49 protein-coding genes, 1 tRNA gene and 1 riboswitch (2 of these 51 cut by a window edge) are annotated in these 57,671 nt (G+C 40.2%); of the genes, 41 read left to right on the forward strand and 9 right to left on the reverse strand.

Annotation, left to right across the window (positions count from 1 at the left end):
• Together AB6M99_RS04645 and AB6M99_RS04650 are read right to left on the reverse strand one after the other, a co-directional pair.
• Positions 1-743, reverse strand: partial view of a nucleoside hydrolase gene (locus tag AB6M99_RS04645; RefSeq protein WP_121834429.1) — the 5' portion only. 226 nt of this gene lie to the left of the window's left edge; only the first 743 of its 969 coding nucleotides appear in the window; the start codon lies at positions 741-743; its stop codon lies off the left edge, out of view.
• A gap of 125 nt (positions 744-868) precedes the next feature.
• A riboswitch (PreQ1 riboswitch) is annotated at positions 869-913 on the reverse strand.
• 128 nt (positions 914-1,041) lie between these two features.
• Positions 1,042-1,869 (reverse strand): exodeoxyribonuclease III, encoded by an 828-nt coding sequence (locus tag AB6M99_RS04650; RefSeq protein WP_121834430.1) that lies wholly within the window; start codon positions 1,867-1,869, stop codon positions 1,042-1,044.
• A gap of 174 nt (positions 1,870-2,043) precedes the next feature.
• Here AB6M99_RS04650 and AB6M99_RS04655 point away from each other — a divergent pair, with 174 nt between their 5' ends.
• The 5 genes from AB6M99_RS04655 (at position 2,044) to metG (ending at position 8,671) form a co-directional block, all read left to right on the forward strand.
• The gene (locus tag AB6M99_RS04655) at positions 2,044-3,714 is read left to right on the forward strand and encodes a hypothetical protein (protein ID WP_121834431.1); all 1,671 of its coding nucleotides are present in this window, start codon (positions 2,044-2,046) and stop codon (positions 3,712-3,714) included.
• Positions 3,715-3,849: 135 nt separating this feature from the next.
• Positions 3,850-5,187 carry a M20 family metallopeptidase gene (locus tag AB6M99_RS04660; protein WP_369351142.1) on the forward strand — a complete coding sequence of 446 codons (1,338 nt, stop codon included), beginning with the start codon at positions 3,850-3,852 and terminating at the stop codon, positions 5,185-5,187.
• Between the two features lie 33 nt (positions 5,188-5,220).
• Positions 5,221-6,267, forward strand: a complete 1,047-nt coding sequence (locus AB6M99_RS04665; RefSeq protein ID WP_121834433.1) for a hypothetical protein — start codon at positions 5,221-5,223, stop codon at positions 6,265-6,267.
• Between the two features lie 119 nt (positions 6,268-6,386).
• Positions 6,387-6,476 (forward strand) — tRNA-Ser (locus AB6M99_RS04670).
• Between the two features lie 134 nt (positions 6,477-6,610).
• Positions 6,611-8,671 (forward strand): methionine--tRNA ligase, encoded by a 2,061-nt coding sequence (gene metG, locus AB6M99_RS04675; protein ID WP_369351143.1) that lies wholly within the window; start codon positions 6,611-6,613, stop codon positions 8,669-8,671.
• A gap of 623 nt (positions 8,672-9,294) precedes the next feature.
• Here the strand turns inward: metG and AB6M99_RS04680 are convergent.
• Genes AB6M99_RS04680 through AB6M99_RS04700 form a run of 5 tightly spaced genes read right to left on the reverse strand, consistent with a single transcriptional unit; the run spans position 9,295 to position 11,478 of the window.
• On the reverse strand, positions 9,295-10,110 hold the full coding sequence (locus AB6M99_RS04680; protein WP_121834437.1) for a TIGR03943 family protein: 816 nt from the start codon (positions 10,108-10,110) through the stop codon (positions 9,295-9,297).
• A complete protein-coding gene (locus AB6M99_RS04685) occupies positions 10,110-11,006 on the reverse strand; it encodes a permease (RefSeq protein WP_121834438.1) in 897 nt (298 codons plus the stop codon). Before AB6M99_RS04685 ends, AB6M99_RS04680 begins: the two co-directional genes overlap by 1 nt.
• Positions 11,006-11,203 carry a hypothetical protein gene (locus AB6M99_RS04690; protein ID WP_220702219.1) on the reverse strand — a complete coding sequence of 66 codons (198 nt, stop codon included), beginning with the start codon at positions 11,201-11,203 and terminating at the stop codon, positions 11,006-11,008. Before AB6M99_RS04690 ends, AB6M99_RS04685 begins: the two co-directional genes overlap by 1 nt.
• Positions 11,187-11,363 (reverse strand): hypothetical protein, encoded by a 177-nt coding sequence (locus AB6M99_RS04695; protein ID WP_183121632.1) that lies wholly within the window; start codon positions 11,361-11,363, stop codon positions 11,187-11,189. Before AB6M99_RS04695 ends, AB6M99_RS04690 begins: the two co-directional genes overlap by 17 nt.
• Positions 11,350-11,478, reverse strand: coding sequence for an SPJ_0845 family protein (locus tag AB6M99_RS04700; protein WP_281272435.1), 129 nt, complete (start codon positions 11,476-11,478; stop codon positions 11,350-11,352). The genes AB6M99_RS04695 and AB6M99_RS04700 overlap by 14 nt, the downstream gene beginning before the upstream one ends.
• Before the next feature lie 170 nt (positions 11,479-11,648).
• On the opposite strand from AB6M99_RS04700, the gene AB6M99_RS04705 reads away from it, so the two are divergent.
• The 22 genes from AB6M99_RS04705 (at position 11,649) to AB6M99_RS04810 (ending at position 32,571) form a co-directional block, all read left to right on the forward strand.
• Positions 11,649-12,017 (forward strand): GntR family transcriptional regulator, encoded by a 369-nt coding sequence (locus AB6M99_RS04705; protein ID WP_121834440.1) that lies wholly within the window; start codon positions 11,649-11,651, stop codon positions 12,015-12,017.
• Positions 12,014-12,862, forward strand: a complete 849-nt coding sequence (locus tag AB6M99_RS04710) for an ATP-binding cassette domain-containing protein (protein WP_369351144.1) — start codon at positions 12,014-12,016, stop codon at positions 12,860-12,862. Before AB6M99_RS04705 ends, AB6M99_RS04710 begins: the two co-directional genes overlap by 4 nt.
• A 1-nt stretch (position 12,863) precedes the next feature.
• Positions 12,864-13,529, forward strand: coding sequence for a hypothetical protein (locus AB6M99_RS04715; protein WP_121834442.1), 666 nt, complete (start codon positions 12,864-12,866; stop codon positions 13,527-13,529).
• A 367-nt stretch (positions 13,530-13,896) separates the two neighbouring features.
• Entirely contained in the window at positions 13,897-14,340 is a 444-nt protein-coding gene (locus tag AB6M99_RS04720) for an ASCH domain-containing protein (protein WP_369351263.1), read from the forward strand.
• A gap of 12 nt (positions 14,341-14,352) precedes the next feature.
• A complete protein-coding gene (locus AB6M99_RS04725; protein WP_121834444.1) occupies positions 14,353-15,228 on the forward strand; it encodes a DUF4300 family protein in 876 nt (291 codons plus the stop codon).
• 9 nt (positions 15,229-15,237) lie between these two features.
• Entirely contained in the window at positions 15,238-16,503 is a 1,266-nt protein-coding gene (locus AB6M99_RS04730; protein ID WP_369351146.1) for a hypothetical protein, read from the forward strand.
• Between the two features lie 3 nt (positions 16,504-16,506).
• Positions 16,507-17,487: a Gfo/Idh/MocA family protein gene (locus tag AB6M99_RS04735; RefSeq protein ID WP_121834446.1), complete on the forward strand. Its 981-nt coding sequence runs from the start codon at positions 16,507-16,509 to the stop codon at positions 17,485-17,487.
• A 50-nt stretch (positions 17,488-17,537) separates the two neighbouring features.
• Positions 17,538-18,917 carry a bifunctional UDP-N-acetylglucosamine diphosphorylase/glucosamine-1-phosphate N-acetyltransferase GlmU gene (gene glmU, locus AB6M99_RS04740; RefSeq protein ID WP_121834447.1) on the forward strand — a complete coding sequence of 460 codons (1,380 nt, stop codon included), beginning with the start codon at positions 17,538-17,540 and terminating at the stop codon, positions 18,915-18,917.
• A 103-nt stretch (positions 18,918-19,020) separates the two neighbouring features.
• Entirely contained in the window at positions 19,021-19,572 is a 552-nt protein-coding gene (locus tag AB6M99_RS04745) for an NUDIX hydrolase (protein ID WP_121834448.1), read from the forward strand.
• Between the two features lie 2 nt (positions 19,573-19,574).
• Positions 19,575-19,829, forward strand: coding sequence for a cell wall synthase accessory phosphoprotein MacP (gene macP / locus AB6M99_RS04750; RefSeq protein WP_121834449.1), 255 nt, complete (start codon positions 19,575-19,577; stop codon positions 19,827-19,829).
• A gap of 137 nt (positions 19,830-19,966) precedes the next feature.
• Entirely contained in the window at positions 19,967-20,656 is a 690-nt protein-coding gene (locus tag AB6M99_RS04755; RefSeq protein WP_121834450.1) for a 5'-methylthioadenosine/adenosylhomocysteine nucleosidase, read from the forward strand.
• Between the two features lie 157 nt (positions 20,657-20,813).
• A complete protein-coding gene (gene ftsA / locus AB6M99_RS04760) occupies positions 20,814-22,175 on the forward strand; it encodes a cell division protein FtsA (RefSeq protein WP_121834451.1) in 1,362 nt (453 codons plus the stop codon).
• A 21-nt stretch (positions 22,176-22,196) separates the two neighbouring features.
• A complete protein-coding gene (ftsZ, locus tag AB6M99_RS04765) occupies positions 22,197-23,477 on the forward strand; it encodes a cell division protein FtsZ (protein ID WP_121834452.1) in 1,281 nt (426 codons plus the stop codon).
• A 2-nt stretch (positions 23,478-23,479) separates the two neighbouring features.
• Complete coding sequence (locus AB6M99_RS04770; RefSeq protein WP_121834453.1) at positions 23,480-24,151, forward strand: YggS family pyridoxal phosphate-dependent enzyme; 672 nt, start codon at positions 23,480-23,482, stop codon at positions 24,149-24,151.
• A gap of 12 nt (positions 24,152-24,163) precedes the next feature.
• A complete protein-coding gene (locus AB6M99_RS04775; protein ID WP_121834454.1) occupies positions 24,164-24,724 on the forward strand; it encodes a cell division protein SepF in 561 nt (186 codons plus the stop codon).
• Between the two features lie 2 nt (positions 24,725-24,726).
• Positions 24,727-25,008 (forward strand): YggT family protein, encoded by a 282-nt coding sequence (locus tag AB6M99_RS04780; protein WP_121834455.1) that lies wholly within the window; start codon positions 24,727-24,729, stop codon positions 25,006-25,008.
• Positions 25,002-25,796, forward strand: a complete 795-nt coding sequence (locus AB6M99_RS04785; protein WP_369351147.1) for an RNA-binding protein — start codon at positions 25,002-25,004, stop codon at positions 25,794-25,796. Before AB6M99_RS04780 ends, AB6M99_RS04785 begins: the two co-directional genes overlap by 7 nt.
• A gap of 10 nt (positions 25,797-25,806) precedes the next feature.
• Complete coding sequence (locus tag AB6M99_RS04790; RefSeq protein ID WP_121834457.1) at positions 25,807-26,598, forward strand: DivIVA domain-containing protein; 792 nt, start codon at positions 25,807-25,809, stop codon at positions 26,596-26,598.
• 320 nt (positions 26,599-26,918) lie between these two features.
• Positions 26,919-29,717 (forward strand): isoleucine--tRNA ligase, encoded by a 2,799-nt coding sequence (gene ileS, locus AB6M99_RS04795; protein WP_121834458.1) that lies wholly within the window; start codon positions 26,919-26,921, stop codon positions 29,715-29,717.
• 252 nt (positions 29,718-29,969) lie between these two features.
• Complete coding sequence (locus AB6M99_RS04800; RefSeq protein ID WP_121834544.1) at positions 29,970-30,488, forward strand: adenine phosphoribosyltransferase; 519 nt, start codon at positions 29,970-29,972, stop codon at positions 30,486-30,488.
• A 285-nt stretch (positions 30,489-30,773) separates the two neighbouring features.
• Entirely contained in the window at positions 30,774-31,709 is a 936-nt protein-coding gene (gene metA, locus AB6M99_RS04805; protein WP_121834459.1) for a homoserine O-succinyltransferase, read from the forward strand.
• Positions 31,710-31,887: 178 nt separating this feature from the next.
• Positions 31,888-32,571, forward strand: coding sequence for a DnaD domain-containing protein (locus tag AB6M99_RS04810; protein WP_121834460.1), 684 nt, complete (start codon positions 31,888-31,890; stop codon positions 32,569-32,571).
• A 186-nt stretch (positions 32,572-32,757) separates the two neighbouring features.
• Here the strand turns inward: AB6M99_RS04810 and AB6M99_RS04815 are convergent, their stop codons facing one another.
• Both AB6M99_RS04815 and AB6M99_RS04820 read right to left on the reverse strand, forming a co-directional pair.
• Positions 32,758-34,158: a glycoside hydrolase family 1 protein gene (locus AB6M99_RS04815; RefSeq protein ID WP_121834461.1), complete on the reverse strand. Its 1,401-nt coding sequence runs from the start codon at positions 34,156-34,158 to the stop codon at positions 32,758-32,760.
• Entirely contained in the window at positions 34,155-36,278 is a 2,124-nt protein-coding gene (locus AB6M99_RS04820) for a GH92 family glycosyl hydrolase (protein WP_121834462.1), read from the reverse strand. The genes AB6M99_RS04815 and AB6M99_RS04820 overlap by 4 nt, the downstream gene beginning before the upstream one ends.
• A gap of 368 nt (positions 36,279-36,646) precedes the next feature.
• Here AB6M99_RS04820 and AB6M99_RS04825 point away from each other — a divergent pair, with 368 nt between their 5' ends.
• The 14 genes from AB6M99_RS04825 to AB6M99_RS04890 form a co-directional block, all read left to right on the forward strand.
• Complete coding sequence (locus tag AB6M99_RS04825) at positions 36,647-37,930, forward strand: glycoside hydrolase family 125 protein (protein ID WP_369351148.1); 1,284 nt, start codon at positions 36,647-36,649, stop codon at positions 37,928-37,930.
• A 3-nt stretch (positions 37,931-37,933) separates the two neighbouring features.
• On the forward strand, positions 37,934-40,573 hold the full coding sequence (locus AB6M99_RS04830; RefSeq protein ID WP_121834464.1) for an alpha-mannosidase: 2,640 nt from the start codon (positions 37,934-37,936) through the stop codon (positions 40,571-40,573).
• Between the two features lie 143 nt (positions 40,574-40,716).
• On the forward strand, positions 40,717-41,592 hold the full coding sequence (locus AB6M99_RS04835) for an ROK family protein (RefSeq protein WP_369351264.1): 876 nt from the start codon (positions 40,717-40,719) through the stop codon (positions 41,590-41,592).
• A complete protein-coding gene (locus AB6M99_RS04840; protein WP_121834466.1) occupies positions 41,592-43,436 on the forward strand; it encodes a beta-N-acetylhexosaminidase in 1,845 nt (614 codons plus the stop codon). The genes AB6M99_RS04835 and AB6M99_RS04840 overlap by 1 nt, the downstream gene beginning before the upstream one ends.
• Before the next feature lie 327 nt (positions 43,437-43,763).
• Entirely contained in the window at positions 43,764-44,699 is a 936-nt protein-coding gene (locus tag AB6M99_RS04845) for a sugar ABC transporter permease (RefSeq protein ID WP_121834467.1), read from the forward strand.
• Between the two features lie 12 nt (positions 44,700-44,711).
• Entirely contained in the window at positions 44,712-45,632 is a 921-nt protein-coding gene (locus AB6M99_RS04850) for a carbohydrate ABC transporter permease (RefSeq protein ID WP_121834468.1), read from the forward strand.
• Between the two features lie 121 nt (positions 45,633-45,753).
• Entirely contained in the window at positions 45,754-47,232 is a 1,479-nt protein-coding gene (locus AB6M99_RS04855; RefSeq protein WP_121834469.1) for an ABC transporter substrate-binding protein, read from the forward strand.
• 256 nt (positions 47,233-47,488) lie between these two features.
• Complete coding sequence (locus AB6M99_RS04860; RefSeq protein WP_121834470.1) at positions 47,489-48,094, forward strand: DUF624 domain-containing protein; 606 nt, start codon at positions 47,489-47,491, stop codon at positions 48,092-48,094.
• A gap of 8 nt (positions 48,095-48,102) precedes the next feature.
• A complete protein-coding gene (locus AB6M99_RS04865) occupies positions 48,103-49,746 on the forward strand; it encodes a sensor histidine kinase (protein ID WP_121834471.1) in 1,644 nt (547 codons plus the stop codon).
• Positions 49,746-51,038, forward strand: a complete 1,293-nt coding sequence (locus AB6M99_RS04870) for a response regulator transcription factor (RefSeq protein WP_121834472.1) — start codon at positions 49,746-49,748, stop codon at positions 51,036-51,038. Before AB6M99_RS04865 ends, AB6M99_RS04870 begins: the two co-directional genes overlap by 1 nt.
• Before the next feature lie 148 nt (positions 51,039-51,186).
• Positions 51,187-55,134: a glycoside hydrolase family 2 TIM barrel-domain containing protein gene (locus AB6M99_RS04875; RefSeq protein WP_369351266.1), complete on the forward strand. Its 3,948-nt coding sequence runs from the start codon at positions 51,187-51,189 to the stop codon at positions 55,132-55,134.
• A 504-nt stretch (positions 55,135-55,638) separates the two neighbouring features.
• Complete coding sequence (locus AB6M99_RS04880) at positions 55,639-56,394, forward strand: HAD hydrolase family protein (protein ID WP_121834474.1); 756 nt, start codon at positions 55,639-55,641, stop codon at positions 56,392-56,394.
• Between the two features lie 17 nt (positions 56,395-56,411).
• On the forward strand, positions 56,412-57,284 hold the full coding sequence (locus AB6M99_RS04885; RefSeq protein ID WP_183121633.1) for a hypothetical protein: 873 nt from the start codon (positions 56,412-56,414) through the stop codon (positions 57,282-57,284).
• Positions 57,285-57,347: 63 nt separating this feature from the next.
• A protein-coding gene (locus tag AB6M99_RS04890; RefSeq protein WP_369351150.1) for an aromatic acid exporter family protein crosses the window boundary here: on the forward strand, positions 57,348-57,671 show its 5' end (the start). It continues 639 nt past the right edge of the window; 324 of the gene's 963 nt are visible here — the first part of the coding sequence; the start codon lies at positions 57,348-57,350; the stop codon falls past the right edge of the window.

The following is a 57,671-nucleotide window of genomic DNA, read 5'->3' on the forward strand; positions in this document are numbered from 1 at the left end:
GCAACAGCTAGTGGATCATTGATCACACAGCCAATAATCGTCTCGTATTCCCAATGAAAATCAAAGTAAAAACGTGTGATTTGTTGGATAAAGTCAGCTGTTTCTTGATTGAGGTGTCGAGTGTACTCTAAAAGATTTGGTGTTAGAACGATTTCTCGTGTGACATCTAGACCAACCATTTCAATGGATTTACCAAGTTTTTCAAATACCTCTTGAGCAGCATGTGGGTCACACCAATAATTGTACTCAGCAACAGGTGAGCAGTTACCGTTTGACTTAAAGTTACCGCCCATGCTGACAAATCGCTGACAATGTTTACCGAGACTTGGATTGTTTTGTAGCGCCTTTGCAATATTAGTCAAGGGTCCAAGAGCTATGATACTAACATCGGTTGGTTTTTGGAAAAAGTCGGCTAAGAAATCAACAGCTGAAGTAGGTTGAGCTGCGGTATCTGTTTGGCGAGTAAAATGTGTCTCACCAAGACCATCTATACCGTGCGTATCTTGTGCAGACACAAAGTCTCGTTTTAGAGGATTCTCCAAACCAGCATAGACAGGAATATCAAGGCGATTGAGTTTTTCCAAGATTAGCAGGGCATTATGAACACCAAGTGAAGTTGGAACGTTGCCAGGTGTGATGGTAATGGCAATGACATCAAGTGAAGGATGCTGAATCGCATACATGAGTGCCAAGGCATCATCAATACCAGGATCACAGTCGATGATAATTTTTTGCTTTTTCATAAGTTTATCTCCTTTCTGTCAAAATAAAAAGAACAAAAGGCCAACAAGATATCTTGTTTGGTTCTTTTGCTCCAGAAAAAGTAATCAATGATTAAAAAGAACAGCGGTCTGTTCTTAACAATTTAGGTCACTTAGTTTTTTATTCTGGGAAGTTTTCGAACCAGTCCAAGGAAAAATCCTTGTTTTTATGCACCTAAATAGTTTACTATTTTAAAGGTTGGATGTAAAGAGCTTCTTTGTTGTGAGATGAAAATCGTAGAAACCATTAAGATGCTTCAATTTGAAGAAAGCCTTTGAATTACAGTTCAATCTCCATCACAATAGGGGTATGGTCTTGACGTGCACCTGAATCAATCATATCTGATTTTGTCACCTTGTCTGCGATACGATTTGAAGTGAGCCAGTAATCAATTCTCCAGCCTGTGTTGTTGATTTTTGAGGTTTTGCTGCGTTGTGCCCACCAAGTATAGGCGCTTGGGACATCTCCGTTAAGATGACGGAAGGTGTCTGTAAAGCCTTTTGCCAATAGATTGGTAAATCCGTGGCGTTCTTCATCAGTAAAGCCAGGTGACTGACGATTGCTTGCTGGGTTTGCCAAGTCAATTTCCTTATGAGCGACATTGTAGTCACCAGTGGCTAAGACAGGTTTTTGTTTGTCTAATTCTGCCAAGTATTCTGCGTATTTTTCGTCCCAGATTTGACGGTCTTCTAAGCGTTTTAAGCCGTCGCCAGCATTTGGGGTGTAGACTTGCGTGACAAAAAAGTTGTCAAATTCTAGTGTAATGATGCGGCCTTCGCAATCCATTGTGGTAGGGGCACCAATTTCTGGGAAAGTGATTGTAGGCTCAAGAGTTTTTTTATAAAGAAACATGGTACCAGCGTAGCCTTTGCGCGCAGGCTCAACGGATGAACGCCAAGCGTTATCATAATCAGGAAAATATTGGGCCAAGATTTCTAAGTGTTTCTTAGTCGGTCCAGCAGCAGAGAGTTTCGTCTCTTGAATGGCAATAATGTCAGCATTTTCAGAGACAAGGGTATTAAGTACCGCGCGTGATAACTCGCTACGTGGTGAAGTGCCAGTCAAGGCTGCGTTGAGGGAATCAATATTCCAAGAAATCAGTTTCATTTAAAGGTTCTCTTTCTAGTTTTCTTTTTTACATTTTATCAAAAATGAGCCATATGTGCGACTTTAGGGATTTGAGATTTTGGGGAGGGGTGTTGTATCGTCAAAATCAAGGTAAACGCTTTACTTGTACTAGAGATATGATATAATGAAATCAAAGTTATAGGAGGTGTTACCATGAAAAGGGTATTTCAATCGACGGTTTGGATTTTATGGGGCGTGATTTTACTGGGAAGTTACTGGATTTATCTTCCGCCCATTAATCCGATGAGTTCAGAGTTTTGGTACTTTATGATTTGGGCGTTAGTGTTGTTGGCGGGAGCGTTTTTCTTGCTGAGTATTGTTGATACGGTTTCAGCTGGGAAAAAGGTGATGCAGGCTAATCGCGTTGGTCGTCATGGTGTGGCGCGTGATGTTACTATTGATTTTAAACGTTATCTAAAGCCTTTGGGATTTTCGTTAACATTAGCGACGGTCATTTTTCTTTTGATGACAGTCCTAAGTTTCTTTAACTCACGTATTTTTAGGGCAAAAAGCTACGCTAATATCATTACGGTGACTGAAAAAGATTTTATCGAAGATTTTCCAGAAACGGATATTACCAAATTAGCCTTGCTTGACCGCCCATCTGCTGAAAAAATTGGGGATACTTACCTAGGGACCATTGATAAAGTGTCTCAATTCGGTATCTCAGATGATTACCGTCAAATCACAATCGGTGAGCAACCCTATCGTGTGTCTCCGCTTGAATATAAAAGCTTTTGGAAATGGCTGAGCAATCACAATGAAGGTATCGGTTATTATGTCAAAGTTAATCAAACAATAGGTAAGGCGGAATTGGCAAAACTTGATCATGGAATGAAGTATTCTGACTCTGAATATTTCCTTAATGACACGATGCGCCACTTGCGCTTGCGCTATCCATTTACGATTTTTGGAGATCCATCTTTTGAAGTTGATGATGAAGGAAATCCTTATTATGTAGCCACTATTTATGAGCCTAAATTCATGCTTAGTGCTAACGATCCAAAAGGTGTTGTGCTACTAAATGCCGTGACAGGTGAAACCAAGGAATATGGACTGGCAGATATTCCTAAATGGGTTGACCGTGTCTTTTCAGCTAATAATGTGATTACCCGTGTAGATGATTACTATACTTATCAAAAAGGTTTTTGGAATACAGTCTTTAGTCAGACAGGTGTTAAAGAAACGACGGATATTTATAACTACATCAGTATCGGTAGTGACATCTATCTTTACACAGGGATTACTTCAGCGACAGCCGATTCTTCAAATCTAGGCTTCATCTTAGTTAACATGCGCACACGAGAAGTGGTTAACTACAAACTTGCTTCAGCAACTGAATCAGCGGCTCAAGAGTCAGCAGAAGGTGAAGTTCAAGAAAAAAATTACAGTGCAACAGCTCCTTCTTTAGTTAAGCTAAATGGCAAAGCTTTTTATCTAGTATCACTAAAAGATGATGCTGGACTTGTGAAATCCTATGCCCTTGTGGATGCCGAAGATTATCAACAAGTAACCGTTAATAATGATATTGCTAGCCTTATCGCTCAATTTACTGATGCCGATACAGGAGCTCTATCAGGTGTTGGAACAGACGGTAGCACCACTAAGAAAAATAGCATTTCAGGAACGGTAGAAGCCTTGGCGGTTCAAACCATTAACGGAACCACCATTTACTACTTACAATTTGGCGAAACCATTTATAAGGTTAAAGCGAGCACAAGCACCCCAGATGATTTGCCGTTTATTAAGGTGGGAGACCAGTTTGCAGGAGATTTAGCTAAAGATAATTACCTGACAAATTTCACGCTAACACCAGCAGAATAATCTCATAAACCTGAGTGTTTCAAATAGACACTCGGGTTTATTTTATGCTTATAGAAATGAAAGTTCTACCTTTTTTTGAAAAATTATACAATATATGGTGTTTTGTGATATAATAATGCGAAAGTATTATCTTATATGAGAGTATTTATTCAAGAATCTCATAAAGAGCAAGTTATTTCAGCCATCCAGAGACTAGTTGCTTTTCCGTCCGTATGCAATGAAGGTGAGAATGGAACGCCGTTTGGTCAGTCGATATCTGATGTACTGACAGATACTTTAACCCTTTGTAGCGAATTAGGGTTTAAAACTTATCGAGACCCAGACGGTTATTACGGCTACGCTGAGGTTGGAGAAGGTAGCGACTTACTAGCTATTCTTTGCCACTTAGATGTGGTTCCTGCTGGTGATTTATCGAAATGGGACAGTCATCCTTTTGAAGCTGTTATCAGAGATGGTAATCTCTATGGTCGCGGTGTTCAAGATGATAAAGGCCCGTCAATGGCGGCACTCTTTGCGGTCAAAGCTCTGATGGACTGTGGTGAAAAATTGACGAAACGGATTCGTTTTATCTTTGGGACAGATGAGGAGACCCTATGGCGTTGCCTCCGTTATTATACCGAAAAGGAAGAGGTTGCAACGATGGGATTTGCACCAGATTCAACCTTTCCTGTGACTTATGCTGAGAAGGGGCTTTTACAAGCCAGGCTCCTTGGTCCAGGTAGTGAGCTCCTTGCTCTCGAAGCTGGTGATGCCTACAATGTTGTCCCAGCCAAAGCTACTTATCAAGGTCCTTTGTCAAAAGCCCTAGCCCAGCAATTACGTTCTCTAGATTTTGCCTTTGAAGAAAAAGCTGACGCTATCACAGTATTAGGATTAGCTAAGCACACTAAGGAGGCACCATCTGGTATCAATGCCATTGTCAGATTGGCCAAAGGCTTGCATGTATTAGTTGAGCATCCCGCTTTAGCCTTTATCTTTAAAGGAGTTGGGGAAGACGCAACTGGTGAAAAGTTGTTAGGAAAAATTTGGGATCAAGAATCAGGCAACCTGTCTTTCAACATTGCAGGAGTGACCATCACCGAAGACAGCTCTGAAATCCGCTTAGACTTAAGAATTCCAGTTCTGGCAGATGTGAAAAAAGTGATGTCAGATTTAAACGATGCTGCTCAACAGTACGGCTTAACCTATGTTGAACACGATTATTTGCCACCGCTTTATGTTCCCAAGGATAGCGACTTAGTTACGACTCTTATGTCCGTTTACCAAGATAAAACTGGTGACATGACGCCTGCCAAATCATCAGGAGGAGCAACGTTTGCCAGAACCATGCCAAATTGTGTTGCCTATGGCGCGTGTTTCCCAGACTCTGACAAGACCGAACACCAAGAAAATGAGTACCTAGCTTTATCAGATATCTACAAGGCCATGGACATCTACGCAGAAGCAGTGTATCGTTTAGCTTGTGAGAAGTAAGCCAAGATATGACTTCACTATAAGGAGGTAGAGATGTCTTTTGTTAAGAAAATTATTGATGATTACTTAGAGGGTAACCGAGGCACTCTATCTTATTTTGATAAAGAGGGAAATGTTCATGCTATTAGGACATATGCTGACAAGAGTCATTATCCGTCCTATGAAGATTATTATCTGGCTATGGGTGTTCGGATTAATAAAGAAGTGCAGAATAAGTATACTAGAAAACTAAGATTTTGGGCCTTTTGGGAAGCCATACAAATGCCTGCCATTTTATTTTCTCTTCTAATCGGTGTCGTTTCCATCATTCTAGCTTTTATCACTAGGGGAGAAGGATGGCCTGAGGGAATTGTTTCCTCTGCCACTCTTTTTGGTATGGGACCTATGTTTGGTTACATGTCTTATAATTGGTTTTTCAAATCATGGGTGATAACAAGTTTTGAAAATGCCTATAATAAAGAACTCGCTAAGAAAAAATCAACAATAGCCCTTCAGAAAGTTAAACGTGAAAAGAACTGGGTGCATATTGTTACGGTTGTTGCCTTGCTAGCTTTGGGCTATTTTGATAGTTGGATTTCCGTGGCTAAAATTTTGATAATTGCCTTTTCTTCGATGGCATTTGGTATGATTGAAGGGCTGCTATTTATTGGTCTAGGACAACTCTTTTCACCACTGTTTTCAAAAAAAGCGGAGCTTAAACTAAAACAAGAGCAACAATTGGAACTCTCTCCTGAGCTTATGAAGCAGGTCAAAAAATGGTTTAGGGTTATTCATCAAGATTTTCACACAGAAAAATATGCGATCGCTTTTGACCGTTTTGGCGCTTCTCAGAAGACCCGTGAAGAATTTCATCAAGAGATTCAGAATTTCTTGAGTGAGCAAAAACTGACGGCATTCCATCTCGTTTCTTTTGAGGAAACAGAACTTTCTGTTTTAGAGATTACAGATCATCAGTTTGAAGTTGATTTGTTTCTTTACGATACGGTTGCTCAAGAATTTCCAGAATTTTATCTCATTTGCAAAGTGAACTACCAAGGAAATCAGCTAAAGAGTATTGAATTGGTAGAAGTTGGTTATTAAATCAACAGAAGTGTATGATTATTGAAAATAGAGATAATATTTTGTAACATCAGTGCAAGTTTATTCGCTATAAGTTATTGACAGTGAATGGAAAAAATGATAGTATAAATCATGTAGTTGGAGGATTACCCAAGTCCGGCTGAAGGGAACGGTCTTGAAAACCGTCAGGCGTGTAAAAGCGTGCGTGGGTTCGAATCCCACATCCTCCTTACTTTATGAGATATCAAAAGAGAATGAGATTACTTGTTCTCTTTTTTTGTTGTCCATTTCTGGATTAGAAATTTTATGGTATAATAAACTGTTACATCAAAAAGGTTTCATTAGCCTTGAAAGGATTTAGAAAATGACAGAAAATAACTCATTTTACATTACCACGCCGATTTATTACCCATCTGGGAAATTGCACATCGGTAACGCTACGACAACTATCGCCTGTGATGTTTTAGCACGTTACAAGCGCATGATGAACAAAGATGTTTTTTATTTGACTGGTCTTGATGAGCATGGTCAAAAGATTCAAACAAAAGCTGAAGAAGCAGGATTATCGCCCCAGGAATATGTGGACGGTATGGCTGTTGGGGTTAAAGCGCTGTGGGAACTTTTGGGTATTAGCTATAACCAATTTATCCGCACAACTGACGATTATCATGAGACTGTAGTTGCTGCTGTTTTTGAAAAATTGCTGGCGCAAGGTGACATTTACCTTGGTGAGTACTCAGGTTGGTATTCTGTATCAGATGAAGAGTTTTTCACCGAAAGTCAATTAGCAGAAGTTTTCCGTGATGAGGCTGGCAATGTGATTGGCGGTATTGCACCATCTGGACATGAAGTTGAGTTAGTTACAGAGGAATCGTATTTCTTTAAACTTAGCAAGTACCAAAAACATTTGGAAGCCTTCTTTAAGGCTCACCCAGATTTTATTAGTCCAAATTCTCGCATGAATGAAATGTTGAAAAACTTCATTGAGCCTGGTTTGGAAGATTTGGCGGTTTCTCGGACAACCTTTACTTGGGGGGTACAAGTCCCATCAAATCCAAAACACGTGGTTTACGTTTGGATTGATGCCCTCTTGAACTATGCGACAGCTCTTGGTTATGGACAAACTGATACGGCGAATTTTGACAAGTTCTGGCTAGGTAATACTGTCACAAAATCTTGGACAGATGAAACTGATAAAACTTGGGAATTTCAGGTGGCATCAGAAGTTAATCATATGATTGCGAAAGACATCTTGCGTTTCCACAGCATTTACTGGCCGATTATCTTGATGGCGCTTGATTTGCCATTGCCAAATCGCTTGATTGCCCACGGTTGGTTTGTCATGCAAGATGGTAAAATGTCTAAGTCTAAAGGGAATGTCGTTTACCCTGAAATGTTGGTAGAGCGTTTCGGACTTGATCCACTTCGCTATTACCTCATGCGTAGCCTCCCAGTTGGTTCAGATGGAACATTCACCCCAGAAGATTATGTAGGTCGTATCAACTATGAATTGGCGAATGACCTTGGAAACTTGCTCAACCGTACAGTAGCTATGATTAACAAATACTTTGGTGGTGATATCCCTGCCTTTGCACAAGCAACTGATTTTGATGCTGATTTGGCAGCAGTGGTTGCTGAAAACTTGGGAGCCTACCATAAAAACATGGATGCGGTTGATTACCCACGCGCTCTAGAAGCCGTTTGGAATATCATTTCTCGTACCAACAAGTACATTGACGAGACAGCTCCTTGGGTTCTTGCTAAAGATGAAGCTGACCGTGAGAAATTGGCAGCAGTTATGGCACATTTAGCAGCTAGTCTGCGCGTGGTGGCTCACCTGATTCAACCATTCATGATGGAAACATCAAATGCCATAATGGCACAATTGGGACTTGGCTCTGCCTTTGACCTTAAAAATCTTGAATTGTCAGGACTTCCAACAGGTATCAAGGTGGTTGAAAAAGGTACCCCAATCTTCCCACGTCTTGACATGGAAGAGGAAATTGCCTACATCAAGGAACAAATGACAGCAGGCAAACCAGCTACTGAAAAAGAATGGAACCCAGAAGAGGTTGAATTGAAATCTTCTAAGGATGAGATTAAATTTGAAACCTTCGATGCAGTAGAAATCCGTGTCGCAGAAGTCAAGGAAGTCTCTAAGGTAGAAGGTTCTGATAAACTTCTCTGCTTCCGCTTAGACGCAGGCGATGGAGAAGACCGCCAAATCTTGTCGGGTATTGCCAAATTCTATCCAAATGAACAAGAATTGGTCGGCAAAAAACTCCAAATCGTTGCCAACCTCAAACCACGTAAAATGATGAAAAAATACATCAGCCAAGGCATGATTCTCTCAGCAGAACATGACGGCAAACTAACAGTCTTAACAGTAGCCCCAAGTGTACCAAATGGAAGCGTGATTGGGTAAAATAATTCAAAACAGCCTCGCAACTTGCGAAGCTGTTTTTGTCTTGTTTAACTAATTGAGTGTCAATCAATATTTCATCTGTGAGGCGATATAGAAGAAGATGATTATCACGATTGTTGGCAAAAGGAGTCCAATAATATTTAAACAGATTTCAAAAAGATAATTAGACTGAGATTTTCGATGTTCCCTAATAGCAAGGATTAGTCCAATAAAGCTACAGAAAAAGCCTTCAAGGAGATGTCCTGTTTGTTTTTCAAGGAAAAGGGCTAGTATTCCTAGCATTAAGGGGATGAAATTTCTTTTCTTTTTCAGCAATTTAAACACTCCTTATCTTTTAGAGTAATGTTATGAGCTGTCGTAATAACCAGATGAAGATTAAACTGGAAACCACTCCTACCAAGCTGAGAAGTAGTAGAAATGGCTCTTTGGAATACATAAAAACTTTCAGAAATAGATAAATAGAGACCAAAGTGACAATAATATAAATGGCATAAATGATAATAAGTGACCAGGTTAGCAGTTGTCGTAATCTTGGCTTTGTTGTTCCACCATTTAGGACAAAGCTACTAGCCCAAAACGAGAGTGGGATAATAAGAGCTAGAAAAAGGTTCATGACTCTCTCCTTAAAACACACGGTAAACATAGGGATTATCAGGTTGATTGACCTGGTTTTCGTTTTCAATATGGAGAACTGGCAAGGTTTGTTCTAGTTGTTGGTTATATTCTAATTTCAGATGACCTGTGACAGTCACCCAAGAGTTGTCTTGGTAAGTTTGTGTGCCACCAGTGGTCAGCAGACCATAAACTCCAGAATCGGCAATGCAGTGGATGATCCCAAAACGGAAAAGAAATTGATGTCCCTCGTGCTCAGGTTCATTGTAGACAAAGCCTGTGAAGCGGATGCTTTTCCCTAAAAAGGCATCAGGGTAGAGGTAAATCAGCTCCATGACCTCCATGTAGTTGTCGGTCGTAATCTCGACTTGATTACTCTCTGAATATTTGGCTAGCGCCTTCTGCATTTCTTTTTGGTAGCCTGTCGCTGTGAAATAAAGGCTGGTGTCAGGTTTGAGGTATTGCACCTCTGAACCTTCTTGTTCAGCAACCTCGAGGTTTGAGCCAGCCGCCAAAGGAAAGTTATAGCCCTTGGCAGATACAGTAGTTGCGTCGAGGGTTACGGTAGGAACAAGCAGGGCAACGAAAATGGGAAACATCAAAATGATCGGGCTGGTTAGCACCGCTATTTTCCCAGACAAATGGCTGTGCATCTTAAGGTTTTTCACCCAAATCACCAGTTGAACGATAGCAAGAATCAGCGAGAGTGCCATAGAAATGTAGGCTAGATAAGTATAGTGAGTATTGATATATTGGTCCAGCTTTCCAGACAGGTAGAGATACATGGACATCTCAAAATAGCCAGCTAAAATCAAAAAACGAATCATCACATCACCCCCAATATTAAGCAGTAAATCACAACCATCAGACTAGATGTACCGACAAAAAAGAAAATGAATGACGGTTTAAAGGACTTGGCCATCATGAGCAAGTTTTTGATATCCACCATGGGACCAATCAATAAAAAGGCCATGACAGGTGCGATGCCAAAACTTGAAAGCAGAGAAGCACCGATAAAGGCATCTGCTTCGCTACAAAGTGATAGGATAAAGGCCATGAGCATGAGGATTAGAATGCCAAGGAGCGGTGTCGTACTGATGGAAGTCAAAATTCGTGTTGGGAGGTAAATCTGCATGGCAGAAGCCACCAAGGTTCCCAAAATCAAGTAGCGTCCGACATCAAAAAAGTCATCAATAGCATGAGCCAAGGCATAGAAAATCTTTTGCCAGAAAGTTTTATCTGAATAGTCATGAAAATGGTTAGGCTGCGCAGTTGGTTTTAAAATGTCATCATCAACCACAAAGGCTAAGAGAGTGCCCAAAATGAAGGCAATGAGAATGGCTCCTACAAGTCTTAAGGTGACAAAGCGCCAGCTATTTCCAAAAGCAGAATAAGTGGCAAAAAGAACAACAGGATTAATGATAGGAGCTGTTGCCAAAAAGGGAACGGCAGTGTAGCTCGGCACTTTTTTCTCTAAAAAGCGGTTGATAATGGGAACAATGCCGCACTCACAGGAAGGAAAAACAAAACCAATCAAACTTCCGAAAAGAATACGGAGGAACTTGTTTTTTGGCAGAAAACGTTCCACAACCGTGTGAGTAACAAAGACCTCAATAAAACCTGAGAGGATGGCACCAATCAGAACGAAAGGCAGGGCTTCTATGATAATGGAAAGAAAGACTGCCATCCATTGGAGGACATGGTTGGGTAAAAAATCTAGCATTAGTCACCTTTTTCCTTAGAGAGCAGGGCAACAATAAGTCCTAGTAACATACCGATACCAGGGCCATAACTCAATCCCAGTAAAGGTTTTCCAAACATTTCTCCAAAAATTAGTCCGATACTAGTACCTAAACTAAGTCCCAATGAAATACCTATTGCCAGTTGATTATCAGTGTTTTTATTATTGTTTTTTGCCACTTGATTTTCCTTTCCATTTTTCATAGGCATAGCCAGATAATCCTATAATCAAAACGACAACGACAAATCGCTGCCAACCTTGTTGGAAAAAACTAGCCACAAGAGCAGCAATAAGACCTACAAGGACATAAAAAAATGTATCACGTTTATTTTTTGTCATGTGCTTTCTCATTGTCTTGAGGTTTCGGGAAAGTTACCTTTTCAAGGTCAGGGAGTTTTGCGAATGATTCGAGGACTTTTTCTAAGTCGTCTTGTTTTTTATAAGTAATAGCCATAACAGGTCTCCTTTTTGATTTTTTACCATTATATCACGAATGGTGAAAGACTTAAAATTGAAAAGTAAGTTTTGAGGATGGTTTTCCGTTGACAAACAGATTACAATGTTGTATAGTTACTTATATAAGTAACTAACTAATTAACTAAAAAACAATAGAGAGGAGAAAAGGTGAAATTTAACTATGATAGCGATATATCCCTATTTCAGCAAGTAGCTCAGCAGTTAGAGGAGTCTATTTTTCAGGGAATTTATGCCGAAGGTGATCAGGTTCCGTCCACGACAGAAATTTCAGCCGCCTATCAAATTAATCCAGCGACGGTTCTTAAAGGAATGAATCTCTTGGTTGCGGAAGGCGTTCTTGAAAAACGTCGAGGCACAGGGACTTTTGTGACAAGCGGTGCGCTAGCCATTTTACAGAAAAAAAGAAGGACGTACTTCAGTGAGCGACAAGTTCATGAGCTAGTTCACATGGCTAAGGGGCTTGGTTTGGAAAAAGCTGAGCTACTAAAACTGATTGAGGAGGTGTATGACAAATGACATTGAAGATTTCAAATCTTTCAAAACGCTTTATGGGTAAGGAAGTGGTGTCTGGTGTATCTTTTGAACTCAAAGAAGAAACGATTTATGGTTTCCTTGGGAGAAATGGAGCTGGGAAAACCACAACGTTAAAAATGATTGCTAATCAGTTAACAGAAACCGCTGGGCAGATTTTCCTTGATGGTGTTGACCCTAGAAAAGATAGTCAGCAACAAAAGCGCATTTATCTGATGTCGACAGAACATTGGTTGCCTGCTAATAACTCTTTTATTGGGATTGTAAAGCTCTTGAAAGACCTCAATCCAGATTTTGATGATGAGTTTGCCATGGAACTTTGTCAGTTATTTGGTTTAGATGGTTCTAAAAAATTGATTAAATTGTCAACGGGTTATCAGTCGGTAGCAAAATTAATCGTAGCGCTTTCTGTTTCAGCAGATTATGTCTTTCTAGATGAACCTGTGCTAGGACTTGATGCTGCCCAACGCAAAAAAGTCAATCAAGCTTTACTTATGGCCTATGACAACCGTCCTCGAACGCTTGTCATTTCAAGTCACCTAATCGAGGAAGTCGCACCGCTTTTGGAAGAAGTCATTATCATTGACCGTGGACAGATTAAGGTTCAGGATACTGTTGAGCATCTGCTCACAAAGGGCTACACCTTAACAGGACCTAAGCACTTGGTCACTGAATTGTCACTTGGAAAGACCATTCTTGAAACGAGCACTCTTGGAAAAACCAAGCAGGTAGTGATTTTAGGAGATAGACCTTCTCAACTGCCTTCTGAGGTTGAGATGACTTCTCTCAATTTACAGGATTACTTGATTTATCTGACACAGGAGGTTTAAGATGTTTAAGAAATGTTACCTTTATCAATTAAAACCACTCATTTACTTTCTTCCGATAATGTTGGGGAGTCTATCTCTCCATAGAGGTATAATTAATGTCAATCTAGGACAGGTGCAATACCATGTCCATCCACTGATGTATCTTATTAGTTTATTGTCGGGAATGGCTGGGGTAGCTGTAAATTTTCGTCTATTTACTCAGTTAGGTGTTAGTCGTAAAGACTTTTATCTTAGTTTAGTGGCGCGACAAGTGACTTTTGCATTTAGTTATTTTGTATTGCTAGTGACGTTAGTACCAGTCATTGATAAGATGTATCCGAGCAATGTCATTCTGACGCTTTTTGATACAGATGGTAATTTGTCAAATGTAGAATTAGTTAGGGGATACCTTTCCATTTTCTTGGCTCACTTGATTTTTGGTCTCTTGGGTACACATATTGCTCTTTTGTTTAATAAAGTAACTGCTAATGGACGTGGCTTACTTCTCGGAGGTATTCTCGTCATGGTTTGGGGCTTTAGCGTTTTTTGGGACATGGGTGGTGGTGAATCCTTTATCTGGCTTCTTGAGACAGCCCTACAACTCACTCAAGGTGGCCTCATTACGATTCTTTTAGCCCTGCTTTGGTTTAGTATTTATAATCATAACAGTAAAGAATACTATAAATGAGGCTAAGCTCTGCAATAGCGGGGGCAGACTGTAGACAAAATCAATTTTATCAAGCAGAATAAATAATAGAAGCTTTGCAAGTTAAAATGATTTTCCTATTTCTCGCGAGCGATAGCGAGCCAACGAAGGATACTTCCGCCGTGATGAAAGTGTCAGAAATGGCTAAAATTCAATATTTCTGACACTTGGAATATTTGAGACCTCGGGCTCAAATATTAGTCATGGAATTCTGCAGGAAGTCGCTGACGTCCGACATCACTTAAGGAAAGTATTAAAAAGACTTTTTATTCAAACTGAAGCTCCGCAATAGTGGGGCTTTTTATGCTATAATAAGTAATAGACTATTAGGACGAAAGAGGATTAGGTCATGAACGCAGCTGAATTATGGAATAACTATAAGAAAATTAACCCTGCAATTGGAGATGAGATAGATGCTTGGGCCTTTGGTGTTGCCCCAGACGAACTTGCCCAATTAGTGGTTGATGGTATTAAAACAGCGACTGCCTCTGCCTATGACCTCTATCAGATAGACGATGAGCCGATACCTGAGGTTGGCACTTATGATGTGATTTTAGATGGCAATGGCAGAGCGGTTTGTATTATTAAGATTACTAAGGTCAGTATCGTCCCATTTCATCAGGTGTCAGTAGAGCATGCCTTCAAAGAAGGTGAGGGAGATAGAAGTTTATCCTACTGGCGCCAAGCTCATCGTGACTTTTTTGAATCTTATTTTGAAGAATGTGGACTAGCCTTTAACGAGGATAGTCAGATTGTTTTAGAAGAGTTTGAGGTTGTTTATCCCTTAGATTAAGGAGAAGATGGCATGAAGAAATTTCTAACGATAGGAATATGTGCTTTGACAACAGTGTTTTTGGCGGCTTGCCAAGGACAGAACGATCAGTTTTCAGAACTGTCGGAGACTAAAACTGAGATTGTCTATTCCAATTTATTGGATACCAAGACACAAGAATCCGTTGAAAAGGTACTGGCTGAGACATTGCCACAGAATAATATAACGCAGTTTATCAAACAAGTAACCTTTTATAACCAGCAAATTCCAACAGAAAGTTTGGTTCAGTCTGGTTATGGCATTTCGAAAAAGCTAATTCCGACCTATGATATTGGTGCGATTAGTGATCAATGGGTGGAACAATTCCCCTTATTTCCAGGTTACAATTGCCGCTTGACCACTTTTCAATTGTTAAAATCAGATATTGAACTGACACCAATGGTTAAAGCTGATGACAGTCTCTTGTTCATTGAACAGGAAGCCATGGTAGATGCGCCAGCTATTTACCAATTAAGCCCAGAAGAACAGGGACGCTTTAAAATTATTTTTGGGGCGGTCGCTACTGAAAATACAACAGATACAACGGTGCATATAGCAAAGGTACAGGATTATTGGAGACAACAGGGTGTTGTGTTTTCCAATCCAAAAGTCAAAATGATTTCGGTCTGGTTTCATGATCAGCTAGACCAAGCTGCGACCAAACTTTTTATTGGGCATGTGGGCGTGCTTGTGCCGGAGCAACAAGACTATCTTTTTGTCGAAAAGATATCGTTTGAAGAACCTTATCAAGTCTTGAAATTTGCTGATAAAAAGGCCGTTTATAACTATCTTATGATGAAATATGATACAGATACCTCGGGGAGTACACAGCCATTTATAATGGAAAATGATCAGCCTTTCGAGGCATAAAGGAGAGAAATGATGGTAGAAACATTTGCTGAAGCTTTAGGAAAGAGAAAAGGTGTGTTGTATAGCTTCGGCATCGCTTTGCTTGCAACAGGATTTTTCTTGCTGCAATATCAGTCACGCTTCCCAGCGGTGCTGTTTTGGTTGTTTGGCTTGATTTTTTTAGGGAAGACCATTCAATCAGTACGGAACAAATTAAAAGGCGCTAGTCAATTGACGTGGAAGAACATTTTATTAGATGCCTTGCTGAGCCTATTATTGCTTAATCGTGTGATTATCCCTGTTCGATTAGTCGCATTAATTGTGGCTTTAGATCTATTTGCAATTGGTGTTATCGTTCTTATTGATTGTTTCTTGGTCTATCGTACGGAAAATAAATTATTCTTTCGTCCATTGACGGAAGGGCTGTTACATTTTTTGTTAGGTAGTTTTGCCTTATTTGATTTAAAACAGGTGACGGATCTCATTTATTGGGTTTTAGGCATTTATTTTATGTTTTTGGGACTATCACGGATATTAGACGCTTATTTTTTGCCTCAATCTGAGTATTCTCGTCGTTTTCGAATGGGCTTACCTGTCATATTATCAGCCTTTATTCCAGTTTCAGCTTTAAAACAAGTTAATAAATGGTTATCGCTCAAAAAAAGTGATCAATTGGTCTTCACACCAGCTGAAAAGAGTGAAAAACCTGTTGATCTAGAAATTTGGGTTCACACAGCTCGTAAAGGCTTTGAGGCAATGGGGCATGTTGACATTTCTTATAAAGGCAAGACCTATGCCTATGGTCAGTATGATCCAGAACGCTCTTTTTTAGGTGGTATGATTGGTGACGGTGTTCTCTTTAGCTTATCAAGTGATGATTATCTAGAGAGTTTGGCAAATGACGATTGGCGAGCGGTATTTGGCTACGGCATCTCATTGACTGAAGAGCAGAAAGCGAGTATTGACCACAATCTCTCAACACTATTTGAGAATACTAGACCCTTTCATCTGGCAACTGATAAACAAAAGGCTAGTTACTTGGGGCAAATAAGTCAGCGCTATGCCGTTGATTTGTTCAAATTTAGACGTTCTAAATTTAAGACTTATTTTGTGATGACAACAAACTGTGTCTTACTGGCTGATACTATTATGGGAGATGTGGCATCAGACATTATGGCTAGCCATGGGATGTTGACACCAGGAGTTTTTCAAGATTATCTAGAAACTGCCTACCTAAATCCGAAATCAAATGTTGTCAAAAAGTTTATTTTAGGAAAACAAGAAAAAGAGGAATAAGCGATGAAATTAGCCTTATTAGGCACGGGTATGATTGTTAAGGAAGTGCTACCCATTTTAACTGAGATTGATGGGATTACGTTGTCAGGTATTCTCTCAACCCCTCGCAGTATTGAGACGGCGAAGGAATTAGCTGCTCAATACCATTTAGCGCTTGCCACGAGCGATTATGCTGATATTTTAAATAGCCCAGACGTTGACACGATTTATATTGGGACACCAAACCATACCCACTATGCTTACGCCAAGGAAGCACTTTTAGCAGGTAAGCATGTCATTTGTGAGAAACCATTTACGCTCACTCTTGCTGAGTTTGAGGATTTGGTGACAATAGCAGAGCAACGTCAGCTAATGCTCCTAGAGGCTATTACGAACCAATATTTAGGGAATTTTCATTACATCAGAGAAAATCTCAAACAGTTAGGCAATCTCAAAATTGTGGAATGCAACTATTCTCAATACAGTTCACGCTATGATGCCTTTAAACGTGGTGAAATCGCGCCAGCTTTTAACCCAGAGATGGGAGGGGGAGCTCTTCGTGACCTCAACATCTATAACATTCACTTGGTTGTTGGCTTATTTGGAGAGCCTAAAACCGTTACTTACTTGCCGAATATGGAACGTGGAGTGGATACTTCAGGAATACTGATTATGGATTATGGGACCTTCAAGGCAGTTGCTATCGGGGCAAAAGATTGCTCGGCTGAGATAAAATCTACCTTGCAAGGTGATAAAGGATCAATTGCTATTTTAGGGCCAACAAACACCATGCCTGAAATTAGCCTGACACTCAATGGTGAAATAGCAAAACGCCAAAATACCAACACCCCACATCACCGTATGCACGCAGAGTTTGTCGTCTTTGAACGTATTATTAGAGAAAACGACCTTGCGGCGCGTGATAAGGCTTTGGAGCACAGTCGTCTTGTGATGACAGTCCTAGAAAAAGCAGTTGACAGCATGACAAAGAATGAAATAGTTTGACGTGTTATGCTATAATAAAACAGTAAATGATAAGAAAAGAAGGAAATAGAATGTCAAATTATGCTATTATTTTAGCGGCAGGTAAAGGGACACGTATGAAATCTGACCTGCCAAAAGTCTTACACAAGGTGTCTGGTATCACCATGCTTGAACATGTTTTTCGTGCGGTGTCAGCTCTTAATCCAGAGAAAACGGTAACAGTTATTGGTCACAAAGCAGAGCTAGTGAGAGAAGTTCTTGCTGAGAAATCATCTTTTGCGCTTCAAACAGAACAACTAGGCACAGGTCATGCTGTTATGATGGCTGAAGAAGAATTGGCAAATCTAGAAGGTCAAACCTTGGTCATTGCAGGTGATACGCCTCTTATAACAGGTGAAAGCTTGAAAAATCTGATTGATTTCCATGTCAATCATAAAAATGTTGCGACAATTTTAACCGCTACAGCAGATGACCCGTTTGGCTATGGTCGTATTATCCGTAACCAACATGGCGAAGTGACTAAGATTGTTGAACAAAAAGATGCGACTGAGTTTGAGCAACAAGTCAAAGAAATCAATACTGGAACCTACGTCTTTGATAATAAACGCCTTTTTGAAGCGCTAAAAAATATCAATACCAACAATGCTCAAGGGGAATATTACCTAACTGATGTGATTTCTATTTTCCGTGAAAACGGTGAAAAAGTAGGAGCGTATGTCCTTCACGATTTCAATGAAAGTCTTGGTGTTAATGACCGCGTAGCCCTTGCGACAGCAGAAAATGTCATGCGTCGCCGTATTAACAAAGCCCATATGGTGAATGGCGTTTCTTTCCAAAACCCTGAAGCTACTTACATCGAAGTTGATGTTGACATTGCACCGGACGTACAAATTGAGGCTAATGTCACTCTAAAAGGTCAAACGAGGATTGGTGCTGAAAGTGTTTTGACTAATGGGACCTACATTGTAGATTCAATCATTGGTCAAGGGACTGTTATTACGAACTCGATGATTGAAAACTCAACAGTTGCAGATGGCGTAACCGTTGGACCTTACGCCCATATTCGTCCAGGTTCGTCCTTAGCCAAAGATGTTCACATTGGTAATTTCGTTGAAGTCAAAGGTTCATCTATTGGGGAAAATAGCAAAGCGGGACACTTGACTTACATCGGCAATGCGGAAGTCGGTAAAGACGTTAATTTTGGAGCTGGAACCATTACGGTGAATTATGATGGCAAAGGGAAATACAAGACAGTCATCGGAGACAATGTCTTTATAGGTTCAAATTCGACCCTCATCGCACCGCTTGAAGTTGGTGATAGAGCACTGACAGCAGCTGGTTCAACCATCACTAAAAAAGTCCCAGCAGATAGCGTGGCTATTGGTCGTGCACGTCAAGAAAATAAAGACGGTTACGCCAAACGTTTACCGCATCACCCTAACAATAAATAACACACTAAACCAAGTCTAACCAACTTGGTTTTTAGTTAACAATAGCAATCCAAACTAAAATATAGTAAAATTGGAACGTAGAATGTCATTAAGGGGTATTTTTATGGATTTTGAAGAAAAAACACTGAAACGCGATATCGTATTTGAAGGTCACATTTTTACAGTGGCAGTAGATGATGTCGAATTACCAAATAATCTCGGACAAGCCAAACGTGAATTAATTTTTCACAAGGGAGCGGTTGCTGTTCTAGCTGTCACACCAGAGAATAAGATTATCATTGTGAAACAATACCGCAAAGCAATCGAAAAAATTTCGTATGAAATTCCTGCTGGCAAACTTGAAATTGGAGAAAATGGTTCTGAACAAGAAGCAGCCTCTCGTGAATTAGAAGAAGAGACAGGCTACAGTGGCAAGCTTGAGCAAATCTACGAATTCTATACAGCTATTGGTTTCTGCAATGAAAAGATTAAGCTCTACTTGGCAACTGATTTAGTAAAAGTGCCAAATCCTAGACCACAAGATGACGATGAAGTTCTTGAAATCTTTGAATTAACCTTAGATGACTGCCTAAAATTAATAGAAACAGGTGATATTTGTGATGCCAAGACCATCATGGCATTACAATACTATGCCTTAACATTTGGAGGAAAATAGTCATGAGCAAACCGCTTTTGACAGACGATATGATTGACCGCTACAATCGTGGAGAAAGTCTAGAGGACATCCTTTACGAACATGAGCTGAGAACGGGTCAAACGATACAAATGGATGAGATTGAAATTGACCGCATCATCAAAAGCAGACGAATTGAAAATGCCAAAAAAAATCAATTTCGTCGAAAACTCAATTTCATTTTAACCATCATTTTATTATTACTATCATTACTAATTTATGCAGTATTTAACTGGTAACTTATAAAGAAAGGAGTGTTTGATTGGGTGTCAATTCTAATCAAACCTGAGCTAACTCTGAAGAAAATGTCACAACACGGCTACCCAAGGCTGGTCATTTTCTTCTCATTTTTTATGCTCAAAGACGTTTAAATATTATGAAAATTGGAATTATTGCTGCTATGGAGGAGGAGCTACGTACGCTCATTCCCCAACTTCAAGAGGTCAAAGAAACCGAAGTTCTCGGAAATGTTTATTATGCTGGTAAAATTGCCAAACATGAAGTCGTGCTAGTGCAGTCAGGTATTGGCAAAGTCATGTCAGCCATGAGCGTTGCAATTTTGGTAGATCATTTTGACGTGAATGCTATTATTAATACAGGCTCAGCAGGTGCTATAGCCGAAGGTTTAGCCGTTGGAGATGTCGTTGTAGCTAATAAACTGGCTTATCACGATGTCGATGTGACAGCCTTTGGCTATGCTTTGGGGCAAATGGCAGGGCAACCCTTGTATTTTGACAGTGATCAGCACCTAGTCTCTGTTTTTGAGCAAGCTCTGAAAAAGCAGAGCTTATCCAATAAAATTGGACTGATTGCCACAGGGGACAGCTTTATTGCCAGTCAAGAAAAAATTGATACGATTAAAGCCCAATTTCCAGAAGTTCTGGCAGTGGAAATGGAGGGAGCTGCCATTGCTCAAGCTGCTCATAATATCGGAAAACCATTTGTTGTGGTTAGAGCCATGAGTGACACTGCAAACCATGATGCCAATATTAGTTTTGATGAATTTATCATCGAAGCTGGTGCTAAATCAGCTCAAACCCTTCTAACTTTTTTACAATTATTGTAAATTTGTAACCGATATGTAACAGAAGCAAAAAACTTAGGATAATCTCCCGAAAAAAAAGGAAATTACAGACAATTTAGGTTTTTTTATGTTATAATAGCGTAAGGTGGTAAAATAGCAAATATTACCTACAAGAACAGTAAGAATGGGAGTCAAGTGAATGGCTAGAAGTGGCTTTTTTACAGGTCTAGATATTGGAACAAGTACGATTAAGGTACTAGTCGCTGAATTTATCGGTGGCGAAATGAATGTTATCGGCGTTAGCAAGGTCAAAAGTGCAGGGGTAAAAGACGGCATTATTGTTGATATTGACGTTGCAGCTGGTGCCATTAAATCAGCAATTGAGCAAGCGGAAGAAAAAGCAGGGGTAAGTATTGAGAGAGTTAATGTTGCCTTGCCTGCTAATCACTTGCAAATTGAAACAACTCAAGGAATGATTCCTGTTCCAAGTGAGACAAAAGAAATCCGAGATGAAGATGTTGATAGCGTTGTAAAATCAGCATTGACTAAGAGTGTGACACCTGAACGTGAAGTGATTACTCTTATTCCTGAGGAATTTATCATTGATGGATTCCAAGGGATTAAAGATCCTCGTGGCATGATGGGAATCCGCTTAGAAATGCGCGGTATTCTCTATACAGGACCAAGCACGATTCTTCATAACTTACGTAAAGCAGTAGAAAAAGCAGGAATTGCTCTTGAAAATATTGTGATTTCACCGCTTGCGATGGCTCAAACAGTATTAAATGAAGGTGAGCGCGAATTTGGTGCTACAATCATTGATATGGGGGGCGGTCAAACAACTGTGGCTTCTATGCGTAACCAAGAATTGCAGTATACCAACATCTATGCTGAAGGTGGAGACTACGTTACTAAGGATATTTCAAAAGTTTTGAAAACTTCTCGCGACATTGCAGAGGCATTGAAATTTAACTTTGGTAATGCAGACGTCAACGCAGCAAGTGCGACAGAAACGGTGCAAGTTGATGTGGTTGGTGAAAATAGCCCAATTGATGTTAGTGAGCGTTACCTATCTGAGATTATTTCTGCGCGTGTTCGCCACATCTTGGAGCGTGTGAAACAAGACTTAGATCGTGGACGAGTGCTCGATATGCCAGGTGGTGTGGTACTTTCTGGTGGTGGAGCTATTTTGCCAGGTGTTGTTGAATTAGCTGAGAAAGTTTTTGGAACAAATGTTAAACTTTACATTCCAAATCAAGTCGGCATTCGCAACCCAATGTTTGCTAATGTCATCAGTTTAGTAGAATACGTTGGTAATATGACAGATGTTGAATCAATTGCGCAAAATGCAGTGCATAATGAAGAACTTCTTCGCCGTAAGCCAATTGATATTTCACCAACTTATTCACAAGCACCTGTTCGTCCTGTGACACCACCAACTTATCCTACTCCTGAGGCAACACCAGAAGTAGCGGAAGTTGCTCAGACTGAAGAAAAAGTGAGCGATAAGCCTAAACTAGGTGATCGTGTACGCAACATCTTTAGCTCTATGTTTGACTAATTATTTAAAGTGAGGAATAAAATGGTATTTTCATTTGATGCAGCGTCTGTAACAGGCGCAATCATTAAAGTAATCGGTGTTGGTGGTGGTGGCGGTAATGCCATCAACCGTATGATTGATGAAGGCGTAGCAGGAGTTGAATTTATCGCTGCTAATACAGATATTCAAGCTCTAAGTTCTTCTAAGGCTGAAACAGTTATTCAGTTAGGTCCTAAATTAACACGCGGACTAGGTGCAGGAGGTCAACCTGAAGTTGGTCGTAAAGCTGCTGAAGAAAGTGAAGAAGTGTTGACAGAAGCACTTTCAGGTGCTGACATGGTCTTCATTACCGCTGGTATGGGAGGCGGATCTGGTACTGGTGCAGCACCAGTCATTGCACGTATTGCAAAAGGTCTAGGTGCTTTGACAGTTGCCGTTGTTACTCGTCCATTTGGATTTGAAGGAAATAAACGTGGTAACTTTGCGATTGAAGGTATCCAAGAGCTACGCGAACACGTTGACACGCTTTTGATTATCTCTAACAATAATCTTCTTGAAATTGTAGATAAGAAGACACCTCTCATGGAAGCTCTTAGCGAAGCGGATAATGTGCTTCGTCAGGGTGTTCAAGGAATTACAGACTTGATCACAAGTCCAGGTCTTATCAACCTTGACTTTGCCGATGTGAAAACAGTTATGGCAAACAAAGGCAATGCCCTTATGGGTATTGGTATTGGTACTGGAGAAGAGCGTATTGTTGAAGCTGCACGTAAAGCAATCTACTCTCCTCTTCTTGAAACAACAATTGATGGTGCTCAAGATGTTATCGTTAACGTTACAGGTGGTCTTGACATGACCCTAACTGAAGCAGAAGAAGCTTCAGAAATCGTAAGTCAAGCGGCTGGAAGTAATGTGAACATTTGGTTGGGAACTTCAATTGACCCGGATATGCGTGATGAAATTCGTGTAACAGTGGTTGCTACAGGTGTTGGACAAGAAAAAACGCAACGTGTGATTGGTGGCTTTACACAAACTCAAACACAGCAACGTAGCTCTACTCAACCAGTAGCTACACCAACCTATCGCCAAGCCTCTGCACCATTTGACATGTCTGAAACGTCAGAAATTCCGACAATGGATCAGAGAAGTGCGCAAGGTCAACCTGCGACACAAAGTCCATTTGGTGATTGGAACCTTCGTCGTGATCCAATTGCTCGCCCAACAGAAGGTGAGTTAGACAACCAACTATCTGTGACAAGTTTCAAAGATAGCTTTGAGGGTGACGATGAATTGGAGACACCACCATTCTTCAAAAATCGCTAAATATGGAAATGAAAAGTCAAGCAGATAAGGTTTTTGAATCTGTTGCCAATGCTTGCCAAAAGGCGGGACGTTCAGCAGATTCCTTGTCCGTTATTGCAGTAACAAAATATGTTGATCATAATATAGCGAGCCAGCTTGTAGAAGCTGGCGTTCGCCATATTGGTGAAAACCGCGTTGATAAATTTCTTGATAAGTATGAGGCATTGAAGGATAAAAACGTCACATGGCACCTCATTGGAAGTTTACAAAGAAGAAAAGTCAAGGATGTCATCAATTACGTTGATTATTTCCATGCACTTGATTCAGTAAAACTCGCTCAAGAAATTCAAAAGCGGGCTCAGCATAAGATAAAATGTTTCCTACAAGTTAACATCTCTGGCGAAGAGACCAAGCATGGTTTTTCAATAGAAGAATTAGAAAAAGTATTGCCTGAGCTAGAAAAATGTGACCAGATTGAAATTGTCGGATTGATGACGATGGCTCCTATTGAAGCCGATGAGGCTACTCTAGTCGCTATCTTTAAACAGGCAAAACAGTTACAGGAAACAGTAAAAGCTAAAAAGATAAAGAATATGCCAATGACTGAACTTAGTATGGGGATGTCAGGTGATTTTCCACTTGCTATCCAAGAGGGTGCGACATTCATACGCATCGGAACGGCATTCTTTAATTAAAATGGAGGATATATGGGACTTAAAGATAAATTGAACAGTTTCATTTCTTATTTTGATACTGATGAAGTTTCCGATGTGGAAGAAGTCGAGACTCCTGAATATCGTGAAGCAGTCAAACCATCAGCACCTGTTCAACCGGCTCCGAGGCGCCAAGAAGTGCCACGCTCGTCAGTTAAAGAGCAGGTACATTTGAGACCTATTACTGAGACTGAACCAAGTTTGGCTCAGCAGCGTGAACAAATGGCTCAAAATGTTCCAGTTTCAGAAAAATCAAAAATTGCAATTAAATACCCACGTCAGTACGAGGATGCTCCTGAGATTGTTAATCTCTTGATTGAAAACGAGAGTGTTTTAATTGATTTTCAATACATGTTGGATGCTCCTGCAAGACGTTGTTTGGACTTTCTTAGCGGAGCGAGTTCAGTTCTTTTCGGGAATTTGCAAAAAGTCAGCTCGTCAATGTATCTTTTGACACCAGCCAATGTTGTAGTCGATATTGAAGATTTAGGCTTAGCAGATGTCGGTCAACGCGGTGAGAGCACGAGCTTTGATTACGATATGAAGAGACGGTAAAAATGTTAATAATTTATTATATTTTTAGCATCCTGTTTAAAGTAATTGAAGTTTATATGCTCTTATTGGGCGTCTATGCCTTACTATCATGGTTTCCTGGAGCTTATCGAACAGCCCTAGGTTATTGGGTATCTTATTTTGTTGAACCGCTATTAAAACCATTTCGACAACTGAATTTACGTTTTGGAGTATTTGATCTCACTGTTTTAGTAGCATTTGCTGCATTACAGTTTGTTCGCTTTTTGTTGTCGCAACTATATTTGATGATATTTACACTATGGTAAAAAATAGCAGAGCTGTTTATCAGCATTTTCGCCCAGATGAGCAATTGTTTATTGAGAAATGCCTTGACTTGATTCAGCAGGTAGAAGCAACCTACACTTTTCAAGTCACAGAATTTCTTAATCCCAGGCAGGTTACTATTTTAATCACTTTAGTTAATCAAGCTGGGCTTCATTACTATAGTTCTTCTGACCATTATGATACAGAGTATGCTAAAATCATCATTGCTCCAGAATACTATGTCTTAGACGTAGATGATTTTGAGATTAGCCTGTTAGAATTAACGTATAATTCTAAATTCAACCATTTGACTCATCGTCAAATAATGGGGACGATTATCAATCAGCTTGGAATTAAGCGAAGTGTTTTTGGTGATATTTTAGTATCAGATGGCAAAGTTCAACTTTTAGTAGAACAGGCTATGGCATCATACTTTATCCAAACGATTAAAAAAATCGGTAAAGTTTCCGTTGGCTTGAAAGAAGTCTCTCTTGAGATCCTACTTCCTAGAATTGTTAATAGGCAATCACAGGATGTTTTAGTAGCGAGTTGGCGAGCGGATGCGATTATTTCAGAAATTTTAAGATTGTCTCGAAGCAACGCAGCAAAGCTTTTGGAAAAAGATAAGGTAAAGCTCAATTATACAAGTCTTAACAAGGCTTCGCAGGAACTTGAAACAGGGGATTTGCTCAGTATTAGAGGCTATGGACGATATCAAATTGCTCGCAATAATGGACTTAGCAAATCAGGGAAAATAAAACTTACAATTGAAAAAATAACAGAAATATGAGGAGAAACTAATGGCTTTAACGACACTTGATATTAAAGACAAAACGTTTAAAGTAAAATTTCGCGGTTATAGCGAAGATGAAGTTAATGACTTTTTAGATATTGTCACAGATGATTATGAAGCTTTGACACGTACTAATCGTGAACAGGAATTGCGAATTCGTGACTTGGAAGAAAAATTGGCTTACTTTAATGATATGAAAGAATCATTGATGCAGTCGGTTTTATTGGCTCAAGAAACAGCTGATAAAGTCAAAGCTTCTGCTCAGGCTGAAGCAACTAACCTTATCAATAAAGCAACGTATGATTCTCAGCATTTAATTGAAGAGGCTAAAGTCAAGGCCAATGAAATCTTACGTGATGCGACAGATAACGCTAAGCGTGTTGCGGTTGAAACTGAAGAGTTGAAACGTCAAAGTCGTCACTTCCACCAACGTCTTTTGTCAGCGATGGAAAGTCAAGTGAGTGTTGTCAATTCACCAGAATGGCAAGAGCTATTGCAACCGACAGCAGTATATCTCCAAAATTCTGATGCTGCCTTCAAAGAAGTTGTTGAAAAAGTCCTACAAGAAAACTTCTCAGATAGTGACGAACCAGTGACATTTGATGCGACACGCCAATTCACTCCTGAAGAAATGGAAGAAATCTATCGTCGTGTAGCAGAAGCTAATAAAGAATTAGAAAAAGCTCAGTCTGAGCAAGACTATCTTTTTGAAGAAGAATCATCAGAAACTGTGTCATCAGAAACTGTTGATTTTTCTCAAACAGATACTCAAACCTTTACTGTAAATATTGAAGATTAAGAAGAACACAGGGTTATCATGACACTTTAAGCGAGCAAGAGTTGGTGTGAGTCTTGCAGTCCCTCAGATGATCCTATCCTCTTCATTAATTCTAGTTGAAAGTCCTAGTGCCATTAGACTAGAAGGGGTGGTTTCCTTATCAACCAAAGAGGGAAAAGCAGTGTATCATAGGCTATATGAAATACTCGGGATACATTACTTTTCTAAATGAAGGTGGTACCACGATTAGTCGTCCTTTGCACGACTTTTTGTGGTATTTTTTTAGTCATTATTTTTGAAAAGTTAGTTCGCTTTAGATTATTTATAAGAATGGAGTTATCATGAAATTAAAAGAAACCTTGAACTTGGGAAAAACAGCCTTTCCAATGCGTGCTGGTTTACCAAATAAAGAACCAGAATGGCAAAAAGCTTGGGATGAAGCAGATATTTACAACAAGCGTCAGCAATTAAATGAAGGTAAACCATCCTTCCATTTGCATGATGGACCACCGTATGCTAACGGAAATATTCACGTTGGTCACGCGCTTAACAAGATTTCTAAAGACATCATTGTCCGTTCAAAATCAATGTCTGGTTTCCGTGCGCCTTATGTGCCAGGTTGGGATACACACGGTCTTCCAATTGAGCAAGTGTTAGCTAAACAAGGTGTGAAACGCAAGGAAATGGATCTAGCTGAATACCTTGAAATGTGTCGTGATTATGCTCTTTCTCAAGTGGATAAACAGCGCGATGACTTCAAACGTTTAGGAGTCTCAGCAGACTGGGAAAATCCATACATCACTCTAAAACCAGAATACGAAGCAGATCAAATTCGTGTCTTTGGTGCCATGGCTGATAAAGGTTATATCTACCGTGGAGCTAAGCCAGTTTACTGGTCATGGTCATCAGAGTCAGCACTTGCTGAAGCTGAGATTGAGTACCATGATATTGATTCTACATCGCTTTACTATGCCAATAAAGTTAAAGATGGTAAAGGTGTCCTTGATACAGATACTTACATTGTGGTTTGGACAACGACACCATTTACGGTAACGGCTTCACGTGGTTTGACCATGGGGGCAGATATTAACTATGTGGTTGTGAAACCAGCTGGTAGCGACCGCAAATATGTGGTAGCAGAGGCGCTTGTTGATAGCCTTGCTGCTAAATTTGGCTGGGAAAGCTTTGACATCCTTGAAGTTCGTAAAGGTGCTGAGTTTGAGTACATCGTGACAGAACACCCTTGGGATACAGCAGTTGATGAGTTGGTTATCCTTGGTGACCACGTGACAACGGATTCTGGTACAGGTATTGTCCATACAGCGCCTGGATTTGGTGAGGATGACTACAATGTCGGTGTGAAATACAATCTTGAAGTAGCTGTGACTGTTGATAGCCGTGGCTTGATGATGGAAAATGCTGGTCCTGACTTTGAAGGACAATTCTATGATAAGGTTGTCCCAACAGTAAAAGAAAAATTGGGCGACTTGCTCCTTGCTTCAGAAGTCATCAACCACTCATACCCATTTGACTGGCGTACGAAAAAACCAATCATTTGGCGTGCTGTGCCACAATGGTTTGCCTCAGTGTCTAAATTCCGCCAAGAAATCTTGGATGAAATTGAAAAAACAACCTTCCACCCATCATGGGGTAAAACACGTCTTTACAACATGATTCGTGACCGTGGCGACTGGGTTATCTCTCGTCAACGTGCTTGGGGTGTGCCATTGCCAATTTTCTATGCGGAAGATGGGACACCAATCTTGTCTAAAGAAGTGACAGACCATGTGGCAAATCTCTTTGAAGAGCATGGGTCAATTATCTGGTGGAAATCAGAAGCAAAAGATTTGCTTCCAGAAGGATTTACTCACCCTGGTTCACCAAATGGTCTCTTTGAAAAAGAAACGGACATCATGGACGTGTGGTTCGATTCAGGATCATCTTGGAACGGTGTCATGAACGCTCGTGAGAACCTCTCTTACCCGGCAGACCTATACCTTGAAGGTTCTGACCAATACCGTGGTTGGTTCAACTCATCATTGATTACCTCTGTTGCGGTCAATGGGCATGCGCCATACAAGTCAGTCTTGTCACAAGGCTTCGTTCTTGATGGTAAAGGTGAGAAAATGTCTAAATCAAAAGGCAATATCATCTCACCTAACGACGTTGCTAAGCAATATGGTGCTGAGATTCTTCGCCTTTGGGTAACATCAGTAGATACGGATAACGATGTGCGTGTGTCTATGGATATCCTTGGCCAAGTGTCAGAAACTTACCGTAAAATCCGTAACACTCTTCGTTTCTTGATTGCTAATACATCTGACTTTAACCCGGCAACTGATGCTGTTGCCTATGATGAGCTTCGTGCGGTTGATCAATACATGACTGTGAAATTCAACCAATTGGTGGCTACAATCAAATCAGCTTATGAGTCTTATGATTTTATGGCCATCTACAAAGCCGTTGTCAACTTTATTACCATTGATTTGTCTGCCTTCTATCTTGATTTTGCTAAAGATGTCGTGTATATCGAAGCAACAGACAGCTTGGTTCGCCGTCAAATGCAAACCGTCTTCTATGACATTTTGGTGAAAATCACCAAATTATTGACACCAATCTTGCCTCACACTGCTGAGGAAATTTGGTCATACCTTGAACATGAAGCAGAAGAGTTCGTTCAATTAGCTGAAATGCCAGAGGTTGAAACCTTTGCAAATCAAGAAGCCTTGCTTGAAAACTGGGAAGCCTTTATGACGCTTCGTACCCAAGCTCAAAAAGCACTTGAAGAAGCTCGTAATGAAAAAGTGATTGGTAAATCATTGGAAGCTCACTTGACAATCTATGCATCAGCTGAAGTGAAAGCCCTTCTTGAAAACTTGTCTAGTGATGTTGCGCAGCTATTGATTGTATCGCAATTGACAGTAACAGAAGAAGAAGCTCCAGCAGAAGCGATTTGCTTTGAAGGTGTTGCCTTCACCGTTGCTCATGCAGAAGGTGCAGTATGTGACCGTTGCCGTCGTGTCGATACGACAACCGCAGAACGTTCATACCAAGCAACTATCTGTGACCACTGTGCGGAAATCGTTGAAGCAAACTTTGCAGAAGCAGTAGCAGAAGGATTTGAAGTAGTAGCTAAATAAAGCTAGGATGTTCTAGTAGAACAGAAATGACTGTACGTATTTATCAAATATTGTAGATAATAGGTATAGAGCTTTTAGATTTTATTGGTATGCCAATGTGAAGTACTAGAAATCATTTTTGTTGATGATATTATTTGAAGGGAGTGACTGAGATTAGACCAGTCACTCTTTTTCTGATATAATAGAGTGTAAAACATTTTTGGGAATTATCCCTTTCAGAAAGGATAGCGGTTTTTGACTGCTAAAGAAATTATGGATTTAACACAATACATTGCATCAATTAAAGATTATCCTAAAGAAGGTATCACTTTCCGTGATATTTCACCTCTTATGGCCGATGGAAAGGCTTATAGCTATGCTGTTCGTGAAATTGCACAATATGCTTGTGATCACGATATTGATATGATTGTTGGCCCAGAGGCTCGTGGTTTTATCATTGGATGTCCTGTTGCGGTAGAGCTTGGAATTGGCTTTGCCCCTGTTCGTAAACCAGGTAAATTACCACGTGAAGTTGTATCTGCTGATTATGAAAAAGAATATGGTGTGGATACTTTGACAATGCATTCAGATGCGATTAAGCCAGGACAACGTGTTCTTATCGTTGATGACCTTTTGGCTACAGGTGGAACGGTCAAAGCGACTATCGAATTGATTGAACAGCTTGGTGGTGTAGTGGCTGGTTGTGCTTTTATCATTGAACTTGATGGCTTAAATGGTCGTGAAGCGATTGGTGATTATGATGTCAAAGTTTTGATGAACTTCCCAGGATAAGCTAGTATTTAAACAATTTATTTATCTCAAAAACTTCATCATCTTTTGTAGTATAGATGGTGAAGTTATTTCTTAAAATGGCAGTCTAGGTTATTGACTATTTCTATCATTGTTATAGTTTTAAACTATGGAGTTGTCAAATAAATTCATATTTGAAACCTATAGCACCTTTTTTTATAATGATAGTATGAATGATTTAGAAAGGGAGAGCTTTATTATTTTGTAAGATATTGTCTATCGAATTAATGATTTGATAGGTGAATACATGCTCTCGGTGTCTTTACTATGCCAATCACGTTAGATAAGAAATTACCTGCGGTAGATATTTTACGTTCTGAAAATATTTTTATCATGGATGACAAACGTGCCAGTCATCAAGATATCCGTCCAATGGAAGTCTTGATTTTAAATCTGATGCCTACTAAGGAGGCGACAGAAACTCAGCTGCTCCGCCATTTGTCAAATACGCCTTTACAGTTGAATGTTGATTTTATTCATATGAAAAGCCATGAGTCTAAAAATACTCAGGCTGAACATTTAGAAACCTTTTATAAGACTTTTGATGATATCAAGGAACGCTATTATGATGGTATGATTATAACAGGAGCTCCTGTAGAGACTCTTCCTTTTGAAGAAGTGGATTATTGGGATGAGTTGAGCCAAATCTTCGTTTGGAAGGAGACTCATGTTTATTCAACGTTACATCTTTGTTGGGGAGCGCAAGCGGGGCTTTATTTTCAATATGGCATTGAAAAATGGTTACGTAAGGCTGGAAAATTATCTGGTATTTTTAACCAAAACGTTATTGCCAAAACGAATCCATTAATGAGAGGTTTTGATGAGGCTTTTGTAGCACCCCATTCTCGCTATACAGAAGTTTTGGAAGAAGATATCAATAATATTCAAGAGTTGGATATTTTATCAAAAAGTGATAGTGTCGGTCTCTCTCTTCTTGCGAGTAAAGATTTGCGTAATGTTTATAGTTTTGGTCATTTGGAATACGATCGCGATACCCTTGCTAAAGAATATAGCCGTGATTTGCTATCAGGAAAAGAGATTAGCATTCCTGAGAATTATTTTCCAGATAATGATCCTAACCAAACCCCAACTATGCGTTGGAATTTAGCAGCTTCTACCTTCTTTAGTAATTGGCTTAATTATGCTGTCTATCAGGAAACCCCTTACCGTTTGGAGGATCTGTCTAAGGTAGTTAAAGAATAGTACGTGTAGTTGCTCTTTTGTGAACTTATGTGGCGAGCATGACGAAAATGATGGCATGATGTGATGGGGTTTTAAACTAAAAATAGAAAGGATTGTTCAATTTTTACGTAATTGAACATGGGATACGATTATTCTAGTGACAGTAATCATTGGTTAATCTTCCTTAGATTTCTTGAACATGAGTTATTTAGAGAATTTTCATTTGGGCAATCTTGTCCTTCCCTCAGCTCTGCTTTTTCATTTTAAAGAATTATTTTCAAGTGCGGATGCATTTTTGGTTTGGCAATTTTTTTACTTGCAAAATACGACTAAATTAGAAGAAGTCGCTCCAAGTCAAATTGCGCAAGCTTTGGGGAAAACAGTGACTGAGGTCAATCGCCTGATTTCTAATTTGGAAAAAGAGGGTGTTTTGGATGTTAAAACGATTGAGTTGGCAGGTGAAATAGAGGTCATTTTTGACGCAACTCCTGCGCTTTCAAAACTTGATCAGTTGCTTGGAAAAAATCAGTCAAGTCAGCCAAATGTGCAATATGTGGCGCAGGGTGAAGCGATTAAACAATTGACGGATGATTTGGAGCAGGCTATGGGCATGCTTAATCCGATGATTTTGGAAGATGTCCAGAAATTAGTTTATGAAGATCAGACTGACCCAGAGCTTATCCGTGAGGCGTTACGAGAAGCAGTCTTTAACAATAAGGTCAATTGGAAATACATTCAGGCGATTTTGCGCAACTGGCGTAAAGAAGGTATTAAGACCTTACGTCAAGTTGAAGAGCGCCGCTTGGAACGTGAACGGATTAATCCTGATAATATCTCCGTTTCCGATGATTTTCTCTCTGCGATGAGCATATGGAGTGATTAGACAATATAAAAGGCAAGTGAAGCTGGACAAAAACTCAAATTCCCGCCTTGTTGTTGAAAATTAAACAAAATAAAATGGCTTAGAATCAACGTTTTTGACGACGTTACTCTAAGCCATTTGCTATTTTTTAGACTTTTTGCCTAGCCTAACTTGTTCATTTTTAGTTTGCGAGATGATTTTGGAGAATTAATCTTCAAAACCATTTTGATCTGAGAGATTTTTGAAAAAGTAACCGGATTGTTTGATAAGGCGCTGGGCATTTTGACTTAGGTCGACTTCGATGAGACCGTAGCGATTTTTGTAGCTATTAAGCCAGGACCAGCAATCAAGCCCTGCCCAGACATGGTAGCCGAGGCAGTTTGCTCCTTCTGTGATGGCCTGATGGACGTAGCGCAGGTGGTCTTTGTAAAAATCAATGCGATATTGGTCATTGATATAGCCCGATTCGTTACGGTAACGGTCTTCATTTTCAACTCCCATACCGTTTTCGGCAATAAAACAAGGGATATTGTCATAGTGGTCACGGAGATTGATGAGAATATCATAAATGCCCTTTTCATAGATTTCCCAACCCCGATAGGGGTTTATTTTTTTGTTTGGCATATCATAATAGTCAAAATAGTCCTCTGGCATTGGAGTATTTGGATGAGTTGGCACTGGAGATTCCTTAGCTTTGATGCGTCGTGGCTGGTAGTAATTGACACCTAAGAGATCGACGGTATGCTGCTGGAGAATCGCTAAATCTTCTGGCTGGTGATCAGGAATCATGTCCAAGTCTCTGATAATCTCAACAAGGTCTTCTGGAAAGTGTCCTTTTACAGAAACATCAAGGAAGGAGCGATTGAAAAAGGCATCCGCTATTTGAGCGGCTTTGACATCCCCAGCATTATTTTGATCCCTAGGGTAGCTCGGTGTGAGATTGAGAATGATGCCAATTTGCCCATTATGATGTCCCTCGTGGTAGGCCTTTATGGCTAAACTGCTAGCAAGGGCAGAGTGAAATCCGACTTGAATGGCGTGTTTCAAATTAACTTCGCAAGGGTAATGCCCTTGGTAAAGATAGCCGTATTCGACAGGAACAATAGGTTCATTTTGAGTGAACCAGTAGCGCACGCGGTCACCGAACAGCTCAAAACAGGTTTTGGCATAGTATTCATAGGCCAAGACGGTATCGCGATTTAACCAGCCTCCTTTTTCTTGCAGTGCCATGGGTAAATCAAAGTGGTAAAGGTTGATGAAAGGCTCGATACCATTGGTAAGGAGTTCATCAATGTAGCTATTGTAAAAGGCAACGGCCTCAGGATTGACCTCACCAGTACCTTTTGGGAACAGTCTGCTCCATTGGATTGATGTTCTAAAGGAGTTATGCCCAGTGGCTTTCAAAAGTTGGATGTCTTCTCGGAAGTGCTTGTACAGTTGAGAGGATTTGTCTGGTCCAATCCCATTATGGAAACGATGGGGTTCTTGTTGGAACCAGTAGTCCCATGTGTTATCGCCTTTTCCGTCGTTTGGGAAACGGCCTTCGCTCTGAGGACCGCTAGTTGCGCTTCCCCAGAAAAATGATGGTGGAAAATGATAGCTTGTCATTGTGTCTCCTTTGAATGGTTTATGTGAAAATGAAGTCTTGTAGCTGTTATCAAGTCATGGTGATTGAGTGTTGAGACTGATTGGTCATCTAGATGCACATGGAGGTTTGTGGCTTCTGTGTCACCAGTTTTAGAGGTAATCTGTAAGTTATGAGTAGGTAAATGAAGTTGGATAGTATCAAATGCTGGAATGCCAAGATGATACACAGGATTTCCAGGACAAATAGGGTAAAAACCCAGACAAGAAAAAATGTACCAAGCAGATAGACTACCGTTATCTTCATCGCCAGGATAGGCTTGATAAGTTGGTGAAAAATAATGTTCTCGTATGTCGTGAATGAGTGAGGCTGTTTGTTCGGGACGAAGGCTCAGCTGAAAGAGATAAGGGATGTGAAAACTTGGTTGATTTGAAATAGCCAGTTGTCCAATGTTTGCCTGAGCCATTTCACTCATTTCGTGGATTTCGTAGCCATAATTCTGGCACTCAAAAAGAGGTTCGGTGGTCAATAGTTTGTCTAGGTATTCTGTGAACGCTTTTTTGCCACCCATCAGTTCAATGAGACCATCAAAGTCATGGAGTGCCCCTAAAGTAGCTTGAATAGCGGAGCATTCAGCATAGTCCAGTCCCCAAGCATAAGGAGAAAATGTTGCCTTGAAATGCCCTTCTTTGTCCTTAGAACGCATATAACCAGTGTCTGGATCAAAGAGTTGACGATAAGATTTACTAGATTGAATGAGTGAGCTAGCTAATTTTTCGTTACCTAGTATCTTGGCAACTTGCCCAATGCACCAATCACTATAGGCATAATCTAGGCTATGGCTAACACTTTCATGATAGCAATTGGGGAGATACCCCAATTGTTGGTAATCTTTGGCACCGTGTCTGCCGTAGCGCTGACTTGGATCTTCGGTGTTACGGGTGTCTAACATGGCTTGTAGCAGTTGAGGAAGAAGTGTTTTTCCTAGTCCTTTACTAGCAGCGTCAGCGATGACGCCATCTACCAAAGTACCAGGCATAATTCCTCTTTCATCTGGAGACAACCATTTTGGGAGAAAACCAGTATCTTGATAATGGCTCAAAATACCTTCTAAAAAATGTTGGTATTGGTCTGGATAAAGGAGACTGTAAAGAGGATAGGTCGTGCGGAAGGTATCCCAGTAGCCGTTATTTGTGTAATACCTACCAGGTTTTGGAGCACCAGAATGAGTATCAAAGTGTACAATATCTCCAGTTTTTGTCACTTCATGAAAGGTTTGTGGAAATAACAGAGTACGATAGAGGCAATGGTAAAAAAAGTTTTTCTGGTCTGAATGCTCATTATCTTCAATGGTAATACGGTTTAATTTGTCTTCCCAAAACTGACTGGCTTGAGAGAGGGTGGTTTGAAAATCCCCTATCTGACTGAGGTGGTATTGGGCTTGTTCTTGACTAATATAAGATGTTCCCAACTTAATCTCAACCTCTGTCTCGGCAAAATCAAGACGAATATGCCCATTTAAGCAGTCAAATGTTTTACCAGCAATAAATTGGTCCCCATTCAGCTGACCTGCTTGTGTTAGAGGAGCTGAGAAAGCTAAATTCATGTAAAAGGTGAAATGGTCAGCCTGTGTTTCACTAGCGTTATGTAGACATATCGTAAGATGGTAATCGTCTGTGATAGTATAGCAAGCGTGGTCTGGTGCGAATAAAACAAGGCTTATCGGATTTTTTGTCTCAGAAGAGAAATGATAGTTGGCACCATAGAGTGAAGGTGTTACCTGACTAGTTATTTGAAAGCGATTCGATTTCACCGACAAAAGGTCAGGACGGAAAATCGCAGAGCTTGTTTTGTAGCTTGATTGCCTATGAAAGAGAGTCTCTTGACTTAGTGAACCTGTCACAGGAGTCATAAGAAAAGTTGCAAAGTCTCCCAACCAAGGGCTGGGCTGGTGTGTCAGTCGAATGCCTTGATAAATAGGCTCATAGGGGTTGAAAAAACAGTTGCCCTGCTGATCAGTTGTTTGAAGGCAAAAGGCATTCATTCCCCAAGGTAGAGCAGTTAGGGGAAGGCAGTTGCCGTTAGAATAGGCGTGTGAATTATAAGTCCCCCAGCGGGTATCAATGTGAGAGGTAATGGTCATAAAATCTCCTTGTGTGATGATGGGAATGGGAGTAGATAGGTGGCAAATTGTCCTACTCATGTATTCTAATCGTGAAGATTAAGTTTTAGTCGTCAGATTTTACATCAAACTGTTAGAACTACAAAATAGTAAGTTAGAATACATTTCCCACCTCAATAATGCTTACTGCCATTATAGTAGAAGAAACAAGGGAAAAAAATAGCAAGTTGGGAAGACCATATATTTGTGTAGAAAAGGGTTTAATTTGTGTATGGGAATTACTGGTTATCTCTTCTAAACTAAAGAGTGAAGGATTAGCATTAATCGCTTAGTGAAGATATTGTCGCGGTTAATAGCTTTTACAACAAATGATGAATGAAGGAGAGAACATGATTTACACTAAACCAACAATGCGTGCTTGGCTTGATACAATTGCTGAAAAAACGGCTGATCATCCTAGCTGGGGAAAGGTATTTGAAACCTGTTTTACCGATACCTTAGATAAAACCATTGCGATTTTAGAAGATGGAACGAGTTTTGTCTTAACAGGGGATATTCCTGCGATGTGGCTCAGAGATTCTACGGCGCAGATAAAACCGCACCTATTTTTAGCAAAAGAAGATTTGGCACTGCGACAAACCATTTTAGGATTGATTGAGCGGCAATGCGAATTTATCCGCCACGATCCCTATGCTAATGCCTTTAACCAAGAAGATAATGGACGTGGGCACCAATCGGATCATACGACCATGACAGGTCGTATTTGGGAGAGAAAATACGAGGTTGATTCGCTCTGCTATCCCTTGCAACTGGCGTATTTGCTATGGAAAGTCACTGGGGAAACCGCTCATTTTAAGCCATCTTTTTATCAGACTGTTGAACTGATTGTTGATACATGGAAGGTTGAGCAGAACCATGCGGAATCTCCCTACCGTTTTGAGCGTGATACCGACCGATTGGAAGATACCTTGTCCAATAATGGTAAAGGTAATCCCTGTGCCTATACTGGCATGACCTGGTCTGGTTTTAGACCGAGTGATGATGCTTGTGTTTATCCTTACCTCATTCCATCAAATATGTTTGCAGTTGTTGTGCTGGGCTATGTGATAACCATTTTAGAAACGCAAAAACCAGAAGGCTATGAGGCTCTGCTGAACAAGACAAGGGACTTACGTGACGCTATTGACCAAGGTATCAAAACTTATGGTTTGACGAAGAATGCTAACGGAGAAACTATCTTTGCTTATGAAGTTGATGGCTTAGGCAATCAGTCTATCATGGATGATCCTAATGTGCCAAGTTTGTTAGCAGCACCTTACTTAGGCTATTGTGATAAGCAAGACCCTATTTATCAGGCGACGAGACGAACCATTTTGAGCAAGGAAAATCCTTATTATTACGAAGGTACTTATGCTTCTGGTTGCGGAAGTACCCACACTTTTTATCGCTATATCTGGCCAATTGCTCTAGCTATTGAAGGATTGACGACAGATGATAAGGACGAAAAAGCTCGCTTACTGGATCTAATGGTGACTTGTGATGGCGGTACAGGTGTCATGCACGAAAGTTTCCATGTGGATGATCCAAGCCTGTATTCGAGAGAATGGTTCTCCTGGGCTAATATGATGTTTTGTGAATTAGTGCTGGATTATTACGGCTTAGGAATGGAGTGAGACATGACACGAGAAACGGTACATATTATTTCCCATAGTCACTGGGATAGGGAGTGGTATCTTCCTTTTGAAGAACATCGCATGCGCTTAGTGACCTTGATTGATGATTTGTGTGAGCTTTTTGAAACAGATGAGGCATTCAAAAGTTTTCACCTTGATGGACAGCTGATTGCATTGGATGATTATTTGGCGATTAGACCACATAAGCGTGAGCAATTAGCACGATATATCCGTGAGGGAAAATTAATTGTCGGTCCTTTCTATATTTTGCAAGATGACTACCTCATCAGTAGCGAAGCTAATGTGCGTAATACGTTAATTGGGCATCTTGAGTGTCTTCAATGGGGAAGACCTCCTAAAATCGGCTATTTTCCTGATACCTTTGGCAATATGGGGCAAACGCCTCAGTTGTTGAAACAAGCTGGTATTGAGGTTGCTTTTTTTGGACGTGGTGTAAAGCCAATTGGTTTTGATAATCAAGTCTTGTCAGATGAGCAGTTTCAGTCTCAATTTTCAGAGATGATTTGGACTGGGGCAGATGGCAGTCAGATTTTAGGTATTCTTTTTGCTAATTGGTACAGTAATGGTAATGAAATTCCAGCGGATCGAGAAGAAGCTAAGCGATTTTGGGATAAAAAGTTAGAGGATGCTAGAAAGTATGCAGCAACCCCTCATCTTCTGATGATGAATGGGTGTGACCATCAACCGGTACAAAAAAATCTCTCAGAAGCCATTCGAGTGGCAAGGGAATTATATCCTGACATTGACTTTGTTCATAGTAATTTTGAGGATTATATAGCTGCTGTGAGAAATTCCTTGCCAGAGCAATTAAGTCAGGTTAGAGGTGAATTAACCAGTCAGGAAACCGATGGATGGTACACCTTGGCAAATACGGCTTCATCACGTATTTATCTGAAGCAGGCCAATGATAAAGCTAGCCAGTTACTAGAACAAGTGGTGGAACCACTCGTGGTTCTCACAGGAGAACCTTATCCGAAAGATGAGATGCGCTATGCTTGGAAACTACTTTTGGAGAATGCACCGCATGACAGTATTTGTGGCTGTAGCGTCGATGCTGTTCACCGTGAGATGATGACACGGTTTGAAAAGGTGGAGCAAGTTGGCAATTACTTAGCAGAGAAAACGTTTACCAATTGGTCTAGGACCCTTGATACCAAAGATTTAGATGGTTATCTTTTTACAGTGGTGAATACCAGTGCTTCTCCTCAAACGAAGTTAGTGACGGTAGAAGTGATTGTTGATGAGACGGATTTTAGAGATGGACGGCTTGCTGAGCACCACCAAAAGATGGCAGATATTACCTTACCACCTCTTGGTCTTTTTACAGTAGATGGTGAGCGTATTTGGGCAGAAATTGAGGATTTGGGTGTGCAATTTGATTACCATTTGCCAACAGATGCCTTCCGCTCTGCCGTTTTTGCCAGAAAATTACGGGTAAGCTTTGTGGCTGAAGACATGCCAGCCTTTTCATGGCAGACGTATCAGATTAAGCCAGCGTCAGCTTTACCAAAAGTTGAAGGTTCTGACCATTTGGAAAATGATTTTGTAAGGCTTGAGCGTGATGGCGATCATCTTGTTTTAACTCATAAAGAACTTGGCCATCGCATCACTAATCTCATCACCTTTGAAGATGTGGGTGATATTGGTAATGAATATGCCCATTTTGCTCCTAAATCAAGTCAACCGATTTACAGTCGATTGATTGATTTTACAATAAGTGAGGAAACACCAACTTATCAAAGGGCAATGGCTAAGCATCAGATAATCATTCCAATTGGTGCGGACGAAACCTTATATCAAGAACAAAAACAATTAATTGAATACTACAAGCGCCAAGCTGGACGAAGTCAGCAAATGGCGTCTCTGGAAGTGACAACAGAAATTACTCTATACCGTAAGAGCCCTCAACTTAGTTTCACAACGCGGTTTGATAATCACATGCTCGATCATCGTTTGCGGGTGATTATTGAGACAGGTTTACAGGCTGAGACTCATTTGGCGGATAGTATTTTTGAAGTGGTAGAACGTCCAAATACGCCATCGGTAAACTGGGAAAATCCTCATCATCCACAACGTCACCGCACATTTATTTCGTTGGATAATAACACTATCGGTATGACGGTATCAAGTATTGGTCTTCACGAATATGAGATTCTGGATAAGAGTAAGATTGCTTTGACGCTCTTGCGAAGTGTTGGAGAACTCGGAGATTGGGGAGACTTTCCAACACCAGAGGCTCAATGCCTAGGGGTCTCAGAAGTTCATTATGGGATTGAAGTGCATTCTAAGACTATGCACTACGAAGCGATTCATAGGGCTCAAACCTTACAGCTTCCTCTATATGTTGGACAAGTAACACGCCAAGAAGGTGGGTGCCCTTCAACTGGACAATTCAAGCATCCTGTTCTTGAAAAGCCTGAATTATATGTGACGGCTTTAAAACCATCCGAAGAGACGGGACTTCCTTTGTTACGCTATTATAATCTCTCTGATGAAGCCTTAGAAATCACCCATCAAGCAAAAGGTGTGGACTTATTGGAACAACCTGTAGGAGAATTACCACAAAAGATTGGTCCACAAGAAATTAGAACAGAAATCCTTAGCCAGGTATTCCCTCGCTAGAGTAAGTAAAAAGAGGATGGCTTGGAACGTCAAAAAACTTTATAAAGCAATGATTCGCCCAAGTGGTTAAAGGTCGTTAACAATAGCAATATGGGATGTATTTCCCAAAATGCACTTCATGTAATAAAGATAAGGAGACCGTTATGGTAGTAGCATGTTTTGATATTGGAGGTACAGGACTTAAGTCAGCTCTGATTGCTAGTGATTTACAGCTCATCAATTATCAGCAAATTGATACGCCTCAAACTTTAGAAGGTTTACTCTCCTATATGGATACCATTATTCGTCAAAAAGGTGTGACTGCTATTTCTCTAAGTGTTCCAGGTGCGATTAATTACAGCGATGGAACCATTGGAGGCCTGTCGGCAATCCCTTACATTCACGGCGTGTCTTGGTATGAGTTATTGGCGGAGTATCAGCTATCGATTTATTTGGAAAACAATGCTAACTGCGTAGGTCTTAGTGAATTGGCCAGTGATACGACGGTTAAAAGCTGCGCCTGCATCGTTGTAGGGACTGGGATAGGAGGAGCTCTGATTGTCAATAGACAGTTGCTCCGAGGAGCTCGGTCTTACGGAGGAGAATTTGGCTACATGATGCTTAAAGGTATGTATTTTCCGTTGAAAAATTGGTCTCAACTAGCTTCAACAGGGAGTCTCGTTCGCCGTGTTCGTGCTCATCCTCTCGAAAAATACCATCAGCTAAATGGCAAAGCTATTGTGGATATGGCAGAAAAAGGAGACTTGGTATGCCAAGAAGCATTAACATCTATGATTGATGTCCTGTGTCAAGGGCTATTGAATCTCCATTACATTTTGGACCCAGAACTTCTTTGCATCGGCGGCAGCATTAGTCAGAATGAGTATTTTATTCAGAAGGTTAATGACCGTTTGCAGCAATTACAGCAATTATTTCCAGAAGATTTGCCGCAAATTCCTACCATTAAAGCATGTACTTATACGAATACAGCCAATTTGATTGGCGCTTATATGAACACACTTCAAGAAAGGGAACACTAATGAAACAACTACAAGATGATTTTCCAAATCATTTACTCGAACGTTTAGGATTGGGAGATGTCACTCTCAATTGCCAACTAAGTGGCCAAGGGCTAACGGTATCAGGTGAAGCAGGTGTCTACACCATCTGTGCTGAAGAAAAACATCAGCTTTATCGAGGTTTGACGCTTTTAGCCACTGCATTGCGCCAAGGAGAAACAGTCGTTGCGATCCAAGAAAAGTCAGCTTATCCTGATTTTGGCTATATGGTTGATTGCGGACGTAATTGTGTGATTTCAGTTGAGGCTTCCAAACAGTTAATAGAAGATTTAGCGCTTATGGGATATTCTAATTATCAATTATACTTAGAGGATACCTATGAATTAGAAAATCAGCCTTATTTTGGCTATTTCCGTGGAAAATATACGGTTGAGGAACTCCAAGAGATTGAAGCGACTGCTAATCGTTACGGCATGGACTTTATTCCATGTATCCAAACCTTGGCACATTTGAGCGCCTTTGTCAGATGGCAGGTCAAGGAAGTTCAAGACCTGCGTGATGTCGATGATATTTTACTTGTGGGTAGTGAGGCTGTCTATGACCTGATTGACCAAATGTTCAAAACCTTGTCGTACCTCAAAACACGTCGTATCAATATCGGTATGGATGAAGCCTTTATGTTAGGGCTTGGGCGCTATTTAACAGAACATGGTTACCAAAAACGCAGCCTTATCATGTGTCAGCATTTAGAGCGCGTGTTGGATATTGCAGAAAGTTACGGCTTTTCGTGCTCGATGTGGAGCGATATGTTCTTCCATTTACTGGATGCGAAAGACGATACTTTGCAAATTGATCAAGAAGTCCATAGTTACTTAACACGCTTGAAAGAGCGCGTGCAGTTAATCTATTGGGATTATTACCAGTTGACTGAGGAACGTTATACAAAAAGTTTTGAGCGCCATAAGCAATTAACTGATAATATTGCTTTTGCAGGTGGTGCGTGGAAATGGATTGGCTACGCTCCTGATAATCGTTTTAGTCTTCAAATTGCCCCAGAAGCCCATCATGCCGCTAAGAAAGCAGGTGTACAGCAAGTAACGATTACTGGTTGGGGAGACAATGGCGGTGAATGTTCGCAATTCTCTGTCTTAGCTACCCTACAAGCATGGGCGCAGCTTGTTTACCAAGATAGTGTCAGTGGTTGGGAAAAGCATTTTGAAACCTTGTTTGGTCTACCAGCTACAGATTTCCTTGCAATTGACAGCGCCAATCACCCACCAAGCAACCCAGGTCAATTGAATGGCATGAATCCTGGACGGTATATTTTGTATCAGGATATCCTTTGCCCCTTGCTGGATTTGCATATTGCCCATGAAGAGGACAGTCAGTATTATGCACAGGTAGCAGAAGAGCTGGCGGAGATTGCCAGAGGTAATCACCGTCTAGCTTATCTCTTTGAAACTCAAGAAAAACTTTGTCGCATTTTAGCGATCAAAGCAAGGTTATCTCATGATATTCGTGTCGCCTATCAGACTAAGGATATTAAAGCGCTACAAGCCAGTTTGGATACCTTAGATACGCTAGCAGGACTTGTCAAAGAGTTTCATCGTACCTATAGCCGTCAATGGTTGACCGAGAATAAAGTCTTTGGCTTAGATACGATTGATATCCGTCTTGGAGGACTCTTGGCTCGTATTGAGCGAGCTAGTGATCGCCTTACAGCTTATGTTTTAGGACACCTTGAGCGTCTTGATGAATTAGAAGTTGAATTATTGCCACACAATGATTTTTACCGTGATAGCAAGGCAACAACAGCTAATCAGTGGCATCTCATGGCGACAGCCTCAACCATTTACACGACTTAATTAGCAAATTGAGACTGATTAATACCATTTATAAGAGGAATGATTTATCCTCATCTTTGAAGGCTGGGCAAAAACATGTCCAGCCTTCCTATTTTGTAATAATTTTGCGCAGTTATTGACTAGCTTTCCTTTTACTATAAGAAGCGTTATTTGGAAAGATAGCAGATAAAGTAAGTTTTGATAGGTATAATACACTTTTTTAGTATATTCTCTCCTGTCTATAATTTGTATAGGTTTAGCTTTAATCAGAACATGTTATTTTGTGAAAAAGTAAGTTATACTAATATCACAAAATGAAAGCGATTAAAAATAAGGAAAGGAGACCTTATGAAAAGAAAAAAAAGGTGGCAGGACTTAAAAAACAATCTTATCTTCCTGCTGATGGTATTACCCGGTGTGATATGGTTGATTCTCTTCTTCTATATTCCGGTTTTAGGAAATGTGGTGGCTTTTAAGGACTACAGGCATACGGGTAATGGCTTTGTGGATAGTCTGATGAAGAGCAAGTGGATAGGCTTTGACAATTTTAAATTCCTCTTCAATTCATCGGATGCTTACATCATCACCCGAAATACCTTACTTTACAACTTAGGATTTATTATTTTGGGACTAATTTTAGCAGTCGGTATTGCTATTGTCTTTAGTGAGTTACGCTCTCGACAATTGGTAAAAGTGTACCAGACGACAATGCTCTTCCCATACTTCTTATCATGGGTTATCATTTCATTTTTCGTCTATGCATTCTTGAGCCCAGATAAAGGTTTAGTCAACCAATTACTGCAATCCATTGGCTTAAATCCGATTAACTGGTATAGCGACAAGACGTACTGGCCATTTATCTTGATTTTCTTAGGTATTTGGAAAGGGCTTGGTTATAACAGTATCATTTACTACGCAAGCATCATGGGAATTAACCCTTCATATTACGAAGCGGCGATTGTTGATGGGGCAAGCAAGTGGCAACGTATCAAACATGTTACCATTCCACAATTGGTGCCATTGATTACCATTTTGACCATTTTAGCAGTCGGCAATATCTTCCGAGCAGACTTCGGATTATTCTATCAAACAACGAAAAACTCAGGTGCCCTATATGATGTAACTTTAGTGCTTGATACCTACGTTTATAATGGTATTTCAGGAGCAGGAGACATCGGGATGGCATCAGCAGCAGGACTTTACCAATCAATTGTTGGCTGTCTCTTGGTTGTATCAACTAATATGATTGTGAGACGCTTTGACAAAGATTCAGCACTTTTTTAGAAAGGAGAACAAATGGCAAAAAAGAAACAAATTGATCATGTCGGCATTCATTCCTTTAGTAAAAAAACTGACTGGATTTTCAGTACATTGGTTGGTATTCTTTCCTTCTCATGTATTCTTCCTTTCATCTTCGTCATTGTTATTTCACTAACAGATGAAAAATCCTTGAATTTACATGGCTATTCTTTTTGGCCAGAAAGTTTGAGTTGGTCAGGATATGAATACCTTTTAACCTTAAAGGATGAGATTTTACAAGCCTTATTCATCACTGTCTTTATCACAGTGGTTGGAACAACGGTTAATGTTTTCTTCACATCGCTTTATGCTTATGCGATTTCACGAAATGATTTTAAATACCGTCGTTTCTTTACCATGATGGCTTTGATTACGATGTTGTTCGGTGCTGGAACGATTCCAACTTATATCATTATGACTTCGTTCTTAAACCTTAAAGATACAGTAGCAGCTTTGATTTTACCAATGATGTTAAGTCCATTTAATATCATGGTGATGAGAACCTTCTTTAAGAAAACTATTCCTGATTCTTTGATTGAATCAGCCCGCATTGACGGCGCTGGCGAGTTGAAAATTTTCTTTAAAATTTGCTTACCACTCGCCCTTCCTGGGATTGCAACCATTTCCTTATTCACGGCATTAGCCTTCTGGAATGACTGGTACAATGCCCTTCTTTACATCCAAAGTGATAATCTAGTTCCTCTCCAATATTTACTGATGAAAATTCAGTCAAATATCGACTATTTGGCGCAAAATGCTGGCGCAGGTGCGAATATTGCAAGTGTAGCAGCTAGCGTGCCGCGTGAGGCAACTCGAATGGCGATTGTGGTGGTTTCAACACTGCCAATTGCTTGCCTCTACCCATTTTTCCAACGCTACTTTGTCAAAGGGTTGACAATCGGTGGTGTTAAGGAATAAGAGTGACTAGAAAAAACAGTAAAGGATGTGATAGTAATCATTCAAATGGACAATAACCTTCAAAATTCACATACATACAAAAATCATATCGTCAAACACATTAAATAAAAGGAGAAAAACAATGAAACTTTTGAAATCATGCTCATTATTTTTAGCAGGTGTGACAGCAGTTGCAGGACTTACTGCTTGCGGAAACTTAACAGGAAATAAAGCCAATAACACTGGTAAGACAGAAGATGGTAAAACATCAATCTTGATGTACCAAATTGGGCAACCACCTAAAAATATTGATAAATTGATGGAAAATGCCAATAAAATTATTGGTGAAAAATTAGACGCTAAACTTAATATCCAGTACATTGACTGGGGTGACTACGAAGAAAAAATGTCAATCATCACTTCTTCAGGTGAAAATTATGACATTGCCTTTGCCAATAACTATGTATTGAATGCAGGTAAAGGTGCTTATGCAGATTTGACTGATTTGTATAAAAAAGAAGGTAAGGCTCTCTATGAAGCGCTTGACCCAGCTTACATTAAAGGTAATACCATCAACGGTAAAATCTACGCTGTTCCAGTTCAAGGAAATGTGGCAAGTCAACAAATGCTATCTTTCAACATGAACTTGGTGAAAAAACACAACCTTGATATTTCAAACGTTAAGACTTATAAAGATCTAGAACCACTTCTTAAAGTCATCAAAGAAAAAGAACCAGAAGTAACACCGATTGCTTGGACAAAATTTAGCCTACCACACATGAACTTTGCCCTTCCAGGTAAGAGTGACCTACCATTAGTTGTTAACCTTGATGGCGACCCAACAAAAATTGTCAATCCGTATGAAGTTGAAGGCTATGTTGAACACCTTAAAACTTTCCACGATTTCTACAAAAAAGGCTACATTGCAGCAGATGTCGCAACATCAGATGTATCTTATGACCTAGCAACTCAAAACTGGTTTGTTCGTGAAGAAACACAAGGTCCAGCTGACTTCGGTGATAGCCTTCTTTCAACAGTAGCTGGTTACGAAATCAAATCAGTGCCAATCACAACAGCTTATAAGACAAATGACACCACTCAAGTAGCTAACTTTGTCATCTCACAAACCTCTAAAAACAAAGAAAAAGCTATGGAAGTGTTAACACTCTTGAACACTAATAAAGAATTGCTCAACGGACTTGTCTTTGGTCCAGAAGGCGAAAACTGGGAAAAAGATCCTAAAGATGACAATCGTATCAAATTGCTAGACGGTTACGCAGCTGATACACGTATGTCAGCTTGGAACACTGGTAACAGCCAAATCCTTTACGTTACTGATAAAGTAACAGATGCAGATGTTGCTCAAGCTGAAAAAATTTTGGCAGAAGCAGTTGAAGCAGCAACACTTGGCTTTAACTTTAACATTGACCCAGTGAAAACAGAAGTGACTAGCGTTCAAAACATCATCAAACAATATGCTCCTGGCATCAACTCAGGTACAGTAGATCCAGAACAAGGCATCAAAGAATTGATGGACAAATTGAACTCAGAAGGTTCATACGCTAAAGTTAAAGAAGAAATGCAAAAACAATACGATGCCTTCTTAGCAAATAAAAAATAATTCTGTTGAAAGCTAACGATTCCAATTCCATTCTTTTAACATAGATTCCAGTATCAAGAGGTATTGGAATCTTTTTATACCTAACGAATAATCATGATTTGTATAAGGAATATGGCCGCCGTATTAGGCAAAATCATATTAGAATGAAGGTGGAAAACGTTTCCAATTTTAACAGGGTTCAGTATTAAAATTAACAAATTGATAAAATTTGTAATCGTTTTTATGGTATAATGATAGGTCGAGAAAGGAAAGAAAAATGGACAGATTAGATCATATATTTAGCCGTTTGTTTTTTGTGATGAAGCTAGGAATGCTTTTCGTCATTTTACTGCTTAGTGGTGGTGTTATTTTAGGATTTTCACCAGCAGCGACAGTCCTCTTGACCCTATACCATGAGCATAGATTAGAGATTGATCAGTATCAGTTCACAGAAGCTTATCGCCTCTTTCGTCGCCAGTTTTGGCAGGCGAATGCTTTCTTCGTTGTCATTGTTGGCTTGATTGGCCTCTTAGGCTACGGGCTATTTCTTTTGGTACAGCTACCGCAACAGTTGATTGTTTTGTTATTGATGGTGAGCAATTGTTGTCTGATTTTGTACCTATGGGCTGTTTATGCTTGCTATCTCAAATTACAGGTTTATTATACGTTTACTTTTGTGGAAGGGCTTAAGCTGTCATCCATTGCGGTGTTTTTAGGGCTTGTCCCTTTTGTCAAATTAGGCATCGGCACAGCGATTTGTCTGTTCATTGGTTGGAAGGTGTCGCTGATTATAGGTGTCTTTATCCCTATCTTGTGGTTATTGTTTTTATTTGATACCTTAGAGCCTATCTATCATCAAGTAGAACAGAAAATGATGGAATGAGGGGAAACATGAAAAAGATTTTAATCCATTCCCTGTTAAAAACCTATTCTTACCTAACGATTGGCATTATTATCTTCTTTGCTAGTATTGTGGCTTATTCAAATTACATTAGCTACCTACGCACGGTTGAGCAAGCGGAACAAGAAGTTCTGAGCCGACTGACGGAAGATATGAATTATTACTATCGCCGTTTGAAAAATGATTTTTACAATTATTCGAGAGACAGTTACAAGCTAGATGGGATTGAAAATTACTTCCACAAATCGCCGAGTGACTATCAAGTTTGGTTGCTTCGCCATCCTCTAGCGGATGTGATTGAGCTCTCTTTTCATGACAATATCAACAGCATTTACAGGGAAAATGACTTTGTTGAGGGAATTGATTTGGCCATGGTTGGTGAAAAGGAAGTGTTCACTTCAAACCGAGCCTTAAAAAGTGGTCGTAAAATAGCTGCTCAGTCTTATAAAAGTCCAGAAAATGCCCTGTCTATGGCGATGTATGAGCCTTACACTGCCCAATTATTTGCGACGGTATTTATCAGTATTGATACAGATTATCTGACGACTCTGATTGCCAATGAAACGGAGTTTCCAGTTTCAGCCATGATTAAGGATGGTTTAGGGCATACTTTTTATAGTCTTAATCCGACAAAAGACCCGTTAAACACCAGTAATTTTGCGGATGGTGATCTTCTTATTTCTGTAGGTGTTTCTAAGGATTATATTTTCAAAGAGGTGTCTCGCTTAACCTTCTTTATCTTCTTATCTAGCCTAGGTTTAATAGGGATTTTGCTGTTTTTGCTGAAGCGTATTTTTTACCATTACCAATTCCAAGTGGAGGATTTGGTGAACACCATGCAGGTGATTGCTAATGAAGATAATAGCGTCCGCATTGACACCAATACCAAGCGTCAAGAACACTTGTTGCTGGCTAATCATATTAATCAGATGTTGGATTCGCTTGATAAAAATATTACTGAGATTTACCAACTCCAATTAGCACAAAAAGACGCTGATATGAGGGCCTTGCAAGCACAGATTAACCCGCATTTTCTGTATAACACCTTGGAGTTCTTTAGAATGTATGCTGTGACAAGGGATCAGGATGAATTAGCGGATATGATTTATGAGTTTTCAAGTCTGCTCCGCGGCAGTATTTCACAAAAACCTGAGACAACTATCGCAGAAGAACTTGCGTTTTGTGAGAAACATAGTTATATTTGCCAAATGCGGTATCCAAAGTCCATTGCCTATGCTTACCATATTGATTCAGGATGTGAGGGAATTATTCTGCCACGCTTTTGTATTCAACCGCTGGTGGAAAATTATTTTGTGCACGGCATTGACCTGACAAAACGTGATAATGCTCTAAGTGTGAAGGTCTTGAAAACAACAGATGGGGTAGAGATTCTGATTCGTGATAATGGAAAAGGAATGCCTGAGAAGGTTATGACAGACTACCAAGAACTCTTGTCTCAGCGAGAATTGAGACCTGTGACAGGTGAGCGCTCGATTGGTATTTTAAATGTCCATGAACGCCTCTTGTTGCATTTTGGAGAGGCATATACAATTCGATTATCAGAGACACCAGGTGGCGGTGTCACTTACAGTATTTTAGTGAAGATGACTCTCGAAGAAAGGGAAACTAATTAATGTATAAATTAATGATTGTTGATGATGAATACATGATTTTAGAAGGAATGAAGCGGTTAGTGGATTACACTGCTTTAGGCATTGAGCTTGTCCATACAGCAGATAGCAGTTTAGAAGCTTTGAACTATGCCTCAGAGCATCAGGTAGACATTGTTTTGACCGATATTTCGATGCCAGAATTAACAGGCCTAGAGTTGATTGCGAGCTTGAAAGAACAGTCTTCTGAAATGGATTTTATCATCATGTCAGGTTTCCAAGAATTTGATTATGCAAGACAAGCCGTTTCGCTAGGGGTGAAAGATTATTTGGTTAAGCCGATAAACAAGAATGACCTCCGCAATCTGCTGGAACAAATCGTTGCCCAGAGGACGAAGAAAAGTCAACAAGCGCAAGCTTTTCTCAGAGGAGACGATGTCTCTATACAAGAATTAAAAGAGAACTTGCAAGTATCCTCGCTTTATATTGTGGCAAGTCGTGACCCCTTGCCAGATGCTTTGGTCAGTGTTGTACGTCATATTGAGCAAAATGCCTTATTTGTGTCACTCTGTTCAACGGTGCCACAAACTTATGTTTATCAAGAAGAAGTTTTAGCCACTACGACCATGTATCGGGTTAAGGAAACTATCAAGGCGAGTTTATTTTACGAGCATTCTGTGGCGACCAGTGACGGCGAAATGCCGGTTTATAAGGACTTCTATCCTCTCGTTCAGACAGGGGATATTCAAGGGGTGCTAGACAGGTTGCCTCTGCTAGAAGACGCTTTTGCTAAGGCCTGCCCACCTGTCCATTTGACTCGTCAATTTTTCATTCAGTTAATGGTCGATGTTTATCAGCAACTTAATCGTATGAGCAATGATGATATTGAACCTCTTTACACTGGTGCCAAACAATCTCAGACCTTGTCAGAATTGGTGGCAGAAGTCGATAAACGTCTCCGAGAATTGATTACACAGCACAAATACAATAGCCATGTCGGGCAGATTTTAGAGATTATCCGTCAAGAGTATCACAAAGAGCTTACCCTAAAATCAGTTAGTGAGCGCTTGTTCCTCAACGCTGTTTATCTGGGACAAATTATCAAAAAAGAAACGGGTGCCAGTTTCTCAGAACTCCTAAATCAAGAACGTATCAGAATAGCACAAGGACTTTTATTATCAACCAATGCTAATATTGAAGACATTTGTTTTCAAGTAGGCTACACCAACATTGGTTATTTTTATAAAATCTTTAAACGGATATGCGGAGAATCCCCTAAATCCTACCGTGAACAAATCAGAAATCGAAAAGACTGACCATTAGCAACAACATAGCGGAGAGGAAACACAAAGAGGATTTCTCTCTGCTATTTTTTGAACTCAAAAGATTATTGGGTGGAAATAATACTCATCCAAAATCAAAATTAGACTATCAGAAACATCAATAGAAAGGAGACATTGTACCATGTTAGATGACGAACAAGAAAAGTCAAACACGACTAGAAAAGAAAAAGGAAACTCACTTAGGAAAGACGATGAAGTGACTACTGGTGACCATTCAGGGAGTTATTTTAGTCCAGAAATGTGGCATCATCTGTTAGTTGTAGATGGGACAGATGAGCGGTTGTGCCTTGATAAGGTATGGAAATTTCATTTTGGAGAGCTGTCAAATGCAGAGGCACGTTATTATGATGATTCCAGTTGGGATGAGATTGATTTACCGCATGATTTTAGTATCACTCAAGATTATAGTCAAAATGGCGAAGCAGAAAGTGGTTATAAGCTAGGTGGGACTGGCTGGTATCGGAAAGCCTTTTGGGTAAGCGATGCTACCCTTGAAGGTTGTGTCAGTTTGCAGTTTGATGGGGCTTATGCTGAGACAGAGGTGTTTGTCAATGGCATTTATCTCGGGCATCACCCCTACGGCTATACCCCTTTTAGTTTTGATTTGACCAACTATCTCATCGCTAACGAGGAAAATAGCATAGCGGTTAAGGTGGTTAATCCCATTCCAAGTTCCCGTTGGTATTCAGGAAGTGGGATTTATCGCTCGGTCCATTTAAAGGTGGCGCCAAAGGTACACCTGCAAGAGTACGGTGTCAGAATAAGAACACCTGACCTAGAAAAACAGTTACGCGCTGGCGAACCAGTAAAAATTCAGGTGGAGATTGCCTTGCATAATGCCTGTGACACAGAGGAGACGGTACAGATTAGAAGTCAACTCTTTGAAAAAAGTTTTGATGGGCAATTAAATAGCGCTGCTAATCCATGTGTGTCAGAAGAAATCAAGCTGGCGTCTGGACAATCGCTGTTATTTACTGAGCAATTACAGGTATCTCATCCTAAATTATGGCAATTGACTAGTCCACAACTGTATGTGGTCAGAGTGGAGATTTTGAAAAATGGCATCTGTCTTCAAAGGCATGATGAGGTCACAGGATTTCGTTACCTTGGATTTGATAAGGACAAGGGATTTTTGTTGAATGGTCAAGCCATGAAATGGCAAGGTGTTTGTCTGCACCATGATCAGGGTGCTCTGGGAGCAGTCGCCTATCGCGATGCTATTGAACGCCAAGTGAAACTCCTTAAAAACATGGGAGTTAATGCTATCCGTGTCACGCATAATCCATCCGCCCGTGTCCTGAAAGATGTGGCTAATCAGCTTGGCATGCTACTGATTGAGGAAGCCTTTGATACGTGGGAATATGCCAAAAATGGAAATAGTCACGATTACGCGAAATGGTTTCACCAAACAATAGGCAGTTGCACCGCAGACCATTTGATTGGTGTGACATCAGCAGAGCAAGAATGGCATGACTTTCATCTTAAGCAGATGGTCAAAAGTGGCTTAAACGACCCAGCCATGATTATGTGGTCTGTTGGAAACGAATTAATGGAAGGTCATGCTGGGAGTGGTGAGAATTACGCGCAGCTATTGTCAGAAATGATTTATTGGATTGATGCTATAGACGGCAGCCGTCCCATAACCTTTGGTGATAATAAATTAAAACTGCAATTTCCTGTATCAATTGATATGGCTCAAGCACTACATAACAGTAGCCGTTTCCAGGGAGTCATTGGCTATAACTATGCCAGTGGTCAACAATATGATGACAGCCATGCCATGCATCCTGACTGGATCATTTATGGGTCAGAAGTGGCTTCTGCGATTAATAGTCGTGGGATTTATGACGTGAAAAAGGGTGAGCAGCGGCAGGATAAACAGCTCAGTTCGTATGACCAAAATACGGTGAGTTGGGGCCATCTTGCTAGTGAGGCATGGTATGATGTTATCACACGTGATTTTGTCATGGGGGAATTTGTGTGGTGTGGGTTTGATTATCTAGGAGAGCCAACACCTTGGAACGGTATTGGACCTGGGCCAGTCACCTCATGGCCGTCTCCGAAAAGTTCTTACTTTGGTATTTTAGACACAGCTGGATTTCCAAAAGACACCTATTATTTTTACCGCAGTCAGTGGCATCAGACCGATACAACCTTGCATCTGTTACCTAGTTGGGAGGAGTCTCTTGTCGCCCGTGATGAGCAAAATAGGGTAGAAGTTGTTGTTTATTCAAATGCGAATAAGGTGCAATTAGTCCACACAGGCCCTGATGGCAAAGAAACAGATTATGGGACCAAGGCATTTACAGAAAAATGGACCACTGGTGGGCATTGTTATCAGATTTATACAGGGGATGATAGGCAATCTCAAGACCACCAAAACCTTTACTTAACTTGGCATATTCCTTATTCATATGGTTCATTGAAGGCTATCGCTTATGATAAGGAAGGTCATGAGATAGCAGAGACGGTTGGGCGAAGTGTTGTGTCAACGGTTGGAAAAGCTGAGCGATTAAGATTGACACCGTTTCAACCATTAGATAAGGTAACAGATAAATCTTTGTATTATTTAGCTATCGCTGTTGAAGATGCAAAAGGAAATCTCGTTTCGTCTGCGACAAATCGGGTAACTGTTCAAGTCGAGGGACCGGCAAGATTATTAGCTATGGATAATGGAAATGCTGTTGATCACCATCCTTATCATTGTGCCGATAGGCAGATGTTTTCAGGTCAAGCCTTAGCTATTATAAAGATGACTGGACAAAGCGGAGAGGTCAAGATTACAGCAAGTTCAGACGGCTTGAAAAATGAACAACTGAGCTTTGAAGTTACCTCACAGCAGGCTAGCTCATTGTCTCAACTAGACAGTTACAATCTCTCTAAGATGATTTATATTGAGAAAAATAGCCCATTAAGATTGCCAAAAACGATTCATTTGCGTTATTCAGATTTCACCATTGTTGAAAAAACGCTCACCTTCGATAAATCGTTGATTAAGGAACTGCTAGAGAGCAAAGGTGAGTGCATTGCCTTTGGTCGGGCAGAGGGGGTAGAGCAAGTCTTTCCAGTGCATATCTCAATGATTTCCAAAGGTGTGGCCGCTCGAAATATTAGCCTTGCGGTGGAGCTGGGAGAAGAAGTGGTCTTGCCAGAGATTGTAGCTGTTTATAATGCTTGCGGCGAGCTATTGCCCCTTCATTTTCCAGTTTGTTGGCAACTTCCTGAAACTCCTAGATGGCATCAAGAAGGTACCGTTGTGGTGTCGGGCATTGCTGATGTGATGGGGAACCAGTTGCCAGTCACTGCATCAGTTCGTATCGCAAGAAAAACACTATATCTTAATCAAAATGTGGCTCCGACAGTCGTGAGATTAACAGAAGAGACTAGTGACAATTGTAACAGAGAAAACCTACGAGGAATTATTCAAGAGAACTTTAATCCTTCTTCACAGTGGCAAAAACAGGCGTGGTCAAATCGTGAAGCCACTCAAGCAGGAAATCTGCAAACAAGTTTTCGATTTAGTTACGACACTGCTCAGTACCTATCACGAATTGTGATTTACTATTATCAAGATCAAGCTTTTAGCTGTTTACCACAACATGTCACCTTTTCATGGCGCAAAAATGAGTTGGAAGAAGCACTCCCAATCATGGGTGACGTCTTCTCTGTTGAAGAGGTTAATGACTTGACCAAAATCACCTATGATTTAGAGCAACCTGTATCTGCTGTTGAGTTGATCATCCATTTGGAAAATACGCCACAGACAGCTCTAGGGCAACCTTTTGTGACTATTGCTAACATTGAATTGTACACAGTGATTGGACATTTTGAGCGCCATTCTTCAGCTAATCTGACAGAATTAAAGCTTGGCAAACGATTATTGAGTGAGGAGAATATCGCCTCTCATTTGGTAGCGTCAGGTGCAGAAGTTGATACACTTGTTGTTAAATCGGAACCACATCACGCAGCTATTACAGTCCTTCCAATTCATCAGGATAGAATTATAATTTTAACGGACTCAGAAGATGGAAGTCAGCATAATCGCTATGTGATTGAGGTACAATCTTAACATTTGAAAAATCAATAAGAAAACAAATGATGGAATATCTTCCTAGTTGATAAGAGCAGCATCATTTGTTTCTTTCTTAAAAGTGCGGACGCTCAAAAGGTTCGGGGAACCTTTTGAGGTGGGAAACTGAAACTGTCCACTGGACAGTTTCACTGCTAAGAATACCACTATAGCGAAAGAAACATTTTAGCCTCACTTCGTTCGATGATTTATCAATGACATTCGAGATTATAAAATGCTAATTTTGATTTTGGATGAGTATAAGGAAAAAAGCAAGTCCAAAATGGCTTGCTTTTTGATGTTCTAAAGCGTATGATTGAGATATAGTGTTTTGAGCAAGGAATAAGATAGGGTAAAAATCTGTAATACTAGAGTTCATCAAAGCTACTTAACGATGTCCTTGTTTTTATTCCATTCATTATAATAACGAATACACTAGCTTAGAAAGTGACTATCACCAGTTGCGGTGATGGTAGACTCATTTGTTGGGAGGGAGGTTTTGAGATGCGTTTTGTTTTTGACCTTGATGGGACGCTTTGCTTTGATGGAAAAACGATTGCGCCTGAGATTAAAGAAGTACTGACTGAAGCAAGTCACTATGGGCACCAGATTGTCTTTGCTTCAGCGCGCTCTTACAGGGATTGTATTCCAGTTTTAGGAGAAGAACTGTCTCAGGAGCTGGTGATTGGTTTAAATGGTGGGCTTGCTTATGATGAAGGAAATCTCATTTTCCATAGTCATTTAGAGGAGAAGGGCTACAAGGCGGTCCTATCATGGTGTCACCGATATAATCTCCCTTATTTTGTGGATGATGATTTTCATTACAGTGGTCAGCAAATTGAAAAGATGCCATTTGCTTCACATGTTGATCCTCTCCATTTAGCAAAGCAACTTCCTCTCGTAGAACTTAAAAATCCTATTAAAATTGTCATCGAAATGAGTCGGCACGAGGATTTGGTTGAAGATATGGCCAGTGAATTAACGTTATTGAATGTCATGGATGTCAGTTATTTTGCGCATGAAAAATGTCTTTATATCAATCCTTATGAGACAAATAAAGCAACGACTATTGTTGATTTATTAGGAAATGATTTTGTAGCATTTGGCAATGATAAGAATGACAAAGCTATGTTTAAAGCCTCACTTTATAGTGTGCAAGTGGGCGATTATGCCTTTCTAGAAAAATATACAGATGAGAAACTTCCTGCTGATAGCTCTGCCATTGCTCAAAAATTAAAGGAACTTTATCAGCAATTTTAGGAAAAGGAGAAGGTGAAATGCGCGATGTGTTTGAAGAAGTTAAGTTTGGTCATGTGTCCAAACGCTGGTGGGTAGGTCCTTTGGTGGCTTTTGGCATGATGTTCTTAACTGAATTGATCGCTGCCTGGTTAAAGTCTTTTATCATACTCATTTCCGCTTTTATTTGGGGAACGATTGACTATGTTCCATCTGTTGATGTTACTGTAATTGCTCAACTTTTATCCTATATTGGTGTTTTTCCAGCAGTATCTTTAGTTACTCAACTTGTTGAATATAGGTCTGTGGAAACCTTGGGTTATTTCAAAGAAAAGGCATTAAGAGAGCTACTTTTAGGCTGGTTACTGGGCCTTGGTCTTATTAGTTTGGTGTGTTTTTTACCGTCAATTTGGTCTAAGGTTTCAGTGATTGGACCTATGAGTAACCATCCAGTTATATTGTTTGTTATTTATTTTATAGCTTATCATGTAGTTGCAATGGGAGATATTCTCATTTACCAAGGTTACCTTTTACCTGTTTTAGCAAGATTCAACCGCCCCTTTGCCTTGGCAGGGAGTTGTTTAGTAGCAATTCTAGGTAGTTGGATGCGCACCCCCACTTTACCTTTCCCTTTGTTAGTCAATGACTTTTTATTTAGTCTTTTGTCAGGAATCCTAGTCCTTTGGCGAAAAAATCTATGGCTAGCAACAGGATTACAAGCGATTTGGTCTGTGACCATCTATCACCTCTATGCCCCATTAGGAGTGCAATGGGCAAGTCTTTTTCAAGTAAATAAACCATCCGGTCTCTGGTTAGGAGGTGAACTGGGCGTGGGAGGTTCAGTTTGGTTAACAATGGTTCTTATTGTTCTTTGCAGCTATTTAGCTTTAAAAAAGGTTTCTTGGAAGAATTGAGAATGGTCAGTCTCAATTCTTTTTGATAAAATGGAACCATCACAACAAGAAAAGGGGGATGATATGTCTGTAGCACATCGAACGATAAAGCTCGTTTTGGCGACCGTTATTGCCATTTGGATTGCTGATAGCTTAGGGTTGGCTTATACCACCTCAGCTGGGATCATTGCCATTCTAAGTGTTTTAGATACAAGACGGAGCTCTTTCAAAATTGCTGGTCAGCGCTTTATCTCAGCGCTTCTAGCCTTAGGGATTGCGACTGTCCTCTTCACGTTATTTGGCTATAATCTCATGGTTGTCGCCCTATACATGGCTCTTTATGTGCCCTTAGCCTATGTGTTAGATGTTTCCGTTGGTATTCCACCGATTACCGTTTTGGTCCTGCAT

Source organism: Streptococcus hillyeri (assembly GCF_041081565.1).
GTDB classification, from domain to species: Bacteria; Bacillota; Bacilli; order Lactobacillales; family Streptococcaceae; genus Streptococcus; species Streptococcus hillyeri.

What these genes read in the sequence shown, in the direction of transcription:
- metA (WP_121834459.1), top strand. Translation starts at nt 30,774, where the DNA reads ATGCCAATCACGTTAGATAAGAAATTACCTGCGGTAGATATTTTACGT.
- AB6M99_RS04790 (WP_121834457.1), top strand. Translation starts at nt 25,807, where the DNA reads ATGGCTTTAACGACACTTGATATTAAAGACAAAACGTTTAAAGTAAAA.
- AB6M99_RS04710 (WP_369351144.1), top strand. Translation starts at nt 12,014, where the DNA reads ATGACATTGAAGATTTCAAATCTTTCAAAACGCTTTATGGGTAAGGAA.
- AB6M99_RS04715 (WP_121834442.1), top strand. Translation starts at nt 12,864, where the DNA reads ATGTTTAAGAAATGTTACCTTTATCAATTAAAACCACTCATTTACTTT.
- AB6M99_RS04660 (WP_369351142.1), top strand. Translation starts at nt 3,850, where the DNA reads ATGAGAGTATTTATTCAAGAATCTCATAAAGAGCAAGTTATTTCAGCC.
- AB6M99_RS04775 (WP_121834454.1), top strand. Translation starts at nt 24,164, where the DNA reads ATGGGACTTAAAGATAAATTGAACAGTTTCATTTCTTATTTTGATACT.
- AB6M99_RS04680 (WP_121834437.1), bottom strand. Translation starts at nt 10,110, where the DNA reads ATGATTCGTTTTTTGATTTTAGCTGGCTATTTTGAGATGTCCATGTAT.
- AB6M99_RS04880 (WP_121834474.1), top strand. Translation starts at nt 55,639, where the DNA reads ATGCGTTTTGTTTTTGACCTTGATGGGACGCTTTGCTTTGATGGAAAA.
- AB6M99_RS04780 (WP_121834455.1), top strand. Translation starts at nt 24,727, where the DNA reads ATGTTAATAATTTATTATATTTTTAGCATCCTGTTTAAAGTAATTGAA.
- AB6M99_RS04820 (WP_121834462.1), bottom strand. Translation starts at nt 36,278, where the DNA reads ATGACCATTACCTCTCACATTGATACCCGCTGGGGGACTTATAATTCA.
- AB6M99_RS04845 (WP_121834467.1), top strand. Translation starts at nt 43,764, where the DNA reads ATGAAAAGAAAAAAAAGGTGGCAGGACTTAAAAAACAATCTTATCTTC.
- ileS (WP_121834458.1), top strand. Translation starts at nt 26,919, where the DNA reads ATGAAATTAAAAGAAACCTTGAACTTGGGAAAAACAGCCTTTCCAATG.
- AB6M99_RS04725 (WP_121834444.1), top strand. Translation starts at nt 14,353, where the DNA reads ATGAAGAAATTTCTAACGATAGGAATATGTGCTTTGACAACAGTGTTT.
- AB6M99_RS04860 (WP_121834470.1), top strand. Translation starts at nt 47,489, where the DNA reads ATGGACAGATTAGATCATATATTTAGCCGTTTGTTTTTTGTGATGAAG.
- ftsZ (WP_121834452.1), top strand. Translation starts at nt 22,197, where the DNA reads ATGGTATTTTCATTTGATGCAGCGTCTGTAACAGGCGCAATCATTAAA.
- AB6M99_RS04825 (WP_369351148.1), top strand. Translation starts at nt 36,647, where the DNA reads ATGATTTACACTAAACCAACAATGCGTGCTTGGCTTGATACAATTGCT.
- ftsA (WP_121834451.1), top strand. Translation starts at nt 20,814, where the DNA reads ATGGCTAGAAGTGGCTTTTTTACAGGTCTAGATATTGGAACAAGTACG.
- AB6M99_RS04850 (WP_121834468.1), top strand. Translation starts at nt 44,712, where the DNA reads ATGGCAAAAAAGAAACAAATTGATCATGTCGGCATTCATTCCTTTAGT.
- AB6M99_RS04885 (WP_183121633.1), top strand. Translation starts at nt 56,412, where the DNA reads ATGCGCGATGTGTTTGAAGAAGTTAAGTTTGGTCATGTGTCCAAACGC.
- AB6M99_RS04755 (WP_121834450.1), top strand. Translation starts at nt 19,967, where the DNA reads ATGAAAATTGGAATTATTGCTGCTATGGAGGAGGAGCTACGTACGCTC.
- AB6M99_RS04735 (WP_121834446.1), top strand. Translation starts at nt 16,507, where the DNA reads ATGAAATTAGCCTTATTAGGCACGGGTATGATTGTTAAGGAAGTGCTA.
- AB6M99_RS04800 (WP_121834544.1), top strand. Translation starts at nt 29,970, where the DNA reads ATGGATTTAACACAATACATTGCATCAATTAAAGATTATCCTAAAGAA.
- AB6M99_RS04650 (WP_121834430.1), bottom strand. Translation starts at nt 1,869, where the DNA reads ATGAAACTGATTTCTTGGAATATTGATTCCCTCAACGCAGCCTTGACT.
- AB6M99_RS04855 (WP_121834469.1), top strand. Translation starts at nt 45,754, where the DNA reads ATGAAACTTTTGAAATCATGCTCATTATTTTTAGCAGGTGTGACAGCA.
- AB6M99_RS04870 (WP_121834472.1), top strand. Translation starts at nt 49,746, where the DNA reads ATGTATAAATTAATGATTGTTGATGATGAATACATGATTTTAGAAGGA.
- glmU (WP_121834447.1), top strand. Translation starts at nt 17,538, where the DNA reads ATGTCAAATTATGCTATTATTTTAGCGGCAGGTAAAGGGACACGTATG.
- AB6M99_RS04815 (WP_121834461.1), bottom strand. Translation starts at nt 34,158, where the DNA reads ATGACAAGCTATCATTTTCCACCATCATTTTTCTGGGGAAGCGCAACT.
- AB6M99_RS04785 (WP_369351147.1), top strand. Translation starts at nt 25,002, where the DNA reads ATGGTAAAAAATAGCAGAGCTGTTTATCAGCATTTTCGCCCAGATGAG.
- AB6M99_RS04840 (WP_121834466.1), top strand. Translation starts at nt 41,592, where the DNA reads ATGAAACAACTACAAGATGATTTTCCAAATCATTTACTCGAACGTTTA.
- AB6M99_RS04685 (WP_121834438.1), bottom strand. Translation starts at nt 11,006, where the DNA reads ATGCTAGATTTTTTACCCAACCATGTCCTCCAATGGATGGCAGTCTTT.
- AB6M99_RS04720 (WP_369351263.1), top strand. Translation starts at nt 13,897, where the DNA reads ATGAACGCAGCTGAATTATGGAATAACTATAAGAAAATTAACCCTGCA.
- AB6M99_RS04875 (WP_369351266.1), top strand. Translation starts at nt 51,187, where the DNA reads ATGTTAGATGACGAACAAGAAAAGTCAAACACGACTAGAAAAGAAAAA.
- AB6M99_RS04655 (WP_121834431.1), top strand. Translation starts at nt 2,044, where the DNA reads ATGAAAAGGGTATTTCAATCGACGGTTTGGATTTTATGGGGCGTGATT.
- AB6M99_RS04835 (WP_369351264.1), top strand. Translation starts at nt 40,717, where the DNA reads ATGGTAGTAGCATGTTTTGATATTGGAGGTACAGGACTTAAGTCAGCT.
- AB6M99_RS04830 (WP_121834464.1), top strand. Translation starts at nt 37,934, where the DNA reads ATGACACGAGAAACGGTACATATTATTTCCCATAGTCACTGGGATAGG.
- metG (WP_369351143.1), top strand. Translation starts at nt 6,611, where the DNA reads ATGACAGAAAATAACTCATTTTACATTACCACGCCGATTTATTACCCA.
- AB6M99_RS04810 (WP_121834460.1), top strand. Translation starts at nt 31,888, where the DNA reads ATGAGTTATTTAGAGAATTTTCATTTGGGCAATCTTGTCCTTCCCTCA.
- AB6M99_RS04745 (WP_121834448.1), top strand. Translation starts at nt 19,021, where the DNA reads ATGGATTTTGAAGAAAAAACACTGAAACGCGATATCGTATTTGAAGGT.
- AB6M99_RS04695 (WP_183121632.1), bottom strand. Translation starts at nt 11,363, where the DNA reads ATGACAAAAAATAAACGTGATACATTTTTTTATGTCCTTGTAGGTCTT.
- macP (WP_121834449.1), top strand. Translation starts at nt 19,575, where the DNA reads ATGAGCAAACCGCTTTTGACAGACGATATGATTGACCGCTACAATCGT.
- AB6M99_RS04770 (WP_121834453.1), top strand. Translation starts at nt 23,480, where the DNA reads ATGGAAATGAAAAGTCAAGCAGATAAGGTTTTTGAATCTGTTGCCAAT.
- AB6M99_RS04730 (WP_369351146.1), top strand. Translation starts at nt 15,238, where the DNA reads ATGATGGTAGAAACATTTGCTGAAGCTTTAGGAAAGAGAAAAGGTGTG.
- AB6M99_RS04700 (WP_281272435.1), bottom strand. Translation starts at nt 11,478, where the DNA reads ATGGCTATTACTTATAAAAAACAAGACGACTTAGAAAAAGTCCTCGAA.
- AB6M99_RS04865 (WP_121834471.1), top strand. Translation starts at nt 48,103, where the DNA reads ATGAAAAAGATTTTAATCCATTCCCTGTTAAAAACCTATTCTTACCTA.
- AB6M99_RS04665 (WP_121834433.1), top strand. Translation starts at nt 5,221, where the DNA reads ATGTCTTTTGTTAAGAAAATTATTGATGATTACTTAGAGGGTAACCGA.